The organism is Blastococcus sp. URHD0036 (assembly GCF_000701365.1).
Classification (GTDB): Bacteria; Actinomycetota; Actinomycetes; order Mycobacteriales; family Geodermatophilaceae; genus Trujillonella.
The window spans coordinates 285237-342907 of the sequence record NZ_JNIK01000016.1; the positions used below are offsets into that span (position 1 = coordinate 285237).

Consider the following 57671-nt stretch of genomic DNA (forward strand, 5'->3'; position numbering starts at 1 on the left):
GCTGGCCGTGCTCACGCCCACGCAGCTGGCGGGTGCGGTGTTCCCGCTCGGGTCCATGACCAAGGAGCGGGTGCGGGAGATCGCGGCGGAGCGCGGCTTCGCCGTCGCCACCAAGGCCGACTCCCACGACATCTGCTTCATCCCCGACGGCGACACCCGCGGGTTCCTCGCCCGGCGGCTGGGGGAGCAGCCCGGGCCGCTGGTCGACGCGACCACCGGCGAGACCGTCGGGCAGCACTCGGGTGCCTACGGGTTCACCGTCGGCCAGCGGCGGGGGCTCGGCGTGAGCGCGGGTGACCAGCGGCCGCGCTACGTGCTCGGCATCGAGCCGGTGACCCGGACGGTCACCATCGGCACCGCGGACCTCGCGGGGGTCACCGAGGTGCGCACCGGGGTCCCGACCTGGACCGGCCCGGCGCCGGTGCTGCCGCTGCGCGCGGAGGTCCAGCTGCGGGCGCACGCGGCTCCGGTGCCGTGCTCGGTGGACGCCGTCCCCGAGGGGCTGGTCGTCGTCCTCGACGAGGTCCAGCGCGGCGTCGCGCCGGGGCAGTCGGCGGTGCTCTACCTGCCCGACGCCGCGCGCGGGGACCTGGTCCTGGGCCAGGCCGCGGTCCTGCGCGCGGGTTGACTCGGGGGAACGTCTCCCGCCGGACCCTGGTCCGGGTCCGTGGCGGCGGTTACGGTCTCCGGGGCGTACCGGTCCGTCACGGACGGTCGCCTCACCGAGTGCCCGCGCGGGCTCCGCCCGCCTCGCCACCCCTCCCCGGGTGTGCACCGTCCTGGAGGAACGTCTCGTGCGCAGAACGCGCCTGTCCGTCGTCGCCGCCCTCGCGGCGGCCGGCACCAGCGCCCTCGTCGGGCTCCCCGGAACGGCCACCGCCGCCACCGGTGACCAGGTCCAGATCATCGCGATGAACGACTTCCACGGGCGGATCAGCCCGCAGGAGGGCGGCGACGGCACGCTGGTCACCTCGCCCGGTCCCGACGGGGTGTACGGCGACCCCGCACCCACCGACGACGTGACCGAGACCGTCGGTGGCGCGGCGAACATCGCCACCACGCTGGCGCAGCTGCGGTCGTCGTTCGGCAACGCCGGCGACTCCGTCTTCGTCGGGGCCGGCGACCTGGTCAGCGCCTCGCCGTTCAACTCCAGCGTCTTCCGCGACGAGCCCACCATCGAGGTGCTCAACGCCCTCGGCCTGGACTACAGCTCGGTCGGCAACCACGAGTTCGACCGCGGCCAGGACGAGCTGTACCGGATCTCCGGTGCCACGGACGGCGAGGGCTCGGACGACGTCACCGCCTGTCAGGGGATCACCCCCGGCGTCGACGGCTGCTTCGGCGACGCCGGGCACGAGTTCGAGGGCGCCGACTTCCCCTACCTCGCTGCGAACGTCGTGGACACGGCGACGGGGGAGCCGATCCTCCCGCCGTACGAGGTCTTCACCGACACCCGCGGCAACCGGGTGGGCCTCATCGGTGTCGTCACCGACGACACCCCGAACATCGTCAGCCCCGGCGGGATCGCGGGCCTGTCCTTCGGCGACGAGGCCGCCGCGATCAACCAGTACGCCGCCGTCCTGCAGGGCATGGGCGTCGAGGCGATCGTGGCGATGATCCACGAGGGCGGCACGCTGACCGCGAACGGCGGCTTCGACACCTGTCAGGGGGCTCTGGCGGAGACGCCGATCGCGGCGATCAACGCGGCGGTCCTGCCCTCGGTCGACGTGCTGGTCAGCGCGCACACGCACGTGCCCTACGACTGCACGCTGACCGATCCCGCGGGTGCGCCGAGGCTGGTCACGCAGGCCGGCTTCTACGGCAAGGCGCTGACCGACATCCGGCTCACGCTGACCTCGACCGGGGACGTGGACCGCTCCGCGAGCACGGCCACGAACGTCCCGGTCCGGCGGACCGCGCCCGACCCCGCGATCCAGGCGATCGTCGCCTACTGGGAGGCGCGGGCCGCCGCGGAGGGCGCCGAGGTGGTCGGCGCCCAGACCGCGGACCTCGACCGCGCCTACCTGGCCGGCGCGCCCGCCCGCGACCGCGAGTCCTCGCTCGGCAACCTCGTCGCCGACGCCCAGCTCGCCGCCTGGCCCGGCGCCGACGTCGCCTTCATGAACCCCGGCGGCCTGCGCGCGGACATCAACTGCGCGACGGGTGCCCCTGCAGGCAGCATCACCTTCGCCGAGACCTTCGGCGTCCAGCCGTTCAGCAACACCGTCAACGAGGTGACGCTGACCGGAGCGGGCATCGAGCAGGTGCTCGAGCAGCAGTGGGCCACCCGCAGCGGTGCCGCCAGCTTCCTCCAGCTGTCGGTCTCCGGTCTCACCTACGCGTTCGACCCGAACGCGCCGGTCGGCAGCCGGGTCGACCCGGCGTCCGTCCGCATCGGGGGCCAGCCGCTGGACCTCGCGGCGGAGTACTCGGTGGTGGCCAACTCCTTCCTCGTCGAGGGCGGCGACAGCTTCACCGCGTTCCGCGCGGGGCGTCCGGCCGGCGCGACCGCGACCACGGGACCCAACGACGTGGACGTGCTCAACGACTACATCGGTGCCGCGTCGCCGGTCAGCCCCCCGGCGCTGGACCGGGCCGTCTCGCTCGACCCGGCCCAGCCGTTCGACGACGACCGCAGCGGCACGGGCCCGTGCGACCTGTCCGCAACGCCGCCGACGACGACCCCGCCGACCGCGACCCCGCCGCCGGCGGCCACCCCTCCCGCGGCCGCTCCGCCGGTGGCCGGGGGCGTCTCCGGGGGGACGGTTCCCGTGGCGGCCCGCCCCACGCTCGGCGGCGGGCACACCGCCACCGGCAGCCGTCCGGTGGCCGCGGACGGCGGATCGGCGGACGGCGCCCTGGCCTACACCGGTGTGGACGTGCAGCCGCTCGTGGTCACCGCGAGCCTGCTCCTGCTGGCCGGCGGGGTGCTCACGGCGGCGGGCTACCGTCGGCGCCGTGGCTCCGTCGACCGATCCAACGCCTGACCGCACCGACGCCGCACCCGACCCGGGGCCGGCTCCCCGGGTGTGGGGGCCGGCCACCGGCGTCGGGTCGTTGCCGGGCACCGACCCGGTCGAGGCACTCCGGGTGGTCGTGGGCGAGCTGCCCGACCTCCCGCACCTGCCGGAGCTGCCCGCCCGAGGCGCCGGTGCCGACCTGCTCGGCCGCGGCGCCGCGTTGCTGGTCGACCTCGCCGTCGACCTGACCCCCGCCGGGTGGCGGCTGGTGCCGCGCACCGGCCTCGACCAGCGCCGCGCCCGGGACTTCCTGGCCCGCGACCTCGATGCGCTGCAGGACGTCGGCGGCGGGCTCACCGGCACGTTCAAGGTGCAGGCGGCCGGGCCGTGGACGCTGGCCGCCGGGCTGGAGCGGGCGCGCGGGGACCGTGCGGTCGTCGACGCCGGGGCCCGACGGGACCTGGCCCAGTCGCTCGCCGAGGGGATCGTCGCGCACGTCGCCGAGGTCTCCGCCCGAGTGCCCGGCGCGCGGATCGTCGTGCAGCTGGACGAGCCCAGCCTCCCCGCCGTCCTCCAGGGTGGCCTGCCCACGGTCAGCGGCTTCGGGAAGCTCCCGCCGGTGGAGGCGAGCGTGGTGCAGCAGGAGCTGGCGGCGGTGGTCGACGCCGTCGGCGCCCCGGTGGTGGTGCACTGCTGCGCGGACCGGGCACCGCTGGAGCTCTTCCGGGCCGCGGGTGCCGCCGCGGTCTCGTTCCACCACGGGCTGGTGCAGGACCTGGACGCCGTCGGCACCGCCGTCGACGCCGGCCTGCACCTGGTGCTCGGGGTCGTGCCGGGCACGGACGCCGTCCTCCCCGCGCCGAAGGCGACGGCGTCGCGGCTGAGGGCGTGGTGGAACGAGCTCGGCTTCGCCGCCGACGAGCTCGCCGCCGCGGTCACCCTGTCGCCGTCGTGCGGCCTCGCGGGCGCGTCTCCCGGTTACGCCCGCGAGGCGATGACGCACGTGCGTGAGGCGGCGCGCTACCTGCAGCCGGAGTAGGCGCCACACGATCGGGCAGGGTGCGCATCGCTGTCGGTGGCGCTGGATACCGTTCGCACCGTGAGCACGGACGCCGAGACCGACACCCCGCAGGTCACCGCCCCCGTCGACCGGGAGGACCTGACGGAGGTGCCCGACGACGTCCGCACCCGCCACCGGGACCTCTCCGAGGAGCTCGACCGCTACGCGTTCGCCTACTACGTGCAGGACGCGCCGCTGGTCAGCGACGGCCAGTACGACGAGCGCATGGGCGAGCTCAAGGCCCTGGAGGCCGCCCACCCGGCGCTGGTCACCCCGGAGTCGCCGAGCCAGAAGGTCAACGGCGGGTTCACGGCCACCTTCGCGCCGGTGCAGCACCTGGAGCGGATGCAGAGCCTGGACAACGTCTTCAGCAGCGACGAGCTCTCCGCCTGGGCGGCCCGGGTGGAGCGCGACTCCGGCAGCGCGGTCAGCTGGCTGTGCGAGCTCAAGATCGACGGGCTCGCCGTGGCGCTGCTCTACGAGAAGGGCCGGCTGGTCCGCGCGGCCACCCGCGGCGACGGCACGACGGGCGAGGACGTCACCGCCAACGTCCGCACCATGGCCGGCGTCCCGCAGCAGCTCACCGGCGACGACCTCCCCGAGCGGCTCGAGGTGCGCGGCGAGATCTACTTCCCGGTGGCGGGCTTCGCCGAGGTCAACGCCGGTCTGGTGGAGGCGGGCAAGGCGCCGTTCGCCAACCCGCGCAACGCCGCGGCCGGCTCGCTGCGGCAGAAGGACGCGCGGGTGACGGCGTCGCGGCCGCTGCGGATGATCGTGCACGGCCTCGGCGCCCACGACGGCTGGCAGCCCGAGCGGCAGTCGCAGGCCTACGACCGGCTGCGGGAGCTCGGGCTGCCGGTGAGCGACCGGTACGAGGTGGTCGACGACCTCGAGGGCGTGTGGGCCTACATCGAGCGCTACCGCGAGCAGCGGCACTCCGTCGAGCACGAGATCGACGGCGTCGTGGTCAAGGTGGACCAGGTCGCGCTGCAGCGCCGGCTCGGGTCGACCTCCCGCGCGCCGCGCTGGGCGATCGCGTTCAAGTACCCGCCGGAGGAGGCGACGACCAAGCTCCTCGACATCCGGGTCAACGTCGGCCGGACCGGGCGGGTGACCCCCTTCGCCTACATGGAGCCGGTGAAGGTGGCCGGCTCGACCGTGCAGCTGGCCACCCTGCACAACGCCTCCGAGGTCGTGCGCAAGGGCGTGCTGATCGGCGACACCGTCGTCATCCGCAAGGCCGGCGACGTCATCCCGGAGGTGCTGGGCCCCGTGGTGGCCGCCCGCACCGGCGACGAGCGCCCGTTCCAGATGCCGACCCACTGCCCCGAGTGCGGCACCGAGCTGCGCCCGGAGAAGGAGGGCGACGCCGACATCCGCTGCCCCAACGCCCGGTCCTGCCCCGCGCAGCTGCGGGAGCGGGTCTTCCACGTGGCCGGCCGCGGGGCGTTCGACATCGAGAACCTCGGCTACGAGGCCTCGATCTCGCTGCTGCAGAGCGGGCTGCTGACCGACGAGGGTGACCTGTTCGACCTCGACGCGGAGAAGCTGGAGCGCTCGGACTTCTACACGAAGAAGGACGGCAGCCTGTCGGCCAACGGGCAGAAGCTGCTGGCCAACCTGCAGACCCGCAAGGACGTGCCGCTGTGGCGCGTGCTGGTCGCGCTGTCGATCCGGCACGTCGGCCCGACGGCCGCGCAGGCGCTCGCCCGCGACTTCCGCTCCCTCGACCGGATCGCCGAGGCGAGCGAGGAGGAGCTCGCGGCCGCCGACGGCGTGGGGCCGACGATCGCCCAGGCGGTCCGCGACTGGTTCGACGTCGACTGGCACCGCGGGGTCGTCGAGCGGTGGCGGGCCGCCGGCGTCCGCATGGCCGACGAGGGCGAGGACGCCGGCCCCGGCCCGCTCACCGGGGTCACCGTCGTCGTCACCGGCTCGCTGCGCGACCTCAGCCGCGACCAGGCGATCGCCGCGATCCAGGAGCGCGGCGGCAAGGTGACCGGCTCGGTCAGCAAGAAGACCGGGTTCGTCGTCGTCGGCGCCGACCCGGGCAGTAAGTACGACAAGGCGGTGCAGGTCAAGGCACCGATCCTGGACGACGACGGCTTCCGCGTGCTGCTCGACGAGGGCCCCGACGCCGCCCGCGCCCTGGCCACGATCGGCGACGGCACCGAGCCGGCGCCGGAGGCGGCCGCCGAGCCCGCGGAGTCCGCCCCCGAGCCGACACCGGCGGACTGACGCCGGCTCAGCAGTCGAAGACCGACCAGCAGAGGTCGTTGCGCAGCCGCTGGTCGTCGAGCACCAGCTCCCGGATCCCGGCCGGGAGCCGGTCGCGCTGCCACCGGCACTCGGCCCGGCCCGCGGCCTCGCTCTCGGCGGGTGCCGACGCGGCGCGGACCGCCCTGATCGCGTAGGCGGCCGCGCCGAGCTCGTGCGCGGCGACGTGGGCGACCACCGCGGCCTGGCCGGCGGCGTACGCGGCGTGCCGGGGGGCTCCGCGCAGGTCGCGGGCCGCGCCCATCGCGTGGCCGCCCAGCGCGCGGGTGGCCATCATCGGCAGCTCGCCGCGCACCCAGGCCCGGGCGGCCCCGATCGCCGCCCGCGGCCGGGGGTCGTCCGGGCGGGCGGACTCGAACAGTGCGAGCACGTGCTCGGCGCACTCCGCCGCCCACAGCGCCAGGAGGTGGTGGTCGGGGTCGGTGAGGGTCCCGCCCCGGCGGATCGTCACGAACCGCGGGTCCCGGACCGGCGGCAGGATCACGACCGCGGCCCGGCTACGCCGGGGGGAGCTGGGCGACCGTCGCCGCGATGCCGGTCAGGTGCACCAGCCGCAGCAGCTCCGAGCGGCGGAACGCCGGCCCGCCGGACCGGCCGATGACCACCGCGGTGCGCGGCGAGCCGAACGGCGTCGCCATCATCTCGATGGCCATCTCCCGCCAGCGCTCGGGCAGCCAGTCGTCCTCGCTGGACAGCAGCCGCGGCCCGTCCAGCGGCAGCCACGGCAGCGCCATGCCCTCGAAGCCCGGTGCCGCGTCGGAGGCCGCCAGGACCTCGGCGCCGGCGTCCCCGGGGGCGAGGACGGCGGCCCACCCGCTGGTGAACACCCGCGGCAGCTCGGCCGCGAGCAGCTTGATCGCCAGACTCGGGGACGACGGCGACGCGGCCCGGGACAGCGCCTCCAGCAGCTCGAGCTCCCGGTGGGTGTCCAGCGGGCCGGAGAACGGTCGCAGCGACTCCACCTGGACGCCCTCCACCGCCTCCGCCGCGGTGATGAGCCCGTCGGGGAGCCGGTCGGGCGGCAGGTCGATCACGATGTCGTCGACGGCGACCCCGTTGCCGCGCTCCAGGACGTCGACGGACACGATGTCGACGCCGGCGGTGCCGAGGGCGGTGGCCACGGCGCCGAGGATGCCGGGCCGGTCAGGGACGACCAGCCGCAGGAGATAGGACACGGTTCCTCCGGGCGTCCTTCGGATGCGGGTCGATCGTCGTCGATCGTCGAACCGCCCAAGCTTCCCCCATCGCCGCCCGCGCGGTCGAGTCGCCTCCGGAACGGCATCGGCCGCAGAACCCGCTGGCTGGGCCCACGTACAGTGGCGGGGTTGGTTCCCCGGTCCCGCACGCTCCCGCACCACACGGTCCGGGCCGGCGGCGGGACGGCGCAGGAGTGGAGTTCCGCCGCAGCATGAGCACCCCGTCAGCGCACGACGCCCTCGGGCGCGATGAGATCGCGCACCTCGCGACGTTGTCGCGTCTCGCCCTCACCGACGAGGAGCTGGACCGCTTCGCCGGACAGCTCGGCGCGGTGCTCGACGCCGTCGCCCAGGTGGGGGAGGCGGACGTGGCCGACGTCGACCCGATGACGCACGCGGTGCCGCTGACCAACGTGCTGCGCGAGGACGTCGCGACCCCGAGCCTGCCGCGCGACGTCGTGCTCGCCGGGGCGCCCGCCGCCGAGGACGACCGGTTCCGCGTGCCCCGCATCCTGGGCGAGGAGTGACCATGCCGGAGCTGACCGATCTCGACGCCGCCGAGCTGGGCCGTCGTCTCGCCGCGCGCGAGCTCTCCTCCGTCGAGGTGACCCGCGCCTACCTGGACCGCATCGAGGCCGAGGACGGCGCCGTCGGTGCCTACCTCCACGTCGACGGCGAGACCGCGCTGGAGCGGGCCGCGGCCGTCGACGCCGCGCGTGCCGCCGGGGAGGAGCAGGGTCCGCTGGCCGGCCTGCCGGTCGCGCTCAAGGACGTGTTCGTCACCGAGGGCGTGCCGACCACCAGCGGCTCGAAGATCCTCGAGGGCTGGCGGCCGCCCTACGACGCCACGGTGGCCGGCCGGCTGAAGGACGCCGGCACGGTGCTGCTCGGCAAGACCAACATGGACGAGTTCGCCATGGGCAGCTCGACCGAGAACTCCGCCTACCAGGTCACGCGCAACCCGTGGGACCTGTCCCGCATCCCCGGCGGCTCGTCCGGTGGGTCGTCGGCGGCCGTCGCCGGTGGCCTGGCCCCCTGGGCGCTGGGCACCGACACCGGCGGCTCGATCCGCCAGCCCGCGGCGGTGACCGGCCTGGTCGGGCACAAGCCGACCTACGGCTCGGTCTCCCGCTACGGGCTGATCGCCTTCTCGAGCAGCCTGGACCAGGCCGGCCCGATGGCGCGCACCGTGCTCGACGCCGCCGTCCTGCACGAGGCGATCGGCGGGCACGACCCCCGGGACTCCACGAGCATCGACGCTCCGCTGCCGCCGCTGGCCGAGTGCGCCCGCCGCGGTGCCGCCGGGGACCTGTCGGATCTCAAGGTCGGCGTCGTCCGTGAGCTGGGCGGCGAGGGCCACACCGACGGCTACGAGGAGGGCGTGCTCGCCCGTGTGGCCGAGGCCGTCCAGCTGCTCGAGGGCATGGGCGCGGAGGTCCGCGAGGTCTCCTGCCCGAGCTTCGACCTGGCGCTGCCCGCCTACTACCTGATCGCGCCCAGCGAGGCGTCGTCGAACCTGGCCCGCTTCGAGGGCATGCGGTTCGGCATCCGGGTGGCCGACGACGGCGCGCACGACCTCGACGAGGTCATGGCGCTCACCCGCGAGCAGGGCTTCGGCCCCGAGGTGAAGCGTCGCATCATCCTCGGCACCTACGCCCTGTCGGCCGGCTACTACGAGGCCTACTACGGCCAGGCGCAGAAGGTGCGCACCCTCATCACCCGTGACTTCACCGCCGCGTTCGCCGACGTCGACGTCCTGGTCAGCCCGGTCACCCCGACCGTGGCCTTCCCGCTGGGCACCCGGGTCGACGACCCGCTGGCCATGTACGCCGCGGACCTGTGCACCCTGCCGGCCAGCCTGGCCGGGCTGCCGGCGATCTCGGTGCCGTGCGGACTGTCCGAGGGTCTCCCGGTCGGGCTGCAGATCATGGCGCCGGCCCTGGCCGACGACCGCTGCTACACGGTCGCCGCCGCCGTCGAGGCCGCGCTGGACAGCGCCCGCGGCGGCCGCTTCCTCGACCAGCTCCCCACCCGGGCGGCCGCGGGCGGTGCGGCGTGAACGGCCCGCTCAAGGCGGCGTGGGCGCTGACCGCCTTCGTCATCGTCGCCGGCGCGGTGCTCTGGATCGTCACCGACAAGCCCGTCTTCGCCGTCTTCATCGTCCTCGGCCTGCTCACCGGGATCGGCGCCTGGATCACCGGCCGGTCCCTCCCCAAGGAGGACACGCCCTCGTGACCACCACCCACACGGGCGAGCGGCTCGTCGACTTCGACGAGGTGCTGACCCGCTACGAGCCGGTCATCGGCCTGGAGACCCACGTCGAGCTGGGCACCGCGTCCAAGATGTTCTGCGGCTGCACCACCACCTTCGGCGCCGAGCCCAACACGCAGACCTGCCCGGTCTGCCTCGGCCTGCCCGGCTCCCTGCCGGTGGCCAACGCCGCGGCGATCGAGCACACCATCCGCATCGGGCTGGCCCTGGGCTGCCGGATCGCGACCTGGTCGCGCTTCGCCCGGAAGAACTACTTCTACCCGGACATCCCCAAGGGCTTCCAGACCAGCCAGTACGACGAGCCGCTCTGCACCGCCGGCCACCTCGACGTCGAGGTCGACGGCGAGACCTACCGGGTGGAGATCGAGCGGGTGCACCTGGAGGAGGACACCGGCAAGAACCTGCACGTCGGTGGCGCCACGGGGCGCATCCACGGCGCCGACCACTCGCTGGTCGACTTCAACCGGGCCGGCATCCCGCTCGTCGAGATCGTCACCCGGCCCATCCCGGGTACCGGTGCCAAGGCCCCCGAGGTCGCGCGCGCCTACGTGACGGAGCTGCGCGAGATCGTCCAGGCGCTCGGCGCCTCCGACGTCCGCATGGAGCAGGGCAGCCTGCGCTGCGACGTGAACACCTCGCTGGCGCCCATCGGCAGCCTGGAGTGGGGCACCCGCACCGAGACGAAGAACGTGAACTCGCTGCGCTCGGTGGAGCGGTCGGTGCGCTACGAGATGCGCCGGCAGGCCGCGGTGCTCGACGCCGGCGGCCGGGTGCTGCAGGAGACGCGGCACTTCCACGAGGACACCGGCAGCACCTCGCCCGGTCGGAGCAAGGAGGAGGCCACCGACTACCGGTACTTCCCCGAGCCCGACCTGGTGCCGCTGGCGCCCGACACCGGCTGGGTCGAGAAGCTCGCCGCGGACCTTCCGGAGCTCCCGGCCGCCCGCCGCGCCCGCCTCATGGAGGAGTGGGGGCTGTCGGCGACCGAGATGCAGTGGCTGGCGAACGCCGGTGCCCTCGGCCTCGTCACCGACACCGTGGCCGCCGGCGCGACCCCGGGTGACGCCCGCAAGTGGTGGCTGGGCGACCTGGCCCGCCGTGCCAACGAGACCGGCGTCGAGCTCACCGAGCTGTCGGTCACCCCGGCGCAGGTCGCGGAGCTGTCGATCCTCGTCCGCGACGGGAAGATCAACGACAAGCTCGCCCGGCAGGTGCTGGACGGCGTCCTCGCCGGCGAGGGCGGTCCGGACGAGGTCATGACCGCGCGGGGGCTCGTGGTGATGGGCGAGTCCGACGAGCTGGTCGCGGCGGTGGAGGCCGCGATCGCCGGCGCCCCCGACGTCGTGGAGAAGGTCCGCGGCGGCAAGGTGGCGGCCCTCGGCGCGCTCGTGGGCTCGGTCATGAAGGCCACCCGCGGCAAGGCCGACGCCGCCACCGTCAAGCGCATGCTCGAAGAGCGCCTGCTCGCCGAGTAGTACGGCCGTGCCCGGTGGCGGGCCCCGGAGGGGTCCCCGCCGGGTGCGGCGGTCGTGGCTCAGTGCAGCCGGGGGACGGCACGTGGCCGCGGTGCGGTCCGGTAGGACCGCGGTGTCACAGCGGGGACTGCTCGCCGCTGGCGCCGGGCGGGAGGATGCGCAGCACCTTGTCGTCGTCCTCGGCGGGCTGGCCGGCGCCGTCGCGGTTGGACGTCGTGATCCACAGCGCGCCGGTCTGCTGCTCGAGGACGACGGTGCGCAGCCGCCCGTACTCGTCGGGGAGCAGCTCCTCGGGCTCGGCGACGGGGGCGCCGCTGCCGTCGAGGGTGACCGAGTAGATGCGCCGGCCCTCCAGCGCACCGAGGTGGATGGTCGGGCCCGCCGCCGCGCAGCCGGCCAGGCCGCCGGCGGCGTCGTCGATCCGCTGCACCGGAGGCGTCGAGTTCGCGCCCTCGGTCGGGAAGCCCGCGTCGGCACCCCGGACGACCTCGGTCAGCTCGTCGGGGAGACCGCTCGCGTCGTCGGTGGCGTACAGCGTCTCGTCGCCGGAGACGCACAGCGCGGTGACGTTGCTGAAGCCGCGGCCGAAGACCGCCGTCCCGTCGACGGGCTGCCCGAAGACGTCGACCCGCAGCACCTTGCCCGCCAGCGAGGCGGGGTCCTGGGCCAGGGCGGGGTTCCCGGTGTCCCCGGTCCCGATGTACAGCGACCCCTCGAGGTCGAACAGCAGCGCGCCGCCGTTGTGCACCTCGCCGCGGGGGATGCCCGTGAGCACCGGGTTCGGGGTGCCACCGATCGGGAAGCGGACCACGCGGTTGTCGGTGGGGGTGGAGAGGTAGGCGTAGACCAGCCCGTCCTCGCCGAAGGTGGGGGAGAGCGCCAGCCCGTAGAGGCCGCCGTCGCCGGCGGTGTCGATGCCGGGCACCACCATGAGCTCGCGATCCGGGGACCGGTCGGGGAAGACCTGCAGGATGCGGCCGGTCTCGCGCTCGCCGACCAGCGCGGTCCCGTCGGGCATCAGGACCAGGCCGGTCGGCACGTTCAGCCCGGAGGCGACGACGTTGGGGTCCTCGTCGCTCGATCCGGGCTCGGAACCGCCGCCGCTCGGCGGGGACCCGGGCGGCGGGACCTGGCCCTCGGTCGGCGGGGCGACCTGCGGCGGGGCGCCCTCCGGGAGGGGGCGCCAGTCGCCGCGGGGTTCGTAACCGCCGTCGTCGCCGCAGCCGGCCACGGCCGCCGTCAGCAGCAGCGCACACGCCAGCCGGGCTCCCCGTCGTCCGAGCACCCGCGTCACGCCTCCGACAGTACGTGCGCGGAGCCCGCCGGCGGGCTCACCGGCGGGGCGGCGCCGGGACGTCGATGCGCCCACCGGAGAGCTCGGCCAGCCCGGGGAGGTCGCGGGCGCGCAGCACCGGCAGCCGGATCTCGGTCCGGCGGGTGGTGACCAGCCACAGGGCCCCGCGGTCGCCGGCGCGGATGCCGGCGACCTCGGTCCAGGGCACGCGGCGGGAACCGACCAGCGACCGGACCGTGACGGCGTCGGCGTCGACGTCGACCCCGACGCGCAGGACCCAGACCGCGGCGACGACCGGGATCAGCAGGACGAAGACGCCCCACCACGCCGCCGCGAGCAGCGGCAGGGTGCAGACGAACAGCACGAGGACGGGGAGCAGCGCGGTGCGGCTCATGCGCAAGCGGGCGGGGGTGGCCACGTCTGCCGATGCTCCCAGACGCGGTCAGCCGGCGAGGCGGTGCAGGCGCTGCTCGGTCTCGCTGCCCGGGGCCGCGGTGTAGACGACCAGCTGGACGCCGGGCGCGTCGGCGGGCGTCAGCTGGTGGTGCTCGAGCAGCAGGGTGCCGACCCCGGGGTGCTCGAAGCGCCGCTCGGCCGAGCTGAACCGGTCGACGTCGCGGCTGGCCCAGCCGGTGCGGAAGTGCTCGCTGGCGGCCTCCAGGCGGGCGACGAGGGCGACGAGCTCGGGGTCGCCGAGCCGGTTCCCGGCCTCGGCACGGAACTGGGTGAGGAACCGCCGGCTGTCGGCCTCCCAGTCCCCGAGCAGCGCGCGGACCGCCGGGTCGGTGAACACCAGCCAGAGCAGGTTCCGGTCGGCGGGCCCGGCGGTGGCGACGCCGGGGTAGAAGCGGGCGTAGGCGTCGTTCCAGCCGACGATCGCCCAGCTCGCCGTGATGGCGTAGGCGGGGGAGGGGCCCAGCGCGTCGAGCAGCCGCTGCAGGTGGGCGGGCAGCCGGTCGGGTCCCGCCGAGGGGGCCGGGGCGCCGTGCCCGGCCAGCCGCAGCACGTACTCGTGCTCGGCCGCCGAGAGTCGCAGCGTGCGGGCCAGGGCGTCCACCACCTGCCGCGACGGGTGGATGTCGCGCCCCTGCTCCAGCCACGTGTACCAGGTGTGGCTCACGCCGGAGAGCAGCGCGACCTCCTCCCGCCGCAGCCCCGGGGTCCGCCGGGCGCCGCTCCCGGGGAGGCCGGCGGTGTCGGGGTCGACCTGCCGGCGCCGGGACCGCAGGAAGGCCGCGAGCTCCTGGCGGGAGGGGCTGGTCACGCGTCCTCCTCGGGACGAGCGGGTGGTGGTGTCGCTACCAGTATCGATGCTGTCTCGGCGTTCACCGTCCCCGCGCCTAGGCTCGGGGACCGTGACCACCGTCGAGGAACCCCGCGCAGCCACCGTCGACGTCAAGCCCCGCAGCCGCGAGGTGACCGACGGGGACCAGAAGGCGCCGGCCCGCGCCATGCTGCGCGCCGTCGGCATGGGCGACGACGACTGGGAGAAGCCGCAGATCGGCGTCGCCTCGTCGTGGAACGAGATCACCCCCTGCAACCTCTCCCTCGACCGGCTGGCCAAGCGGGCCAAGGAGGGCGTGCACGCCGCCGGCGGCTACCCGCTCGAGTTCGGCACCATCTCGGTCTCCGACGGCATCTCGATGGGCCACGAGGGCATGCGCGCCTCGCTGGTCTCCCGCGAGGTCATCGCCGACTCGGTCGAGACGGTGATGTTCGCCGAGCGGCTCGACGGATCGGTGCTGCTCGCCGGCTGCGACAAGTCCCTGCCGGGGATGCTGATGGCCGCCGCCCGGCTCGACCTCGCCGCCGTCTTCCTCTACTCGGGCTCCACGCTGCCGGGGAAGCTCGGCGACCGGGACCTCACGCTGATCGACGTCTTCGAGGGCGTCGGGGCCTGCGCCGCCGGCAAGATCACCCGTGACGAGCTGACGGCGATCGAGAAGGCCGCCTGCCCGGGCATGGGCTCCTGCGGCGGCATGTACACCGCCAACACCATGGCCAGCGTCGCCGAGGCGCTGGGCATGAGCCTCCCGGGCAGTGCCGCCCCGCCGGCGCCCGACAACCGCCGCGACGCCTACGCCGTCGCCTCGGGCGAGGCCGTGGTCAACCTGCTCCGCAAGGGCATCACCGCGCGCCAGATCATGACCCGCGAGGCCTTCGAGAACGCGATCACCGTCGTCATGGCGCTGGGCGGCTCCACCAACGCCGTCCTTCACCTGCTGGCGATGGCCCACGAGGCGCAGGTCGAGCTGACCCTCGACGACTTCAACCGGATCGGCGACCGCGTCCCGCACCTGGCCGACGTGAAGCCCTTCGGTCGCTTCGTCATGACCGACATCGACCGGGTGGGCGGCGTGCCCGTCGTCCTCAAGGCACTGCTGGACGCCGGCCTGCTGCACGGCGACGCGCTGACCGTGACCGGGAAGACGATGGCGGAGAACCTGGCCGACATCGCCCCGCCGGACCTCGACGGCACGATCATCCACGCGATGAACAACCCGATCCACAAGACCGGGGGCCTCACGATCCTGCGCGGCTCGCTGTCGCCGGACGGCGCCGTGGTGAAGTCCGCCGGTTTCGACGCCGAGGTCTTCGAGGGCACCGCCCGGGTGTTCGACGGCGAGCAGGGCGCGATGGACGCCGTCACCGAGGGGACGCTCCAGCCCAACGACGTCGTCGTCATCCGGTACGAGGGCCCCCGCGGTGGCCCGGGGATGCGCGAGATGCTCGCCGTCACCGGCGCGATCAAGGGTGCGGGCCTGGGCAAGGACGTCCTCCTGCTGACCGACGGCCGGTTCTCCGGCGGGACGACGGGGCTGTGCGTCGGTCACGTCGCCCCCGAGGCGACCGACGGCGGCCCGATCGCGTTCGTGCGCGACGGCGACCGGATCCGGCTCGACCTGGCCAACCGGACGCTGGACCTGCTGGTGGACGACGAGGAGCTGGCCCGCCGCAAGGAGGGCTGGGAGCCGCTGCCCCCGCGCTACACGACCGGGGTGCTCGGCAAGTACGCCAAGCTCGTCGGCTCCGCGGCGAACGGCGCCATCTGCGGCTGATCCGCGCGGAACTGCACTTCTGCACCGTGCAGAAGTGCAGTTCTGCCCGGGGAACGGCCACCCCCTCGGGGTGAGACCGGCCCGGAAGGGCTGGAGCAGTGACCGCCGCGTGCCGAGGTCCTCGATGTGGACAGGCAGAGGTGGGCCCTGCTGGCGGGCACCGGTGCGGCCCTCGTGGCCTGCATCGTGGCTGCCGTCGTGCCCGGGCTCGACCGGCTCGGCGACGTCGCTGTCGCGGCCGCCGGCGTCGGCGCCGCCGTCTGGATCGCCCGCCACGGATGGCGGCACCAGCGGGGCGCCCGCGGCTGGCGGCTCCTCGCCGCGGCGACGCTGTGCCCGGTCGCCGGGTTCGCCGCCTACCTCGTCCTCGCGCCCGCCGACCGGGTCGACGGCGTCCTCCTGCGCTGGGCGCCCACCGTGCCCGGCTACGCGCTCGCCGTCGCCGCACTGCTGACTCTGGTCCCGCGCGACCGGCTCCGGACCGGCACCCGGGCGGTCGTCGAGGTCACGCTGTTCGGCGCCGCCTGCCTGACCGGCATGCAGCTGCTCGTCTTCGGTCCCTCCGGGACCTGGGCCGCCACCTCCCCGGCCGGCCGGCTGGTCCTGGTCGCCGCCGTCCTGACCACCTCGGCGCTGCTCGTGGCCGCGCTCGTCCTGCTCGCCGCCGTGGAGAGCCACCGCCAGCCGATGGCGCTGGTCGTGCTCGGCGCCTCGGTGCTCCTCACCGCCGGGCGCGGCCTGGGGACCTCCGGGGCCCTCAACCACCTCGACGGTGCCGTCGACGTCAGCCGGTCCCTCGTGGTCGCCGGCCTGGCGCTGCTCGCCCTCGCCGCCTCGACCGACCCCGGACCCGGGCGGGCCGGGACCCGGCCGGCACCGCGCACCGGCCGCTCCGTCCGGCTGGGGTCGGTCCTGCCGCACCTGGCCATGCTGGTCGCGGTCCTCGCCGTCTGCACGACCTACCTGTTCGGGCTCCAGCCCTCGACCGCGACGGTCGCCGGCGCCGGCTGCTGCGTCGCCCTCGCCGCCGTGCACCGCTGGGTGACGGCGCGGGACGAGGCACGCCGGAGCACCCGCATCCTGCGCAGCGAGGCGTGGTACCGCTCGCTCGTCGGCTCCGGCGGCGACGCCCTCCTGATCCTCGACGGCGACCTGCGCGTCACCTGGGCCTCGCCGACGGTCGAGCAGCTGCTCGGCGCCGGCGTCGACCTCGCCGGTCGCGACCTGCTGGCCGTGACCCACGCCGCCGACGCGCTGCCCGTGGCCCGCGCCCTGCAGCGCACCGAGCCGGCCGGCGGGCTGCTCGAGCTGCGCCTCCCGCACGCCGACGGCACCTGGCGGCACGTCGAGGCCGCCGTCGCCGACCTCCGCACCGACCCCGAGGTGGGCGGGATCGTCCTGCACTGCCGCGACGTGACCGCACGGCACGAGCGCGAGATGGAGCTCGAGGACGTCGCCTTCACCGACCCGCTCACCGGCCTGCCCAACCGGACCGGTCTCGACCGGCTGATCGAGCACCGCCTGGCCGTCGCCGGGACCGAGGGCGTCGAGCCGACGACCCTGCTGCTCGTCGAGGTCGACGGCCTGACCGGGGTCCGCGAGGACGCCGGCCGCGACCTGGCCTCCTCGGTTCTGGTCGAGCTGGCCCGGCGGCTGCGCGTCACCGTCCGCGGGACCGAGTCCGTGGCCCGGCTGGGGGGCGACGCCTTCGCCGTCCTGGCCGTGGGCGAGCCGCGGACCAGCGACCTGCTGGCCGACCGCTGCCTGTCGGCGGTCGAGCAGCCGATCACCACCACCGCGGGGGTCTACGACCTCACCGCCGACATCGGCCTGGTCACGCTCGAGCCCGGCACGCCGCTGGGCGACGTCTGGGGCCGGGCCGAGGTCGCCGTCCGGGCCGCCCGCTCGGCCGGCCGGGGCACCGCCCGCCGGTTCGACGCCGCCCTGGGCGCGGCCGCGCAGCGGCGGGCCCGCCTGCGGGAGGACCTCCCGGGCGCCCGCGCGCGCGGCGAGATCAGCGTCGTCTTCCAGCCGGTGGTCGCTCTGGAGCAGCAGCGGATCGTCGGGGTCGAGGCGCTGCTGCGCTGGCGGCACCCGGAGCTCGGCGAGGTCCCGCCGGTCGAGTTCGTGCCGATCGCGGAGCGCGCCGGCGTGATCGGCGAGCTCCAGCGCTGGGCTCTCGAGGAGGCCGCGCGGGCCGCCGTCACGCTGCCGGTCATCCACGACCCCCTCCGGCTGGGCGTCAACATCTCCGCCTCGCACGTGGCCGCACGGACCCTCGTCGGTGACGTCGCGGCGGTGCTGCAGGCCACCGGCCTGCCGCCCGAGCGGCTCATCCTCGAGATCACCGAGGCGACGCTGATGGCCGACACCGACGACATCGCCGTCGACGTCGAGGCCCTGCGGCTGATGGGCGTGCACGTCGCGCTCGACGACTTCGGCATCGGCCAGTCCTCGCTCACCCACCTGAACGCGCTGCCCATCGACGTGCTCAAGCTCGACCGGGACTTCGTCGCCCGGGTCGACCGGCACCCGCGCAGCCGCGCGCTCTGCGAGTCGGTGATCGCGATCGGGCGCGCCCTCGGCGTGGACATCGTCGCCGAGGGCGTGGAGACGCCGGCCCAGCTGGGTGTGCTGCGCGGCCTCGGCTGCGGGTTCGCGCAGGGCTTCCTGCTCTCCCGCCCGCTGCGGCTGTCCGAGCTCACCGAGCTGCTGGAGACCGGCGCCGGCTCGCTGTGGCCCGGCCTGGTCGGCACCCGATGAGCCGGCTCCGGTCCACTCCCGCGTTCGGCCTCCTGCTCGTGCTGCTCGGTGCCGTCTGCGCCGGCGCCGAGCTCTCCGGGTCGGCGCTGGACTCCTGGGTGGTCCCCGCGTGCCTGGCGGCGGGATCGCTCGCCTGCGCCGCGTACGTCACCCACCTCACCGCCCGTCTCCCCAGCCGCTCCCGACGGCCCTGGCGCGCACTGGCCCTGTCCGGCGTCCTGCTGGCCAGCGGCCAGCTGATCGCCGGCGTCCGGGGGGTCACCGCCGACCGCGGCACCGGCGGCCTCGAGGACCTGGCGATGCTGTCGGCGGCCCCGGTCGCCATCGCCGGCGCCGTCTGGCTGATGCCCACCCGGGCCGGCCGCCGGATCGGCTCCCGCGCGCTGCTCGACGGGCTCATCGTGACCGCCTCCGTCGCGGTCCTCGGGCACATCGTGCTCGGGGACCTCCTGCCCGCCGGTGGTGGCGCGGCCGACGAGCTGCTCGCCACGGCCTACCCGCTGGTCGCCGTCGCGTTGTGCGGCGTCGGCCTGGTCCCGGTGACCGCGGTCGCCGAGGTCCGCCGGTCCGCGGCCACCTGGCTGCTGGTCACCTTCCTCGGCATGGCGGTCGTCGCCGTCAGCGGTGCCGTGGGGCGCGACACCGGCGCGGCCCTCCCGCTCCTGCTGGCCGACCTCGCCTGGCTCGGCACGCTGGCCACGGCCGCCCGCGGCGCGGCCGTCGACCCGGGCGAGCCGGCCGGCCAGCCGGTGCACCGCACGCTCCCGCTGCGTGGCGGGCTGGCGGCGCTGGCCGCCGCCGCGCTGCTGCTCGCCGTCCTGACCGGTGGCGCCGCCCTCGGGCGGTCGCTGACCCCCGCCCAGGCCGCCGGTGGCCTCCTCGTCGTCGGCCTCATGTCCGTGCGCACTCTGCTGTGGGCCCTGGACGCCCACCGCCTCACCCGGCGGCTGCAGCGGGCCGAGGGGCGCTTCCGCGCCCTCGTGCACAGCGGGGACGCCGTCACCGTGCTGCTGGACCCCAGTGGACGGGTCGGCTGGGTCTCCGGGCCGGTGGCCGAGCAGCTCGGCTGGGAGGACGACGACCTGGTGGGGCGGGCACTGTCGGCGCTGCTGCACCTCCAGCACCGCGCCACGCTGGCCCAGCTCGTCGCCGCCGTCCGGGCCGGTGCGCCCGTCGAGCTCCCGGTCACGGTCCGGCTGGGCAGCCGCGCGGGCCAGTGGCACGACATCGAGATCCTCGGGGCGGCGCCCGAGGGCGACGGATCGACCGGCCTCGTGCTGCACCTGCGCGACGTCAGCGAGCGCAGCGCCACCCAGCGCGAGCTGGAGCGCATGGCCTACACCGACTTCCTCACCGGGCTGCCCAACCGCGCCCGTCTCATGGCAGGCCTCGACACCGCGATCGCGCGCGCCGAGGCCGGCCGGCGGGCCTGCCTCCTGCTGCTGGACCTGGACGGCTTCAAGGCGGTCAACGACGTGGCCGGGCACGACGCCGGGGACCGGCTGCTGCGCGAGGTCGCCGGCTCGCTCACCGGCGCCGCCCGCGACGTCGACCTGGTCGCCCGCCTCGGCGGCGACGAGTTCGCCATCGTGGTCGACTCCGGCCCCGACGAGGCGCTCGCCCTCGCCGAGCGGCTCGTCGCCCTGCTCGACCGCACCCACCGGTTCCCCACCGCGGGACCGGACTCCGGGTCGGGGACGGGACCGCCGCTGCACGTCTCCACCAGCATCGGTGTCGCCGAGATCGGCCGGCACGGGGACGCCTCGGCCACCCTGCACCAGGCCGACCTCGCGCTGCGCACCGCGAAGGCGCACGGCAAGAACGGCGTCCGCGCGTCCGGTCAGGCCATCGTCGAGGAGACCGGCCGGCGCAGCCGGCTGGCCCACGACCTGGCGCTCGCGCTGGAGCGGGGCGAGCTCACGGTGGCCTACCAGCCGGTCGTCGGCGTCGTCGAGCGGCGGGTCCTCGGCCTGGAGGCGCTCGTCCGCTGGGAGCACCCGGAACTGGGCGCGATCTCGCCGGAGGAGTTCGTCACCCTGGCCGAGCAGGACGGCCTCATCGTGCCGCTGCAGCGCTGGGTCATCCGGACCGCGACCGCCGACCACGCCCGCCTGGTGGCCGACGGACGCGACCTGCGGCTGGCGGTGAACGTCTCGGCGATGCACGTGCACGCGCGCTGCCTCGTCGAGGACGTCGCCGACGCCCTGGAGCGTTCGGGGCTGCCTGCTGACCGGCTGATGATCGAGCTGACCGAGTCGGTGTTCACCGACGACGCCGAGCTGCTGCGCAGCACGCTGGGGGAGCTGTCCGACCTCGGCTGCGTCATCTCCCTCGACGACTTCGGCAAGGGCTCGTCCTCGCTGACCCAGCTGGCCCGGCTGCCCGTCGACGTGCTGAAGATGGACCGCGGCTTCGTCACCGGCATCGACGCCGACCCGCGCCGCGCGGCCCTGGTGGCCGGCGTGGTCGACCTCGGCCGCACCCTGGGGATGGACATCGTGGCCGAGGGCGTGGAGACGCCCGCCGAGCTGGCCGCGCTCACCGCCCTCGGCTGCCGCTTCCTGCAGGGCTGGCTGGTCGGCCGGCCGGTGCCGGCCGGAACGGTCGCGGGGGTCGTCGACGGGTTCGACCCCGCGGTGCTCGACGCCGGGCCCGACCCGGCCGACGTGTCCCACGTCTCGCACGACACCGTCCACCTGGCGGGACAGCGCGGTTGACGAGGAGGCCGGAGGGGGCGCACAGTGGGTGCGTGCCCTCCGCCTGCCAGATCCTCGTAGTCGCCTAGCGCGTCGGTCGCCGACCGACGCGCTGACCCCTCCGTGCCCGCGGCACGAGGGGTTTTTTTGCGCCCCGAGCAGGGAGCGCGCCCGCCCTCCGGCCCGCACCGGGCCACCCGCAGACCGCCGTCAGGCCCCGCCAGGAGAACGCCGACATGAGCACCACCACCCCGAGCGAGCAGCCGACCCGAGAAGCCGCCGCCGCGCTGACCGGCGTCGAGACCGGCGCCCGCTCGGTCGCCGAGGCAGCGCACGCCCCCGCACAGGGCATCACCGGGGCCCAGAGCCTGGTCCGGTCGCTCGAGGCGGTCGGCGTCGACGTGGTGTTCGGCATCCCGGGCGGCGCGATCCTCCCGCTCTACGACCCGCTGTTCGACTCGAAGGTGCGCCACGTGCTGGTCCGCCACGAGCAGGGCGCCGGGCACGCCGCCACCGGGTACGCCCAGGCCACCGGCCGGGTCGGGGTCTGCATGGCCACCTCCGGCCCCGGGGCGACCAACCTCGTCACGCCCCTGGCCGACGCCTACATGGACTCCGTGCCGGTCGTGGCGATCACCGGCCAGGTCCCCAGTGGCGCCATCGGCACCGACGCCTTCCAGGAAGCCGACATCCGCGGCATCACGATGCCGGTCACCAAGCACAACTTCCTCGTCACCGACGCCGCGGAGATCCCGCAGCGGATCGCCGAGGCGTTCCACCTGGCCAGCACCGGCCGGCCGGGCCCCGTCCTGGTCGACGTCCCCAAGGACATCCTGCAGGCGACCACCGACTTCGCCTGGCCGCCGCGGCTGGACCTGCCCGGCTACAAGCCGACGACCCGCCCGCACGGCAAGCAGGTGCGGGAGGCCGCCGCGCTCATCGCCGGCGCCTCGCGCCCGGTCCTGTACGTCGGCGGCGGCGTGCTCAAGGCCGGCGCCAGCGCGGAGCTGCTGGAGCTCGCGCACCTGACCGGGGCCCCCGTGGTCACCACGCTGATGGCCCGCGGCGCCTTCCCCGACAGCGACCCGCAGCACCTGGGCATGCCCGGCATGCACGGCACCGTCGCCGCGGTGACCGCGCTGCAGAAGGCCGACGTGCTCGTCGCCCTCGGCGCGCGGTTCGACGACCGGGTCACCGGCAACCTCGACTCGTTCGCCCCCGAGGCGAAGGTCGTGCACGCCGACATCGACCCGGCCGAGATCGGCAAGAACCGCAAGGCCGACGTGCCGATCGTGGGCGACGCCCGCGAGACGATCGCCGAGCTGGTCACCGCCGTCCGTGCCGAGCACGAGGCCGGGCGCACGCCCGACCTCGAGGCCTGGTGGGCGCAGCTGGACGACTGGCGCACCCGTTACCCGCTCGGCTACGACTGGCCCGAGGACGGCTCGCTGTCCCCGCAGTACGTCATCGAGCGGCTGGGCGCCATCGCCGGACCGGACGCGATCTACACCTCCGGCGTCGGCCAGCACCAGATGTGGGCCGCGCAGTTCGTGAAGTACGAGAAGCCGGGCACCTGGCTCAACAGCGGCGGCCTCGGGACGATGGGCTACGCCGTGCCGGCGGCCATGGGCGCCAAGTACGGCTGCCCCGACACCACGGTGTGGGCGATCGACGGCGACGGCTGCTTCCAGATGACCAACCAGGAGCTGGCCACCTGCGCCATCGAGGGGATCCCGATCAAGGTCGCCGTCATCAACAACGGCAACCTCGGGATGGTCCGGCAGTGGCAGACCCTCTTCTACGAGGGCCGCTACTCCAACACCAAGCTGCACGCGGTCGATGCCGAGGGCCGGCCGAAGCCGGTGCGGATCCCGGACTTCGTCGCCCTCGCCGAGGCGCTGGGCTGCGTCGGCCTGCGCTGCGAGTCCAAGGACGACGTGGACGCCGTCATCGAGAAGGCGATGGCGATCACCGACGCCCCGGTCGTCATCGACTTCGTGGTCGGTGCCGACGCGCAGGTGTGGCCGATGGTGGCCGCCGGCTCCAGCAACGACGACATCCTGGCCGCGCGCGACCTGCGCCCGGTCTTCGGCGACAACCAGGTCTGAGGAGCGACAGCCATGACCCGCCACACCCTGTCGGTCCTCGTCGAGAACAAGTCCGGCGTCCTGGCCCGCGTCTCGGCGCTGTTCAGCCGCCGTGGCTTCAACATCGAGTCGCTGGCCGTCGGCCCCACCGAGAACCCGGACCTCTCGCGCATGACGATCGTCGTCGACGCCGAGTCCGCTCCGCTGGAGCAGATCACCAAGCAGCTCAACAAGCTGATCGAGGTCATCAAGATCGTGGAGCTGGAGGGCGACGCCGCCGTCCAGCGCGAGCTGCTCATGGTCAAGGTCCGGGCCCCCATGGCCGACCGCACCCAGGTGCTGCAGACCGCCGACCTCTTCCGTGCCCGCGTCATCGACGTGAACACCGACACCGTGACCCTCGAGGCCACCGGCACGCCGGACAAGCTGCAGGCACTGCTGGCCGTCCTCGCGCCGCTCGGCATCAAGGAGATGGCCCAGTCCGGCACCGTCGCCCTGGGCCGGGGACCCCGGTCGATGTCGGGCTCCATGTCGGGCGCCGGTACCTTGCGCCCCGTCGACCGCACCGCCTGAAGTACAGAAACCGCTACCGAAGGAGCACGTTCCGCATGGCCGCCGAGATCTTCTACGACGACGACGCCGACCTGTCGATCATCCAGGGGCGCACCGTCGCCGTCCTCGGGTACGGCAGCCAGGGGCACGCGCACGCGCTGTCGCTGCGCGACTCGGGGGTCGACGTCCGCGTCGGCCTCCCCGAGGGCAGCAAGAGCCGCGCCAAGGCCGAGGCCGAGGGCCTGCGGGTGCTCACGCCTTCCGAGGCGGCCGCCGAGGCCGACCTGATCATGATCCTGGCGCCCGACCACGTGCAGCGGCACCTGTACACCGAGTCGGTCGAGCCCAACCTGCAGGACGGCGACGCGCTGTTCTTCGGCCACGGCTTCAACATCCGGTTCGGCTACATCAAGCCCCCGGCCGGCGTCGACGTCGCGATGGTCGCCCCCAAGGGCCCCGGCCACCTCGTGCGCCGCGAGTTCGAGAACGGCAAGGGCGTGCCCTGCCTGGTCGCCGTCGAGCAGGACGCCAGCGGCTCCGCGCTGCAGCTCGCGCTGTCCTACGCCAAGGGCATCGGCGGCGCCCGCGCCGGCGTCATCAAGACGACCTTCGCCGAGGAGACCGAGACCGACCTCTTCGGTGAGCAGGCCGTGCTCTGCGGTGGCGCCAGCGCGCTCATCACCGCCGGGTTCGAGACCCTCACCGAGGCCGGCTACCAGCCCGAGGTCGCCTACTTCGAGTGCCTGCACGAGCTGAAGCTGATCGTCGACCTCATGTACGAGGGCGGCATCGCCAAGCAGCGCTGGTCGGTGTCCGACACCGCCGAGTACGGCGACTACACCTCCGGCCCGAAGGTCATCGACGCCCGCGTGAAGGAGTCGATGGGCGAGGTCCTGGCCGCGATCAAGGACGGCTCCTGGGCCGCCGCGTTCATCGCCGACCAGGACGCCGGTGCGCCGGACTTCAAGGCCAAGCGGGCCGCCGCCGAGGCGCACCCGATCGAGGAGACCGGGCGCAAGCTGCGCGGCCTGATGAGCTGGGTGTCGGCGTCCGACGACTACACCGGCACCGCCGCCCGCAACTAGCCGGCGACGTGACGAGGCCCCCGCTGCTGCTGCAGCGGGGGCCTCGTGCGTGCGGGGGTCAGTAGCCGTAGGCCACGGGCTTCGGCGGGACGCCGTGCTGGTTCGGCCGCGGCTCGCTGTCGGTGGCCCACCAGACGATCAGCAGGATGATGCCGACCAGCGGGACGAGGGCGATCAGCTGCCACCACCCCGAGCGGCCGGTGTCGTGCAGGCGGCGGGCGCCCACGGCCAGGCCCGGGATGAGCAGGCCCAGCCCGACGATGATCTGCAGGGCCGGGAACCCGATGGCCTGGTCGATCAGGCTGGCCACGAACGAGACGATGAAGTTGAACAGGTAGAACCACCAGAACTCCGAGCGGCGGGCGCGGCCGGTGAAGTCGGCGTACTTCGACAGCACGGTGCGCACGGCCTCGGGCATGCCCATGCTCGCCCCGCCGGCCGGTGCACCGGAGTAGGCCGGCGCCGGCTGGTACTGCGGGGGACCGCCCTGGGGCTGGCCGTAGGCCTGGTTGCCGTAGCCGCCCTGGGGCTGGCCGTAGGGCTGGTTCCCGTAGCCACCCTGCGGCTGGCCGTAGGGCGGGGTGCCCTGGCCGCCCTGGGGCGGGCCGTAGCCCGGCTGACCGGAGGGCGGGCCGGACGGGGGACCCGACGGGGCGCCGTAGGGGTCGTTCGGGTCGGAGCTGGACATGCCGGTGGTTCCTCCCGGTAGGTGTCTCGCCGACGGCGAGCGCTCGGCGTCGGAGCGTAGGGCCTCCACGCGTCCCCCGAGCGGTTCTGGGCCACGGGGACGGGGGTGGGCGGGGCGTCGCACGGGGACGCTCCTAGGCTGTTGCCCCGTGACCGCCACCGTGCCGGGGACCGCGCCCGTCGTCCTGATCGCCGAAGAGCTCGCCCCGAGTGTCCTGGAGGTCCTCGGCGGCGACGTCGAGATCCGGCACGTCGACGGCGCCGACCGCGCCGCCCTGCTGCCGGCCCTGGCCGACGCCGCGGCGGTGATGATCCGCAGCGCCACGCAGATCGACGCCGAGGCGCTCGCCGCCGCGCCGAACCTCAAGGTCGTCGCCCGTGCCGGCATCGGGCTGGACAACGTGGACGTGTCCGCCGCCACCGAGCGCGGCGTCATGGTCGTCAACGCGCCGACCTCCAACATCACCAGCGCCGCCGAGCACGCCGTCGCGCTGCTGCTCGCCGCCGCGCGGCAGATCCCCGCCGCCGACGCGTCGCTGCGCGAGGGTGCCTGGAAGCGCTCCAAGTTCATGGGCGTCGAGGTCACCGACAAGACCGTCGGCGTCGTCGGCCTCGGCCGGATCGGCGTCCTGGTGGCCCAGCGGCTGGCCGCCTTCGGCACCACGCTGATCGCCTACGACCCCTACATCCAGCCGGGTCGCGCCGCCCAGCTCGGCGTCCGGCTGGTCTCGCTGGAGGAGCTGCTCCGCGAGTCCGACTTCATCACCATCCACCTGCCCAAGACGCCGGAGACCCTCGGCCTCATCGGGGCCGAGGAGCTGGCCACCACCAAGAAGGGCGTCATCATCGTCAACGCCGCCCGCGGTGGGCTGGTCGACGAGGCGGCGCTGGCCGACGCCCTGCGGTCCGGGCAGGTCGGCGCGGCCGGTCTCGACGTGTACGCCAAGGAGCCGACCACCGACAGCCCGCTGTTCGCGCTGCCGAACACCGTCGTCACCCCGCACCTGGGTGCCTCGACCACCGAGGCGCAGGACAAGGCCGGCACGGCGGTCGCGCACTCGGTGCGGCTGGCGCTGCAGGGCGAGTTCGTGCCGGACGCGGTCAACGTCCAGGCCGGCGGCGTCGTCGCCGAGGACGTGCGGCCCGGACTCCCGCTGGCGGAGAAGCTCGGGACCGTCTTCACCGCGGTGGCCGGTGGGCTCGCCCAGTCGATCACCATCGACGTGCGCGGCAAGCTCGCCGAGTTCGACGTCACCGTCCTGCAGCTCGCCGTCCTCAAGGGCGTCTTCGGCGACGTGGTCGAGGACCAGGTGACCTACGTGAACGCGCCCCTGTTCGCCGAGCAGCGCGGGCTGGAGGTGGCGCTGACCAGCGACGTCGAGAGCCCCGACTACCGCAACCTGGTCGCCGTCCGCGGCGCCATGGCCGACGGCGCCGAGGTCACCGTCTCCGGCACGCTGTTCGGCAAGAACCAGCTGCCGAAGCTCACCGAGATCGACGGCTTCGACATCGACCTCGACCTCTCCGGTCACCTTCTCTTCTTCGTCTACACCGACCGCCCCGGCGTCGTCGGCACCGTTGGTGCGGCGCTGGGCGAGGCCGGCATCAACATCGCCGGCGCGCAGGTCAGCCGCACGACCAAGGGCGGCGAGGCGCTGATGGCCGTCACCGTCGACAGCCCCGTGCCCGCGGAGCTGCTGGCCGACATCGCCGCTCGCATCGGAGCCCGTGAGGCGCGCGCCGCCGACCTGTGACGCAGCTCGCACGTGGGGCCCGGCTAGGGTCGGGCCCCATGCGCCTGGCAGTGATCGCGGGAGACGGAATCGGCCCGGAGGTCGTGGCCGAGGGACTCAAGGTCCTCGGCGAGGTCGCCCCCGACCTCGAGACCACCCCCTACGACCTGGGGGCCGCCCGCTGGCAGGCCACCGGCGAGCTGCTGCCGGAGTCGGTGCTCGACGAGCTCCGCCAGCACGACGCGATCCTGCTCGGCGCGATCGGTGACCCGTCGGTGCCGCCGGGCATCCTCGAGCGCGGGCTGCTGCTGCGGCTGCGCTTCGAGCTCGACCACCACGTCAACCTGCGCCCGGCGCGGCTGTTCGACGGCGTCCGCAGCCCGCTGGCCGCCCCCGGCGCCATCGACATGCTCTGCGTCCGCGAGGGCACCGAGGGGCCCTACGTCGGCAACGGCGGGGTGCTCCGTCGCGACACCTCGCAGGAGATCGCCACCGAGGTCAGCATCAACACCGCCTTCGGTGTCGAGCGCGTGGTCCGGTACGCCTTCGAGCGCGCGGTCGCCCGCCCCCGCAAGCACCTGACGCTGGTGCACAAGACGAACGTGCTGACCTTCGCCGGGTCGCTGTGGTCGCGCACCGTCGAGGAGGTCTCGGCGGAGTTCCCCGAGGTCACCGTGGCCTACCAGCACGTGGACGCCGCGACGATGTTCTTCGTCAGCGACCCCGGCCGCTTCGACGTCATCGTGACCGACAACCTGTTCGGCGACATCGTCACCGACCTGGCCGCCGCCGTCACCGGGGGGATCGGGCTGGCCGCCAGCGGGAACCTCGACGCGTCGGGCACCAACCCGAGCATGTTCGAGCCGGTCCACGGCTCGGCGCCCGACATCGCCGGCCAGGGGATCGCCGACCCGACCGCGACCGTGCTGTCGGTGGGGATGCTCCTGGAGCACCTCGGCCGGGCCGAGCAGGCCAAGAAGGTCAACGCCGCGGTCGCCTTCGAGGTGTCCACCCGCGACCCGCAGGCGTCCATCCGCACCCAGGAGGTCGGCGACCGGCTCGCCGCGCTCGCCTCCGGCTGAGGCTCTGCGGCGCCTTGACGTAAACTGAAACGCGGTTACAGACTGCGGGTCGGTCCAGTCGAGGGAGCCGCATGCAGATCACCGGGTTGACCGGCACGGTCGCCGTCGTCACGGGCGCTGCCCGCATGCGTTCGATCGGACGGGCGATCACGCTGGAGCTGGCCCGAGCGGGCTGCGACGTGGCGATCACCGGGACCGACCGGCACCCCGACACGTTCCCCGCCGAGGAGCGCGAGGCCGGCTGGCTCGGTCTGTCGTCGGTCGCGGCGGAGGTCGAGGCGCTGGGTCGCCGCTGTCTCCCGCTGACCCCCGGCGGCCGGGGAGCGGAGGAGCACGCGGCCCACATGGCCCAGCGGGTGACCGGCGAGCTCGGGAACATCGGGGTGCTGGTGAACAACGCCGCGGCCTCTCGCGGCGCTGACCGGGTCCCGGTCGTCGACGTGCCCGACGGCGTCTTCGAGTCGGTGGTGGACACCAATCTCAACGGGGCATTCGCGACGAGCCGGGCCGTGGCGCGGGCGATGGTCTCCGCCGGCCGGGGCGGCAGCATCGTCAACATCTCCTCGATCGGCGGGAAGCTGGCCGCCGGCCGCACCGCCGCCTATGCCGCGTCCAAGGCAGGACTGCAGGCGCTCACCTCGGCGATGGCGCAGGAACTCGGCCCGGCCGGCATCCGGGTCAACGCCGTCTGTCCGGGGATCGTCCGGACGTCGCGGCTGGACGACATGTCCGACGAGCGACTGGCCGCCGTCCTGGAGTCCTCGGTCCCGCTGCGCCGTCCGGGGCGGCCCGAGGACGTCGCGCACCTCGTGGTGTTCCTCAGCAGCGACCAGGGGGCGTGGATCACCGGCCAGGCGATCAACGTCGACGGCGGGCAGCTGACGATCCGGTGAGCGACGACGATTCGCGCCTCCGTCCTGCCCTGCGCGACCGGCTGGCCGGCCACAGCGTCGTCGTGACCGGCGCCGGTACCGGCGAGGGGGTGGGCAACGGGCAGGCGATCGGCCGGCTGCTGGCCGCCCAGGGCGCGGCCGTCGTCTGCGGCGACCTGCACCGGGACCGGGCAGAGCAGGTGGCCGCGGGGATCCGGGACGACGGCGGGACCGCGGCCGCCGTCGCGGGGGACGTGCGCGATCCCGAGGTCGCCGCCGCGCTGGTGCAGGCCGCCGTCGACCTCTCCGGGCGGCTGACCGGTCTGGTGTGCACCGTCGGCATCGGCGGCGCCACCTCGGTGCTCCACCCGCCGGATCCCGACCCGTGGCAGCAGGTCCTCGACGTCAACGTGACGGGAGCGCTGCGGTGCGTCCGCGCCGCCGCACCGGCGCTCGTCGCTGCGGGTGGCGGCTCGATCGTCACGGTCGGCTCCACGGCCGGGATGCGGTACTACCAGCCGGGCGCCCTGGCCTACGCCACCAGCAAAGCCGCCCTGACGGGGCTGACGACGTCGGTGGCCGGCGAGCTGGGCCCGCACCGCGTGCGGGCCAACACGGTCGTGATCGGTCAGGTGTGGTCGCCGATGGTGGCCGCCGCTGCCGCCCGCCAGGCCGATCCGGCGGCCTAACGGGACGGCCGGCGGCGCTCCGGGCTGGTGCCCGACGAGGGCACCCCCTGGGACGTCGCCGACGCGGTCGCGTTCCTCATCAGCGACGAGTCCCGGTGGATCACCGGGCAGTCGCTGGTGGTGGACGCCGGTGCGACCCTGACCATGCGGTGATCCCGATCCGACGGAGGCAGCGATGCGCACGGTGACCCCCAGCGAGACCCGGACGGTCGACCGCGGTCACGGGTACGCGCTGAGCGACTACCTGGGCGACCACACCGATGCCGGCGCGGGCCCCCAGGCCTACCTGGTCCGGCAGGGGACCGCGGAGCTCGGGGCCCACTTCCACGAGGTGGACCAGTTCCAGGTCGTCGTCGGCGGCGCGGGGACGCTGGGGCGCGAGCCGGTCGGCCGCGGCGTCCTGCACTACGCCGACGCATACACCGCCTACGGACCGATCCGGACCGACCCCGCCGTCGGCCTGGAGTACGTGACGCTGCGGCTGGAGCCCACGACGGGCATCAACCCCATGCCGGAGGAGCGGGCGAAGCGGCGCGCTGCGGGCGGGGGAGGGGAGCACTTCACCTGCGCCCTCGACGGCACCGCGCAGCCGGGCACCCGGGCCCGAGAGCTGGCCCGGACCCGGCGTGGTGCCCGCGCCCTGGCCCTGCGCCTGCCCCCGGGCGCGACGCCCGAGGCCGAGGGCCTGCCGGCGAGCGGTCGTGGATACGCCGTCGTCCTCGGGGGAGCGCTGCGCGACGGCGGGCGCGAGCTCCCGGCCGGCAGCGTGCTCGCCCTCGACCGGCCCGGCGAGCTGACCCGGCTGGTGGCCGACGGGACCACCGGCGCCGAGCTCGCCGTCTGCCTGTTCCCCGAGGCCGGCTGAGCGGCGCGCCGCCTGTGCTTTACTCGGCGGTGATGTCCCGCACCGGCACGATCGCCATTCGCTAGCGCGCAGTCACCTCCTCCGACTGCGCGCAGACCTCCCGTACCCGGGGGGTCTTTTTCGTGTCCGGGCCGAATCCACCCTCCGCAGGAGATCCGATGTCCACCGATCTCGACTTCCACGTCTTCGACACCACCCTGCGCGACGGTGCGCAGCGCGAGGGCGTCAGCTACTCCGTCGCCGACAAGCTCGCCGTGGCGCGGCTGCTGGACGAGATCGGCGTCGGCTACATCGAGGGCGGCTGGCCGGGGGCGCTGCCCAAGGACACCGAGTTCTTCGCCCGTGCCCGCACCGAACTCAAGCTGGAGCACGCGCAGCTCGTGGCGTTCGGAGCCACCCGCAAGGCCGGCGTCCGCGTGGAGGACGACCCGCAGGTCGCCGCGCTCCTCGAGGCCCAGACGCCGGTGGTCTGCCTGGTCGCCAAGTCCGACGTCCGGCACGTGCGCGAGGCGCTGCGGACGACGCTGGAGGAGAACCTCGCGATGGTGGCCGACACCGTCGCGTACCTGGTCGCGCACGGCCGGCGGGTGTTCCTCGACTGCGAGCACTTCTTCGACGGGTACGCCGCCGACCGCGACTACGGGGTGCGCGTGCTGGAGGCGGCGTTCGGGGCCGGCGCGGAGGTCGGCGTCCTGTGCGACACCAACGGCGGCATGCTGCCGATGACGGTCGGCCGGGTGGTCGCCGACGTGCGGGCCCGTACCGGCGGGAAGCTCGGGATCCACTGCCAGAACGACACCGGCTGCGCGGTGGCCAACACCCTCGCCGCGGTCGAGGCCGGCGTGACGCACGTCCAGGGCACCGCGAACGGCTACGGCGAGCGGGCCGGCAACGCCGACACCTTCCAGCTGATCGCGAACCTCGTCACGAAGATGGACCTCCCCGTGGTGCCGGCCGACTGCCTGCCCGAGCTGCAGCGGGTCAGCCACGCCATCGCCGAGCTCGCCAACATCGCGCCCGACGACCACCAGCCCTTCGTCGGCGCCTCGGCGTTCGCGCACAAGGCCGGGCTGCACGCCAGCGCCATCAAGGTCAGCCCCGAGCTCTACAACCACCTCGACCCGGCCGTCGTGGGCAACGACATGCGCATCCTGGTCACCGAGATGGCCGGCCGCGCCTCGGTGGAGCTCAAGGGCCGCGAGCTCGGCGTCGACCTCGCCGGGCAGGGCGACGCGATCGGCCGCGTGGTCGACCAGGTGAAGGTGCTGGAGGCCGACGGCTGGTCGTTCGAGGCCGCCGACGCGAGCTTCGAGCTGCTGCTGCGCGCCCAGCTGCCCGACGCGGCGCCGCCGCTGTTCGAGCTGGAGAGCTACCGCGCCACCGTCGAGCACTGGGGCAACGGCCTGGTGGTCGGCGAGGCCACCGTGAAGGTGCACGTGCCCAACCCCGACGGGACGACGGAGCGGATCATCTGCACCGCCGAGGGCAACGGCCCGGTGAACGCCCTCGACGTGGCGCTGCGCCAGGCGCTGGTGACCCGCTACCCGCAGCTGGCCGAGGTCGAGCTCGCCGACTACAAGGTGCGCATCCTCGGCTGGAAGGGCGGCACGAGCGCCCGCACCCGCGTGCTGATCGACACCACCGACGGGGTGGGGGAGTGGACCACCGTCGGCGTGCACGACAACGTCGTCGAGGCGAGCTGGCACGCGCTCGTCGACGCGCTCACCTACGCCGTCCGCCACCGCTGACGTGCGCCCAGGGCGCGTCTCCGGCCGGGGAACGCGCCCTGGGTGGACATCGCCCGCTCAGGGGTCGAGGCGGGTGCGCAGCAGGCAGAACACGTTGCCCTCCGGGTCGGCCAGCACGTGCCAGCCCTCGTCCCCGGTCTGCCCGACGTCGGCCGGCACGGCGCCGAGCGCCAGCAGCCGCTGCAGCTCCGCCTCCTGGTCGCAGTCGGTGGCGTTGACGTCGACGTGCATCCGCCCCCCGGTCGGGGCGAGCTCGCCGACGGGTCCGAAGACGAGCGTGGGAGCGGGACCGCCGAAGCCCGCCTCCGGGCCGATCTCGACGGCGCCGTCCTCCCGGGAGAGGACCCGGTAGCCGAGCACCTCCGCCCACCAGGCGGCGAGCGCCTCGGGGTCGCGGCTGTCGACGACGATCTCGGAGAGACGGCAGGCCATGACCCCCGACCGTAGGCGGTGGACGGCGGCGGCGCGGCCCGGACCCCGGGTGGTCAGTAGCCTCGACCCGTGCGCATCGTCCGCTTCGCCTCGCCCTCCGGCATGTCCTTCGGTGTCCTCGACGGTGACGGTCAGGTCGCCCAGATCGAGGGCCACCCGTTCGGCTCCATCTCCTTCACCGGGCAGCGGTTCCCGCAGGCCGACATCCGGCTGCTCTCGCCGATCCTGCCCAGCAAGGTCGTCTGCGTCGGGAAGAACTACGCCGACCACGTCAAGGAGATGAACACCGGGGACGCGCCGAAGGAGCCGCTGCTGTTCCTCAAGCCGTCGACGTCGGTCATCGGCCCCGGTGACGCCATCCGCATCCCGCCGGGCAGCACGAACGTGCACCACGAGGCCGAGCTCGCCGTCGTCATCGGTGCCCGCGGCGCGCGCAACGTCAGCCCGGAGCAGGTCCCGGCCAGCGTCTTCGGCTACACGATCGGCAACGACGTCACCGAGCGGGACATGCAGCGCAGCGACGGTCAGTGGACCCGCGCCAAGGGCTTCGACTCGTTCTGCCCGATCGGGCCGTGGATCGAGACCGACCTCCCGGGCATCGGCAAGGACCCGGCCGACCTGCAGGTCACCTGCACCGTCGACGGCGAGCTGCGCCAGGACGGCCGCACGAGCCAGCTGCTCTTCGACGTGCCGACGCTCATCTCCTACATCTCGCGGGTGATGACCCTGCTCCCCGGCGACGTCGTCCTCACCGGGACGCCGTCCGGGGTCGGGCCGATCGCGCCGGGGCAGCGCGTCGAGGTGTCGATCGAGGGGCTGGGCACGCTGGCCAACACCGTCTCCGGTGCCGACACCGTCTCCTCGGCCGGCGGCGCGCGGTGACCGCCCCGGTGAAGACCCGGTTCTGTCCCTCGCCGACCGGCCTGGTGCACGTCGGCGCCATGCGGACGGCGCTGTTCAACTGGGCGCACGCCCGCCACACCGGCGGCACCTTCGTCTTCCGCATCGAGGACACCGACGCCGCCCGCGACAGCGACGAGTCCTACCGGCACCTGCTCGACTGCATGCGCTGGCTCGGGATGGACTGGGACGAGGGGCCCGAGGTCGGCGGGCCGAACGGGCCGTACCGGCAGTCGGAGCGGTCCGAGGTCTACCGCGAGATCGCCGGGAAGCTGCTGGCCTCCGGCCACGCCTACGAGTCGTTCTCCACCAACGAGGAGGTCGACGCCCGCCGCCGGGCCGCCGGGCAGGACCCCAAGCTCGGCTACGACAACGCCGACCGGCACCTCACCGACGCGCAGAAGCAGGCCTTCCGCGACGAGGGCCGGCTGCCGGTGCTGCGGCTGCGGATGCCGGAGACCGACATCGCCTGGACCGACCTCGTCCGCGGGGAGATCTCCTTCGCGGCCGGCTCGGTGCCGGACTTCGTGCTGATGCGCGGCAACGGCGCGCCGCTGTACCCCTTCACCAACCCGGTGGACGACGCCCTGATGGGCATCACCGACGTGCTCCGCGGCGAGGACCTGCTGCCCTCCACCCCGCGGCAGATCGCGCTCTACCGGGCGCTGACCGACATCGGCGTCGCGCCGGGCACCCCGCGGTTCGGGCACCTGCCGCTGGTGTTCGGCGAGGGCAACAAGAAGCTGTCCAAGCGCGACCCGCAGTCGAACTTCGACGTCTACCGCGAGCGCGGGTTCCTGCCCGAGGGGCTGATCAACTACCTGGCCCTGCTCGGCTGGGCGATCGCCGACGACCGGGACGTGTTCTCCGTGGCGGAGATGGTCGAGGCCTTCGACGTCACCCGGGTGAGCGCCAACCCGGCCCGCTTCGACCTCAAGAAGGCCGAGGCGATCAACGCCACCCACCTGCGCGCGCTGCCGATCGAGGAGTTCCTCCGGCACGTGCGGCCCTTCCTCGCCGGCGCCGGGCTGATCGCCGACCCGCCGACCGAGGAGCAGGAGCGGGTCCTGCGGGCCATCGCGCCGCTGGCCCAGGAGCGGATGATCGTGCTCTCCGACGCCGTCGGCCTGCTCGGCTTCCTCTTCACCGACGAGGTGGAGATCGACCCCGCCGCCGCGGCGAAGCAGCTGGCCGGGGACGACGCCGCCGAGGTCCTGGACGCCGCCACCGCCGCGCTCACGGGCCTCGCCGACTGGTCCACCGCCGCGATCGAGGAGGCACTGAAGACCGCGCTCGTCGACGGTCTGGGCCGCAAGCCCCGGCAGGCGTTCGGCCCGGTGCGGGTCGCGGTCAGCGGCCGCACGGTGTCCCCGCCGCTGTACGAGTCGATCGAGCTGCTCGGCCGGGAGCGCACCCTCCACCGCCTGGCCGCGGCACGGGCGCACGGGGGATGACCGAGGCCGGCGGCCCCGGCTGGGGAGACGAGCCCTACGCGGGGCCGCCGCCGACGGCCCGCTACGGCGCGCCACCGCTGGTCCCCGGAGCACTGCCCGGCCTGCACCCGCACCTGCCCCCGGGTGCCCCCGGCCCGGTGCCCTGGCCGCTCGGGCCGGTGCCGATGCCCCCGGGACCGCACACCCACCCGAGCGGCCCACCGGGGCCGTGGACGGGACCCCCCGGCCCGGCACCGTGGGGCCCGCCGGCACCGTGGGGCCCGTCGTGGGGCCCGCCACCACCGTGGGCGGTGCCGCCCTGGGCGCTGCCCAAGCCGCTGCCGCACGACGTGCCCACACCGTTCCTGCTGGTCATGCGCGCGCGGACCTGGCGCTGGTGGCAGCCGCTGCTCGGGCTGTTCCTGTTCGCCGTCGTCTACACGGTGGGCGCGTTCGCCGTCGTCTTCCTGGGTGCCGTGGCCGTGGTGTCGCGCGGGGCGGTCGACCTGGAGTTCGACGACCTCACCGACCCGGCGACCCTGCTGATCACCAACCTCAGCCTGATCGTCGCGATCCCCGTCGTCTGGCTGTGCTGGGTGGCCGCGCACCAGCTGCCGATCGGGTCCTCCTCCTCGGTGCTCGGCCGGCTTCGGTGGGACCTGTTCCGCGCCTACGTCCCGCTGGCGGTGCTCGCCCTGGGCCTGGGCATCGCCGTACAGCTCGGCCTCGGCGTCGCCCTGGACGACGGCGCGGAGGTCACCGGGCCGGTCCGCTCGTTCGCGCTGCTGGTGTTCTTCGTGCTGCTCACCACGCCGCTGCAGTCGGCCGCCGAGGAGTACGTCTTCCGCGGGTACCTCAGTCAGGCGATCGCGGCCTGGATCGGGCGGGAACGGGCCGGGGCCCTGGTCGCGGCGCTCCTGACCGCGACGCTGTTCTCGCTGGCCCACGTGCCCGGCGACCTCCTGCTGTTCCTCGACCGGTTCGCCTTCGGGCTGGCCGCCTCGGCGGTGGTGGCGCTGACCGGCGGGCTGGAGGCGGCGATCGTGCTCCACGCGGTGAACAACGTGCTGGTCTTCCTGCTGGCCGGCGCGCTGGGGGAGGGCGTGGAGACCGATGCAACGGTCAGCGGCTGGTCCGGTCTCGTGGTGGTGCTGCTCGACGTCCTGGCGATGGCGGCGTACGTGCTGCTCGTGCGCAGGTCGGTGGGCCGTCGGCCACCCGCGACCCGCACGCCGGCACAGGACCTGCGGCTCCGGCCGGTCGGCGCCGCGGCCCGCTGAGGGGAGGGGGTGCGCGGGACCGCTCAGCGGGTCGGGTATGGTTGTTCCCGCGCCGCGAGGCGTGCACGACCCTTGGGGTATGGGGTAATTGGCAGCCCGACGGTTTCTGGTTCCGTTAGTCTAGGTTCGAGTCCTGGTACCCCAGCGAGGAAGCGCCATCTCCTCAGCACCACCGCACGGCCCCGTCGTCTAGCGGCCCAGGACGCCGCCCTCTCACGGCGGTAGCGAGGGTTCGAATCCCTTCGGGGCTACGCGACCGAGAGCCCCCGACCCACGGTCGGGGGCTCTCGCCGTTCCCGGGCCCCGTGGCGCGGCACCCCCAGGTGCGGCGCGCGTCGGTGAGCGTGGCACGATGGCAGTGCACGGCCCCGTCGTCTAGCGGCCCAGGACGCCGCCCTCTCACGGCGGTAGCGAGGGTTCGAATCCCTTCGGGGCTACGCGTCCGAGAGCCCCCGGCCCCACCGGCCGGGGGCTCTCGCCGTTCCCGGCCACCGGGCCCCCGCGCAGGCGGCTGACCAGCGGCGCGACTAGCGTCGAGCACCGGCGCGGCCCGCCGGGGCGGCAGGAGGGCGGGGCACGTGATCCGCACGAGTCGTCGGATGGCCGACGGCCGCGAGATCCTCTACTACGAGGTGGACGGGTCGGCGGTCTCCCACGACACCCCCGACACCCGGGACCTCCCGGCGGTCGGCACGCACTCGCAGCTGCGCTGGGACGCGCTGCTCGGCGAGTGGGTCGTCTACGCCGCCCACCGGCAGTCGCGGACCTTCCTCCCGCCGGCCGACGAGTGCCCGCTGTGCCCCACCCGGCCCGGTCGTCCGCCGACCGAGGTGCCGGAGGCCGACTACCAGGTCGTCGTCTTCGAGAACCGGTTCCCGTCGCTGGCCACCGCGGTCGACCCCGACGTCCCGCCGACGGCCCCCGGCGCCCCCTACGCGGAGCAGCGCCCCGGGTTCGGCCGCTGCGAGGTCGTGGTCTTCACGAGCGACCACGACCGCGCCCCGGCCGAGCTGGGTGCCGAGCGGCTGCGCCTGCTGGTCGACGTCTGGGCCGACCGGACGGCGACGCTGGCCGCGATCGAGGGCGTCGAGTACGTCTACCCCTTCGAGAACCACGGCGAGGAGATCGGGGTGACGCTGGGCCATCCGCACGGGCAGGTCTACGCCTACCCCTTCCTGCCCTCCCGGGTCGAGCGGGTCCTCGCCTCGGTCGAGCGGCACCGCGAGCAGACCGGCGGCGACCTCTTCGCCGACGTCGTGGCCGCCGAGCGGGGCGGACCGCGGGTGGTCGCGGCCAACGAGCACTGGACCGCCTTCGTGCCGGCCGCCGCCCGCTGGCCCTACGAGCTGCAGCTGTTCCCGCACCGCCGGGTGCCCGATCTCCCGGCACTCACCGGCGAGGAGCGGACGGCGCTCGCGGAGCTCTTCGGCGACTCGCTCGGCCGGTTCGCCCACCGCTTCGACGAGCCGATGAACTACATCGCCGCCTGGAACCAGGCCCCGGTGCACCGTGGCCGCGAGGACTGGTGGCTGCACCTGCAGCTGTTCAGCCTGCGCCGCGCCCCGGGCAAGCTGAAGTACCTCGCCGGCTCGGAGTCGGGCATGGGCGCCTTCATCAGCGACACGAGCCCCGAGGACGTCGCGGAGCAGCTGCGGAACGTGGTCGTCCCGTGAGCTCCGACGCCGAGCTGGGGGCGGTCGCCCGCGCCGCGTTCGTCACCGCCTTCGACGCCGAGCCGGAGGGCGTCTGGGCGGCGCCCGGCCGGGTCAACGTCATCGGCGAGCACACCGACTACAACGAGGGCTTCGTGCTCCCGGTCGCGCTGGGTCAGACCACCCGGGCCGCGGTGGCCCGCCGAGCCGACGGCCGCCTCGCCCTCGTCTCGGCGCAGCACCCCGACCAGCGGGTCGAGCTGGACCTGGCGGACCTGGCACCCGGGCACCCGGCGGGCTGGGCCGGCTACCCGGCGGGCGTCGTGCAGGAGCTGCGGGAGCGGGTGCCCGGCGGGGTGAGCGTGCTCGTCGACGGTGACGTGCCGGCGGGGATGGGGCTGTCGTCGTCGGCGGCGCTGTCGTGCTCCGTGGCCCTGGCGCTGCGCGACCTCGCCGCCCCGGAACTGTCGGTGGCCGACCTGGTCGACGTCGCCCGCGCGGCCGAGAACGACTTCGTCGGGGCGCCGACCGGGATCCTCGACCAATCGGCGTCGCTGCTGTGCACCGCCGGCCACGCCCTGTTCCTCGACACCCGCGACCGCAGCAGCGAGCAGGTCCCGCTGGACCTCGAGGCGGCCGGGCTGGTGCTGCTGGTCGTCGACACCGGGACGACGCACAGCCACGCGACCGGGGGCTACGGCGACCGGCGGCGCGAGTGCGAGCAGGCCGCGGAGCACCTGGGCGTGCGGGCGCTGCGGGACGTCGCCGACGTCGACGCCCTCGCCCCGCTGGACGACGGGACCGACGACGGCGCGGTGCTGCTGCGCCGTGCCCGCCACGTGGTCACCGAGGACGCCCGCGTGCTGGAGGTCGTGCGGCTGCTGCGCGACACCGGCGACCCGCGGGCGGTCGGGCCGGTGCTCACCGCCGGGCACGCCTCGCTGCGCGACGACTTCCAGATCTCGACGCCGGAACTGGACACCTGCGTCGCCGCCGCGCTCGAGGCCGGTGCCGAGGGGGCCCGGATGGTCGGCGGCGGGTTCGGCGGGAGCGCGATCGTGCTGGTCGAGGCCGGGTCCGTCGATCGGGTGACCGACGTGATCACGCGTCGATTCCGGGAACACGGGTACAGCGCGCCCCGGACCTCCCTCGCCGTGCCCTCGCCGGGAGCCCGCCGGCTCAGCTGAACCAACCACCTGCGAGACAACGGAGGTCCGCGTGGGCGATCTGCGCCTCGACGCCAACTGGGTCGACTACATGCTGGTCATCGCCTACTTCGCCGTCGTCCTGCTGATCGGGGCCGCCGCCCGGCGGCGGGTCTCCGACAGCCTGGACTTCTTCCTGTCCGGCCGGTCGCTGCCGGCCTGGGTCACCGGCCTGGCGTTCATCTCGGCCAACCTCGGAGCCGTCGAGATCGTCGGGATGTCGGCCAACGGCGCCCAGTACGGCATGCCGACGATGCACTACTTCTGGGTCGGCGCGGTTCCGGCGATGCTGTTCCTCGGCATCGTGATGATGCCCTTCTACTACGGGTCGAAGGTCCGCAGCGTCCCGGAGTTCATGCGCCGCCGGTTCGGCACCGGGGCCCACCTGGTGAACGCGCTGAGCTTCGCCGTCGCCCAGATCCTCATCGCCGGCATCAACCTGTTCCTGCTCGCGAAGATCGTCGAGCTGCTGCTGGGCTGGCCCCTGTGGCTGTCGCTGATCGTCGCCGCGGCCGTGGTCCTCAGCTACATCACCTTCGGTGGCCTCTCGGCGGCCATCTACAACGAGGTGCTGCAGTTCTTCGTCATCGTCGCCGCGCTGCTGCCGCTGACCCTCATCGGCCTGCACCGGGTGGGCGGGATCGACGGCCTGATCGACAAGGTGCGCGGTGCGGGCGGTGAGGAACAGCTGAAGTCGTGGCCCGGCACGGAGCTGTCGACCTTCGACAGCCCGGTGCTGTCGGTCATCGGCATCGTCTTCGGGCTCGGCTTCGTGCTCTCCTTCGGCTACTGGACGACGAACTTCGTCGAGGTGCAGCGGGCGATGGCGACCAAGTCGATGTCCGCGGCCCGGAGCACGCCGATCATCGGGTCGTTCCCGAAGATGTTCGTGCCCTTCATCGTGGTCATCCCGGGCATCATCGCCGGCGTCCTCGTGCCGGAGGTGGCCAAGGCGAAGGCCGAGGCCGACCCCGACTTCGAGTACAACAACGCGATCCTCGGGCTGATCAGCGACGTCCTCCCCAACGGCCTGCTCGGCGTCGCGATCGCCGGCCTGCTGGCCGCGTTCATGGCCGGCATGGCCGCGAACATCTCGGCCTTCAACACCGTCTTCAGCTACGACCTGTGGCAGCAGTACGTGAAGAAGGACCGGCCCGACGGCTACTACCTGAAGGTGGGCCGCTGGGCGACGGTGGGCGCCACCGTCGTCGCGATCGGGACGGCGATCATCGCGTCCGGCTACCAGAACCTGATGGACTACCTGCAGACGCTGTTCGGGTTCTTCAACGCCCCGCTGTTCGCCACCTTCATCCTCGGCATGTTCTGGAAGCGGATGACGGCGACGGCCGGCTGGGTCGGTCTGGTGTCGGGCACCCTCGCCGCGGTCGCCGTGGCCTTCCTGAGCGAGGACGCCTTCGGGACGGCGTCCCTCGGCGTCATCTCCGTCGGCGGCCAGGGCGCGAGCTTCCTCGCCGCCAGCGCCGCGTTCGTCGTCGACATCGTGGTCAGCGTCGCGGTCACGATGGTCACCCAGCCCAAACCGGCGCACGAGCTGGCCGGGCTGGTCTACAGCGAGACGCCCAAGGAGCAGCGCACCGACCCCGACGCGCACGAGCTGCCCTGGTACCAGTCGCCGGTGCCCCTGGCGACCATCTCGCTGGTCATGGTCGTCGCCCTCAACGTGATCTTCCGATGAGCACCCAGGAGCCCGAGATGAGCGAGCCGACCACCCGCGGCGGCACCCAGCCCGTCGGTGCGCACTCCGCCGGCGCCTTCGACGTCCGCAACGTGATCGCGGCGCTGATCGGCTTCTACGGCCTCGTGCTGGTCGTCTACGGGATCGTCGACCCCGATCAGAAGTCCGAGGGGACGGGCGACGTGAACGCCAACCTGTGGTCGGGGATCGTGATGGTCCTCGTCGCGGCCGGGTTCGCCCTGTGGTCGCGGCTGCGCCCGATCGTGGTCGACCCGACCGAGCTGCCGGCCGAGGACGGGCCGGCCGACGACGGGCCCGGCGCCCGGCACTAGGAGACGGTGACCGGCACCTGCTGGACCAGGTTGTTCGCCATGCCCTGCCGGTTCCACTCCTGTTCCAGTGGCTGGGCGCCGGAGGAGTCCGCGGCGCGCACGACCAGTTCGTGCCGGCCCGGGGGCGCCGTCCAGTCGAGCGTCCAGGAGCGCCAGGCGAAGGGGTGCGCCGGGTCGGGCGGGTCGAGCTCGGCGTCGGTCCAGGTGCCGCCGCCGTCGGTGCTGACCTCGACGCGGGTGATCGGCGCGCGGCCGGACCAGGCGCGGCCGGACAGCTGCACGGGCCCGGCAGGCAGGAACCGCTCGCGGCTCATGAAGTCCGGGAAGCCGGGCGGCGCGAGCAGAGCGCGCGGGCGGATCCGGTCGACCGGGGTGCCGGGGTCGCCCGGCTCGGTCTTCAGCCGGTAGGCGACGGCGTTCTGGAAGCCGTCGAACTCGTGGTCCAGGACCTCGATCCGGGTCAGCCACTTCACGTGCGCCATCCCGTACCAGCCGGGCACGACCAGGCGCAGCGGTGCCCCGTGCTGCGGCGGGAGGTCGGCGCCGTTCATGGCCCAGGCGAGCAGGACGTCGGGGCGCATCGCCTCGGCGAGCGGGAGGGCGCGGGCGTAGTCCTGCTCCACGCCCCGCTCGACGCCGTGGTCGGCCCCGGTGAAGACGACGTCGACGGCGCCGGCGGAGACGCCGGCCTCCTCGAGGAGCGGGGCGAGGGGGACGCCGGTCCACTCCGCGGTGCCCACCGCCTCCAGCAGCCACGGCTGGCTGACCGGGCGGGGCTCCAGGCGGGCGCGCCCGTTGCCGGCGCACTCCAGCGTGACCCGGGAGGTGACCGCGGGCCGGGCCTGCAGCGCGGTGAGGTCCAGGTCGAGCGGCTGCTGCACCGCCCCCGTGATCCCCAGCCGCCAGGAGGCCGGGTCGACGGCGGGGATGTCGTAGTGGGTGAGCACGTAGTGCAGCCCGGGCGGGGTCACGTCGTAGCGCAGGGCCTCCAGCGGCAGCCCGTGGTTGCGGGTGGCGAGGGCCAGCTCGTCCAGGCCGATGCCCTCCCCGGGCTCGGCGGTGCGGGCCCGGCCCCGGGCGACGGTGTCGGTCATGGCCGTTGTCTACGCCTGGTTCGCCGGCACGGACAGGCCCAGCGGTCTCCCTCCGCGGCTCAGCGGGCGGAGCGGCCGATCGCGGCGGCGGCCTCGAGGACGGCGCCGACCACCTCGGGCGCCGGACGGCGACCCAGCCGCTCGACGGGCCCGCTGATCGAGACCGCACCGAGGACGCCGCCCGTGGCGTCACGGACGGGTGCCGACAGCGAGGCCACGCCCGGCTCCCGCTCGGCGACGCTGTGCGCCCAGCCGCGCCGGCGGACGTCGAGGAGGGTGCGCGCGGTGAAGCTCGCCGACGGCAGCAGGGGCGTGACCTCCTCCGCGGGGGCGAAGGCCAGCAGTGCGTGCGCGGCCGACCCGGCGGTCATGGGCAGCCGGGCGCCCACTGGGACGGTGTCGCGCAGGCCCGAGGCTCGCTCGGCCGCGGCCAGGCAGACGCGGGCGGCGCCGTCGCGCACGTAGAACTGCGCGCTCTCGCCACTGGCGTCGCGGAGCGCGGCCAGGTGCCGGCCGGCGACCTCGCCCAGATCCGCCCCGCTGCGACCGAGCTCGGCGAGGCCCGGCCCGGGCGTCCACGCCCCCGCCGGCGTGCGCCGGACCAGCCGGTGGCCCTCCAGCGCCACCGCCAGCCGGTGCGCGGTGGCCCGGGGCAGCCCGGTGCGTGCGACCAGCTCGGCGAGGGTGGCCGGTTCGTCGGCGACCGCGCGGAGGATGGCCACTGCTTTGTCCAGCACGGCTACGGGGTTAGGCTGTCCCACACAGCAATACTTACATCCCACTGTCTGAGAAGCCAGCGGGGGAGCTGACCGGAGGGACCCAGCAGTGCCCAAGACCCTGGCCGAGAAGGTCTACGACGCCCACGTCGTGCGCAGCACCGCGGGCGAGCCCGATCTCCTCTACATCGACCTGCACCTCGTGCACGAGGTCACCAGCCCCCAGGCCTTCGACGGGCTGCGGGCCGCCGGCCGCACGGTGCGCCGTCCCGACCTCACGATGGCGACCGAGGACCACAACGTCCCCACGCTCGACATCCTCGCGCCGATCGCCGACCCGGTGAGCCGCGCCCAGGTCGACGCGCTGCGCCGCAACGCCGCCGAGTTCGGCATCCGGCTGGCCCCCATGGGCGACCGCGACCAGGGCATCGTGCACGTGATCGGCCCGCAGCTGGGCCTCACCCAGCCGGGCATGACGATCGTCTGCGGCGACAGCCACACCTCGACCCACGGCGCGTTCGGGGCGCTGGCGTTCGGGATCGGCACCAGCGAGGTCGAGCACGTGCTGGCCACGCAGACGCTGCCGCAGTACCGCCCCAAGCAGATGGCGGTCACGGTCGACGGCGAGCTGCCCCCCGGCGTGAGCGCGAAGGACGTCATCCTCGCTGTCATCGCCCAGATCGGGACCGGCGGCGGCCAGGGCTACGTGATCGAGTACCGCGGCAGCGCCATCGAGAAGCTGTCGATGGAGTCCCGGATGACCATCTGCAACATGTCGATCGAGGCCGGCGCCAAGGCCGGGCTCATCGCGCCGGACCAGACCACGTTCGACTACCTGCAGGGCCGTCCGCACGCGCCGCAGGGCGCGGACTGGGACGCCGCGGTCGAGTACTGGTCGACCCTGCGCACCGACGAGGGCGCCGTCTTCGACCACGAGGTGCACATCGACGCCGCCTCGCTGACGCCGTTCGTCACCTGGGGCACCAACCCGGGCCAGGGCCTGCCGATCGCCGGGCGGGTACCCGACCCGGCCGACTACGCGAACGAGGACGAGCGCCGCGACGTCGAGGGCGCCCTGGCCTACATGGGGCTGACCCCCGGCACGCCGCTGCGCGAGGTCGCCGTCGACACCGTCTTCCTGGGCTCCTGCACCAACGGCCGGATCGAGGACCTGCGGGTCGCCGCCGAGCTGCTGAAGGGCCGGCGGATCGACGCGAACACCCGGATGCTCGTCGTCCCGGGCTCGGTGGCGGTCAAGGCGCAGGCCGAGGCCGAGGGCCTGGACCGGGTCTTCCTCGACGCCGGCGCCGAGTGGCGCGGCGCGGGGTGCTCGATGTGCCTGGGCATGAACCCCGACCAGCTGGCGCCGGGGGAGCGGTCGGCCTCCACCAGCAACCGCAACTTCCAGGGCCGGCAGGGCAAGGGCGGGCGCACCCACCTGGTGTCCCCGGCCGTCGCCGCGGCCACCGCGCTCACCGGCCACCTGGCCGCGCCCGCCGACCTCGCGTCCGTCGACGCCTGACCGCTGGAGTTCCCCGACATGGACGCCTTCACCACCCACACCGGCACGGCCGCCCCGCTGCGCCGCAGCAACGTCGACACCGACCAGATCATCCCGGCCGAGTACCTCAAGCGGATCACCCGGACCGGCTTCGAGGACGGTCTGTTCATCGCCTGGCGGACCAACGAGCCCGACTTCGTGCTCAACCAGCCGCAGTACGCCGACGCCTCGATCCTGGTCGCCGGCCCGGACTTCGGCACCGGCTCCTCGCGCGAGCACGCGAACTGGGCGCTGCTGGACGGCGGCTTCCGGGTCGTCATCAGCTCGCGGTTCGCCGACATCTTCCGCAACAACTCGACCAAGGCCGGGCTGCTGACGGTGATCCTCCCGCAGGACCAGGTCGAGGCGCTGTGGAACGCGATCGAGGCCGACCCGGCGCTGCCGGTGACGGTCGACCTGCGGGCGAAGGCGGTCTCCTACGGCGACACGACCGTGCCGTTCGAGATCGACGACTACGTCCGCTGGCGGCTGCTCGAGGGCCTGGACGACGTCGGCCTGACCGAGCGGCACCTCGACGACATCCAGTCCTACGAGGCCACCCGGCCGGCCTGGAAGCCGAAGGCCCTCCCCGCGCTCCCCGCCTGACCCCGAGCGGAGTGCGAGGGGCGAGGTTCCCTCGCTCCTCGCACTCCGCTCAGGTCTCGGGGTCGATCGGGAAGTCTCGGTAGTAGTCGGCCAGCAGCGCCCCGGGCCGGCCGCCGAGGGCCCACGTGCTGCCCTTGGTCGCCGGGGGCCACAGCGCACCCGCCACGCCGGCCCAGCGGACGCCGAGGGCCATCAGCATCGAGGGGATCGCGCCGCCCTGGCTGCACACCACGGTGACGCCGGGTGCCGGGCGCGTCTCCAGGAACCGCTCCACCGCGGCCAGCCCCGCCTGCGGATCGGCGGCGAACTCCTCCTCGCCGACCTCCGGCAGCGGCTGCACCGGCAGCCCCAGCACCTCGGCCAGGGGCTCGACGGTCTCCCGGCAGCGGGTCCGCTCGGCGGTCAGCACCGCGGTCGGGGCGAACAGCGGCAGCACCTCGGCCAGCCGGCGGGCCTGCCGCCGGCCTCGGGGGTCGAGCGGGCGCAGGTCGTCGTCGCCGTCCCACTCCGACCGGCTGCCGGCCTTCGCGTGCCGCACCAGCAGCAGCGTGGGCGAACGGGGGACGTCGGTGCGGGCGAGGTCGGCCAGCACGGCGCGGTCGTGGTCGTGGGTGACCGTGGCCGTGGCGTCGTCCACTGGGAGCCAGCGCAGGTCGTCGGTCTCGTCCCCGGGCTCGAAGGTGCCGCCGACGGCCTCCATCAGCCAGTAGTCGACCCGCTTGGTGCCGCCCTCCACCGCGTACTGCGTGCGGACGCTGCGCCGGCCGACGACGACCGAGCAGCCGGTCTCCTCGCCCACCTCGCGGACGGCGGTCTCGAGCAGCGACTCGCCCGGGTCGTGCTTGCCCTTGGGCAGCGACCAGTCGTCGTAGCGGGGCCGGTGCACGACCGCGGTCTCGATGCCGCCGGCGGGCGTGCGCCGCCACACGGCACCGCCGGCCGCCGGGATGAGGCCGTCGGACACCGCCGTCAGCCCGCCTGCTCGGCGACGACGGCGACCAGCCCGGCCTGGTGGTCGCGGCCCTTGTGGCGGGTCCAGGTGCCGTCCGGCCCGAGCTGCCAGCAGCCGACGTCGTCGGCCATCGCGGAGTCGAACATCGACTGCAGCTGGCGGTGGGCGTCCTCCTCGCAGACGCGCAGCAGCACCTCCACCCGCCGGTCGAGGTTGCGGTGCATGAGGTCGGCGCTGCCGATCCACCACTCGCCCTCGCCGCCGTTGGCGAAGTGGAAGACCCGCGAGTGCTCGAGGAAGCGGCCCACGATGGAGTGCACGCGGATGTTCTCCGACAGGCCGGGGACGCCGGGGCGCAGCGCGCAGATGCCGCGGATGAACAACTCCACCGGCACGCCGGCGCGCGAGGCCTCGTAGAGGGTGTCGATGGTCTTCTCGTCGACCAGGGAGTTCGCCTTCAGCCGGATGCGGGCCGGCCGCCCCTCGGCGGCGTGCCGGGCCTCCCGGCGGATCTTCTCCACCAGGCCGGAGCGGATGCTGTGCGGCGCCACCATGAGCTGCCGGTAGCTGGTCTGGCGGGAGTACCCGGTGAGGGTGTTGAAGAGGTCCGTCAGGTCGGCGCCCACCCGCGGGTCGGCGGTGAGGATGCCCAGGTCCTCGTAGATCCGCGCGGTCTTGGGGTTGTAGTTGCCGGTGCCGATGTGGCAGTACCGGCGGATCACGCCGCCCTCCCGCCGGACCACGAGCGCCGTCTTGCAGTGGGTCTTGAGGCCGACCAGGCCGTAGACGACGTGGCAGCCGGCCCGCTCCAGCTCGCGGGCCCAGCTGATGTTGGCCTCCTCGTCGAAGCGCGCCTTGATCTCGACGAGGACGACGACCTGCTTGCCGGCCTCGGCCGCCTCGATCAGCGCGGTCACGATCGGGGAGTCACCCGACGTGCGGTAGAGCGTCTGCTTGATCGCCAGGACGTCCGGATCGGCGGCGGCCTGCTCGATGAACCGCTGCACGCTCGTCGCGAACGAGTGGTACGGGTGGTGGACGAGCACGTCGCCCTCGCGCAGGGTGGCGAAGACGCTCTTCGGGGTCTCGCCCTCCGACAGCCGGGGGTGGGTCGCCGGCACGAACGGCTCGTCCTTGAGCTCCGGGCGGTCGAGGTCGTAGAGCGCCATCAGCGCGGCCAGGTCGAGCAGCCCGGGCACGGTGACGACGTCCTGCGGACCGACCTCCAGCTCGGAGACCAGCACGTCGAGGATCCGCGGGTCCATCGTCTCGTGGACCTCCAGCCGCACGGCCGGGCCGAACCGGCGCCGGGCCAGTTCCCGCTCCAGGGCCTGCAGGAGGTCCTCGTCGCGGTCCTCCTCGACCTCCAGGTCGGCGTTGCGGGTCACCCGGAACACGTGGTGGTCGAGCACGTCCAGGCCGGGGAACAGCTGCTGCAGGTGCGCGGCGATCAGGTCCTCCAGCGGGAGGAAGACCGCCGACGCGGCGTCCGGCGCGGTGCCGGAGCCCACCCGGACGAAGCGGGGCACGTTGTTGGGCACCTTGAGGCGGGCGAACCGGGGGGCGCCGGTGTCGGGGTCGCGCACGGAGACGGCGAGGTTCAGCGACAGCCCGCTGATGTAGGGGAACGGGTGCGCCGGGTCGACCGCCAGCGGGGTCAGCACCGGGAAGACCTGGTCGCGGAAGTACTCCCGCAGGCGCAGCGCCTCGGCGTCGTCGAGGTCGTCCCAGTGGACGATGCGGACGCCGGCCTGCTCCAGCTGCGGCCGGACGGAGGACGCGAAGCAGTCGCTCTGCCGGTGCACGAGTTCTTGGGTGCGCTCGGTGACCCGGGCCAGCTGCTCGCGGATGGTCAGCCCGTCGGGCGAGCGGACCGTGAGGCCGGTGCTCTGCCGCCGCTTGAGCCCCGCGATCCGCACCATGAAGAACTCGTCGAGGTTGCTGGCGAAGATGGCCAGGAACTTCATCCGCTCCAGCAGGGGCAGGGAGTCGTCCTCGGCGAGCTCGAGCACCCGCGCGTTGAAGTCCAGCCAGGACAGCTCCCGGTTGAGGAAGCGGTCCGGCGGCAGCTCGGCTCGAGCGGCGGGCGTTTCGGTCGTCGTCGTCTCGGCCACGTCGCCATCGTGCCGCAGGAAGGTGAACGGAGGGCGACCTCCGGGGGATCGGCCCTGTTCAGCGCTGTGGGATCGACGACGGCAACCGGGGCAGCAGGGCGGCGGTGTGCCGGCCGACCCCCAGCCGCACCGCGGCGACCAGATCGGCCTCGGTGTCGACGTCACGGCGCAGGCCGGGCCAGTCCCCGGGCAGCGGCAGCGCGCCGTCCGCGGTGTGCGCGGCGGCCGAGCCCGCGCCGAAGCGGGGGAGCAGGTCGCCGTCGCGGGCGGCCAGCAGGGTGGTGCCGGTGCCCGCCGCGTCGGTGACCAGCGCGCGGCCGGTCCCCTCCGCGGCGCGGAGGGCGGCTGCCAGCTCTGCGGGTCGCAACGCCGGCAGGTCCGACGACAACGCGGCGACCGCGGCGGTGCGGGCCGCGCGTGCGCCGTGGGTGAGCGCGGGGTTGAGCCCGCGGTCGGGCTCGTCGCCGACCGTGCGCGCCCCCAGCCCGGAGACCACCGCCGCCGCCCGGGCGTCGTCGGTCACGACGACGACGTCGGTGACGACGACGTCGCCGTCGGCCACGGCCAGGGCGGCGGTGACGGTGTCGGCGAGGAGGGCGAGGACCAGGTCGGCGTGGAGGTCCCCGTGCCGCCCCGGCGCCGCCGCCGTGAGGGGCGCGAGACGGGTCTTGGCCACCGCCAACCGCTTGGCGGGGACGACGACGGACCACTCCACGGCCACAATGTGAGCACACCGGGCGGGGACAGCCGTCGCGCGCGGGGACCCCGGTGACGGGCCGGCCCCCTCGCAGGGTCGATCATGGTGGGGATCACAGCGAGCGAGAGGGGGGCCGGTGGCGCAGGAGTCGTCCCCGGAGGTCGCGGGGCACCCGACCGGAGAGGCCGGCGTCGCCCGCCGCCCGTCGAAGTGGCAGACCCGGGGCCACATCCCCTGGGCACTGTGGCTGGGAGTCGCGATCGTCTACCCGGCCGCGTCCCTGTTCTTCCGGCTCCGCTACCGCCACGGCGACCGCCTCCCCGCCCGCGGCCCGGTCCTCGTGGTCGCCAACCACGTCTCGGTGCTGGACCCGCTGGCCTGCGCGCGCCTGATCTGGGACCACGGCCGCGTGCCGCACTTCCTCATCAAGGACGCGCTGTTCAAGGGGCTCTTCGGGACGCTGCTGCTCAAGGCCGGGCAGATCCCGGTCGTCCGCGGCACCTCCGACGCCGCACGGTCCGTCGAGCAGGCCCGCCTCGACCTGGCCGCGGGCAACGTCGTCGTCATCTATCCGGAGGGCTCGGTCACCCGTGACCCGGACTGGTGGCCCATGCAGTCCCGGACCGGTGTCGCGCGACTGGCGCTCACGACCGACGCGCCGGTCGTCCCGGTGGCCCAGTGGGGGCCGCACCGGGTGCACGACTACCACGCCAAGAAGCTGCACCTGCGCCCGCGGCGGCCGGCGGACTACCTGGTCGGCGAGCCCGTCGACCTGGAGTCGCTGCGCGCCGAGGTGCGCGCCGGCCGGGCGCTGACCCCGGACCTGCTGCGCGACACCACCGACCTGATCATGGGCCGGGTCCGCGACCAGCTGGCCGAGCTCCGCGACGAGCCGGCGCCGGCCGGCTTCGCCCCCCGCCCGGGCACGGCGCTGCCGGGGGCCGCGGCGTGACAGCTGCCGGGCCGGCCCGCGTCGCCGTCCTCGGGGCCGGGTCGTGGGGGACGGCGTTCGCGAAGGTGCTCGCCGACGCCGGCAGCACGGTCGTGCTGCACGCCCGCCGTCCGGAGCTGGCCGCGTCGATCCGCGCCGACGGGGAGAACGCCGACTACCTGCCGGGGGTCCGGCTGCCGGAGTCGCTGCGCGCGACGAGCGACGCGGCCGAGGCGCTCGAGGGTGCCGACGTCGTCGTCCTGGCGGTGCCGTCGCAGTCGCTGCGGGACAACCTGACCGCCTGGACGTCGCTGCTCCCGCCCGACGCGAGCCTGCTGTCGCTCATGAAGGGCATCGAGCTGGGCAGCACCAAGCGGATGAGCGAGGTCATCTGCGAGGTCACCGGCGCCGGGCCGGACCGGGTGGCGGTGCTGTCCGGGCCGAACCTCGCCCGCGAGATCGCCGAGGAACAGCCGGCCGCCACGGTCATCGCCTGTCCCGACCACGACCGTGCCGCGGCGATCCAGGCTGCCTGCCTGACCCCCTACTTCCGGCCGTACACCAACACCGACCTAGTGGGCTGCGAGCTGGGCGGGGCGGTGAAGAACGTGATCGCGCTGGCCTGCGGCGTGGCCGAGGGCATGGGGTTCGGCGACAACACCCGCGCCTCGCTCATCACCCGCGGACTGGCCGAGACCGCCCGGCTGGGCGCCGCCCTGGGCGCGGAGCTGACCACGTTCGCCGGGCTCGCCGGACTGGGGGACCTCGTGGCCACCTGCAGCTCACCGCTGTCCCGGAACCGCACCTTCGGCGAGAAGCTGGGCCGCGGCATGTCGCTGGAGGAGGTGCAGAAGAGCACCCGCCAGACGGCCGAGGGGGTCAAGAGCTGCCGCCCGGTCATGGACCTCGGCCGCGCCCACGGCGTGGACATGCCGATCACCGAGGCCGTGGTGCGGGTCTGCCACGAGGGCGTCTCCGCCGGGCAGATGGTGAAGGAGATCATGTCCCGCGAAGCGAAGCCGGAATGAGCCTCCCCGGCTGGGGCGACGGGACCCGCTCGGTGCGGGCGGGGGAGGACGCCCCGGTCGCCGGCGCCCCGCTGCGCCCCTCGCCGGTCTTCGCCGCCCCGTTCCACCTGGCCGACCAGCCGCCGCGCACCGGTGGCGCCGACGCCTACGCCCGCACCGAGCACCCCACGCTGCGGGCGCTGGAGGGGGCGCTGGGCGAGCTCGACGGCGGCCGCTGCCTGTCCTTCGCCACCGGCATGGCGGCGATCAGCGCCGCCGTCCTGGCGGTCACCGCGGCCGGCGACCGGGTTGTGCTGCCCTCGGACGGCTACTACGCCACCCGGCTGCTGGGCGCCGAGGAGCTGACGCGGTTCGGGCTCCGGGTCGAGTACGTGCCCACCCTGGAGATCGGGGCCGTCGCGGCCCGCGGCGACCTCGACGGCGCCCGGCTGGTGCTGCTGGAGACGCCCAGCAACCCCGAGCTCGACGTCTGCGACATCGCCGCGGTGGCCCGCGCGACCCGGGCGGCCGGCGCGCTGCTCGCCGTCGACAACACCACGGCCACCCCGCTCGGCCAGCGCCCGCTGGCCCTCGGCGCGGACATGACGGTCGGCTCGGACACCAAGGCGCTGACCGGGCACAGCGACCTGCTGCTCGGGCACGTCAGCACGACCGACGACGACGTCCACGGCCGCCTCAAGGGCTGGCGCGACCGGACCGGCGGCAACCCCGGCCCGTTCGAGGCGTGGCTGGGGCACCGCTCGATGGGGACGCTGGACCTGCGGCTGGCGCGGCAGGCCGAGAACGCCCGCGCGGTGGCGGAGCTGCTGGCGGGCACACCGGGCGTGACCGGGGTGCGTTGGCCCTGGCTCGCCGGGGACCCCTCGGCCGAGCTGGCCGCCCGGCAGATGCTGCGGCCCAACGGCGTGGTGTCGGCGGAGCTGCCGGACGAGGCAGCGGTCGGCCGGCTGCTCGCCGGGTGCCGGCTCTGGGCGGCGGCGACCAGCTTCGGGGGCCTGCACAGCACGCTGGACCGCCGCGCGCAGTGGGGCGGGGACGCCGTGGCCCCGGGGTTCGTGCGCTTCTCCTGCGGCATCGAGGACACCACCGACGTGGTGGCCGACCTCGCCGCGGGCCTGGCGTCGGCGCTCGGGGGTCGCGCGCAGGACCCGGCGCAGGGAGGCGTCCGCTGAGCCGCACGACGCTGGACCGGGTGCTCGGTGCCGGCGAGGTGCTGCGCCTGGGCCGGGACACCCCGTACCACGCCCTGGCCTGGCAGCCCGGCGAGCCGCACCACCTGCGCCGGGAGCTGGTCGGCTCGACGTGGGAGCCGCCGCGCACCGGTGTCGAGGCGATCGGGTGCCTGGCGCACGTCACCGACATGCAGCTGGCCGACGTCTGCTCGCCGGCGCGGTTCGAGTTCTTCAACCGGTTCGCCGCCGACCCGCGGATGGCGGCCCTGGTGCCGATGCAGCGGCCGCAGGAGGCGCTGACGGCGCACGCGATCGACGCGCTGGTGCGCACCCTCAACGCCGTCCGCGGCGGGCCGCGCACCGGGCACCCGCTGCAGGTCGTCGTCACCACCGGCGACGCGATCGACAACGCCCAGTGGAACGAGCTCTCGCTGTACCTGGACCTGCTCGCCGGCGGCGTCGTGTACCCCGGCGCAGGGCTCACCGCCTACGACGGCGTGCAGGCAGCGGGCTGGCCGCACGACCTGTTCTGGCGGCCGGACGTCGACGGTGAGCCCGACCTGTTCCGCGACCGGCACGGCTTCCCGCACCGTCCCGGCCTCCTCGAGGCGGCGTTCGCCGGGTTCGCCGCCGAGGGGCTGCGGCTGCCGTGGCTGGGCTGCCACGGCAACCACGAGGCGCTCATCCAGGGCGTGGGCGTGCCGACCCCGGCGCTGCAGGAGTACCTCCTGGCCGACCAGAAGCCGGTGGAGATCGCGCCGGACCTGCCGCTGGAGGACGCCGTCGCCCTGTTCACGCACTCCTCGGAGGTCTTCACCACCGCCCCGTCGCGCACGATCACCCCGCTGGCCGACCGCCGGATCGTCGACCGGCGGTCCTTCGTCGCCGCGCACCTCTCCGACCCCGGCACGCCCGAGGGGCACGGCTTCACCCCGGACAACTACCGGGACGGCACGGCGTACTACGCCTGGGACGGCCTCCCCGGCGTGCGGGTCATCTGCCTGGACACCACGCAGGTCACCGGGGGCAGCGCCGGCTCGGTGGACGCCGTCCAGTCGCGGTGGCTGGTCGACCGGCTGCGGGAGGTGTCGTCGTCCTACCTGGAGCCCGACGGCACCCGCGTCGACACCGGCAACGCCGACCGGCTGGTCGTGCTGCTCTCCCACCACGGGTCGACGACGCTGACCCGCGCCGAGGCCTTCCGCGCCGTTCCGGCCGGTGAGGAGGGGCTGCTCGGGGGGCCGGACCTGGTCGACCTGCTGCACCGGCACCCGAACGTCGTCCTCTGGCTCAACGGGCACACCCACGTCAGCGAGGTCCGGCCGTGGCACTCCCCGGAGGAGCCCGGCCGCGGGTTCTGGGAGGTCACCACCTGCGCCGTCGTGGACTGGCCGGGGCAGGCCCGGCTGGTGGAGTTCCTGGACAACGGCGACGGCACCCTGTCGCTGGTCTGCACGATGCTCGACCACGACAGCCCCGCCGTCCCGCCCGAGGCGCTCGACCCGGCCGCCCGCGATCCGCGGGCGCTGGCCTCGCTGCACCGGGAACTGTCGGCCAACGTCCCCTGGGCGGGTCTCGGCTCGGGTCTGGCCGGCGGCCCGCGGGACCGCAACGTCGAGCTCGTGGTGCGCGACCCCCGCCGCCGCGGCTGAGCGGCTCAGGCCGGGACCGCCTCCGCCCGCCGGCGGCGGGCCGCTACGGCGGTGAGCCAGAGACTGACGCCCCAGTAGTAGACGAGGTAGGCCAGGGACACCGCGACCACCAGCGGGTGCGGGTCCGGGTACTGCGCGAGCAGGACGGCGTAGGTGACCGCCCAGACGGCGGAGAGGACCAGGCTCAGCGTCCGCAGCGCACCGCTGCGCGAGGGGTACAGGAAGCGGATCGGGACGAACACCAGCACCGAGAAGACGACGAGGGACACCGCGAGGACGGGCTCGCTCACGTCCAGCACGATCGCGTAGAAGGCGACGACGTTCCAGTAGCTCGGGAAGCCCAGGAAGGTGTGGTCCTCGGTCTTCGCGTCCACCCGGCAGAACTGGTAGCAGGAGGCGAGCAGGGGCAGCGCCGCCAGCACGTACCCGGGGAGGCCCTCGGGGAGGTGCCCGGTCGTCCAGAGCAGCACGACGGGCGCGAAGACGTAGGTGAGGTAGTCGACGATGTTGTCCAGCAGCGCGCCGTCGAACCAGGGGTAGGTCACCTTCACCTGCGCCCGGCGGGCCAGCATGCCGTCGGTGCCGTCGACGAACAGCGCGGCCAGCCCCAGCCACAGCGCGGCCTCGACGTCGCCGTCGATCGCCGCGACGACGATGAGGAAGCCCAGGACCGTGCCCAGCGCGGTGTAGAGGTGCACGAGCGCCCCGGCCAGCCGCAGCCCGCGGGAGGGCGGCGCGGTCGGTGCAGGGTCTCCGGACATCGGCGACGAGGCTCCCACACAGCCCCCCGCCCGGCCTCCCGCGCGGCCCGCCACGCCGCCGTCCGGGCGGGCGCGAACTGCTCGACTAGGGTCGCTGGCGATGAGCGGACAGGCACGGAAGCTGCGCGTCGCGGTGGTGTTCGGCGGTCGCAGCGCCGAGCACGCGATCTCCTGCGTCTCGGCCGGGAGCGTGCTCGCGGCCGTCGACCCCGACCGCTACGAGGTCGTCCGGGTGGGCATCACCCGCGACGGCGGGTGGGTGCTCGCCGACCCGGAGCAGCGGCTGGCGATCGTCGGCGGGGAGCTGCCCGAGGTGACCGGGGGGACGCCGGTCACGCTCGTCGGCGACCCCGGTGGCCGCGGCCTGCTCCCGCTCGGGGACGACGCCCGGCTGGTCGAGGTCGACGTCGTCTTCCCGGTGCTGCACGGGGCCTTCGGTGAGGACGGCACGATCCAGGGCCAGCTGGAGATGAGCGGCCTGCCCTACGTCGGCTCCGGGGTGTTCGCCAGCGCGGCCTCGATGGACAAGGAGTTCACGAAGAAGCTCCTCGCCGCGGCGGGCCTGCCCCAGGGCGACCACGTCGTCCTGCGCGACGCCTCCGGTGCGCTCTGCCCCGACCCCGCCGTCCTCGACGAGGCGGCCCGGGAGCGGCTGGGCCTGCCGGTCTTCGTCAAGCCCTCCCGCGCCGGCTCCAGCATCGGCATCACGAAGGTGACCGACTGGGCGCAGTTCCCCGGCGCGGTGGCGACCGCGAGGGCGATCGACCCCAAGGTCGTCGTCGAGGCCGCGGTGCCGGGCCGCGAGGTCGAGTGCGGGGTGCTCGCCGGCCGCGGCGGCGGCCTGCCGGAGGCCAGCCAGCCCGCGGAGATCCGGCTCAAGCCGGGGACCGACTGGTACGACTTCGACGCGAAGTACCTCGACGACGCCGTGGAGTTCGACGTGCCGGCCGACCTCACCCCGGAGCAGACCCTCCTGGTGCAGCGGACCGCCACCCGCGCCTACCTGGCGATGGACTGCCAGGGCCTGGCGCGGGTCGACTTCTTCCTGGGCACCGATGCCGACGGCGCCGACCGGCTGGTCATCAACGAGGTGAACACGATGCCGGGGTTCACGCCGATCTCGATGTTCCCGAGGATGTGGGCCGCCAGCGGGGTCGCCTACCCGGAGCTGGTCGACCGGCTGCTGGCGGACGCGCTCGCGGGTCCGGCCGCTCGGTGACCCGCCGGCGGCGCTCGCTCCCCGGCGCTCCGCTGCCCGCCCTCCTCGCCGTCCTCGGCCTCCTCGCGTCGGCCGGGTGCTCCTCCGGCGACGGGGAGGGCACCGACGCGGCGCCGACCTCGACCGCCGGGTCCGAGGCCGTCCCGGAGACGCCGGAGGAGCTCGCCGCCCTGCTGGTGACGGAGGTGCCGTCGGGCCTGGTCCGCGTCGCCGACGACGACGTCGACCCGCCGGCGGGGCCGAAGACGGTGGAGGACGTGGCGGGCTACGCCGACGACCCGGGCTACGAGCGGCAGGTCCTGGAGGACTACGGCTACCGGTTCGGCTGGGAGCGCTTCTGGGGGACGCCGGGCGGCACCGTCACCAGCGTCTTCGTCGACGAGTTCGACGGTGCTCCCGCGGCGGCGGCCTATGCCGAGGACCTGGCCGCCGACGGCGCGGACTACTACGCCGGCATGCTGCAGCACGGCCCGCCGGGGCTGCCCCGGGGCTGCCGGCTGCTCACGGTCGCGCACCCGGACCCGGAGACGCGGCTCACCGGCCCGGCGGCGTTCGCCTGGTGCGGCTCCGGGGTCTTCAGCGTGGCCGTGAGCGCGGTGACCGGCACGCCGGGGGGCTCGGTGGAGGCGGCCACCGACGAGGTCGCCGCCGTCGTCGCCGAGCAGCTGGCCCGGCTGCCGGACTGATCACCCGTCGCCGGGCTGCGGCTCCTGGCGGGCCATCGTGGCGCTGATGAGCGGGCTCAGCGTGGCCACCGGTCCGCTGTTGACGGTGGGGGGCACGGACAGCTCGACGTACACCGGCCGGTCGACCGCCGTGTACAGCACGTGGTCCGGGTCGGAGTCGTCGACGAACCAGGTGACGCCGTTGATGTCGAAGACCTGCGAGTCCAGCACGAAGGCCGCGGGGCGTTCGACCCCGCAGCGCAGCACGATCGCCGGCTCTCCCCAGGCGTAGGCGTAGGGGGTGTCGGACCGGACGGGTCGGGACCGCTGCCCGGCCAGCTCGACCGGCAGGTCGGTCATGAACCGCGGGCAGGCGGCGTCGGTCTCGGGCGTCGGCGCCGGCACCGGGACCTCGAGCACCGGCAGGTCGGCGCGGGCGGAGGCGCTGGGCCCGCTGACGTCGACGGGCGGGTCGTCGGGCTCGTCGTCGCGCAGGTTGGCCAGCACGAGGAGCACGACCAGCACCGGGACGACGACCGCCGTCACCAGCAGGGAGGCGCGGCGCAGCGGGTCGGGGCCTGCGGGGGTCTGCTGCGCGGCCGGGTCCGCCGCCTCGTCGTCCTGCTCCGGCCCGGGGCGCTCGGTCAGCGGCTCAGATGTTGACGACGGGGCAGGTCAGCGTGCGGGTGATGCCGTCGACCGACTGCACCCGCGCGACGACCAGGCGACCCAGCTCGTCGACGGTCTCCGCCTCGGCCCGGACGATGACGTCGTAGGGGCCCGTGACGTCCTCGGCCTTGGTGACCCCGGCGATGTCGGCGATGGTCGTGGCCACCTGAGCGGCCTTGCCGACCTCGGTCTGGATCAGGATGTAGGCGTGGACCACGGGAGAACCTTCCTCGGGCAGCGCTGCCGCCGGGATGCGGCGGCCGGGCGGCGGTGCGGCTCGCAACCTACCCCAGTGATCGGAGGCACCCCGTGACACGGCCATCTGCTCCCGGACCGCCGGGGGAGACCGTCGCGGCCCTCGGCGAGTTCGCCCTCATCGACCGCGTCGTGGCCCGGGCCGGTGTCGCCCGGGCCACCGAGGTCGGGCCCGGCGACGACGCCGCGGTCGTGCGGACGCCCGACGGCCGGGTGGTC

General features: G+C 74.4%; 50 protein-coding genes, 3 tRNA genes and 1 pseudogene (2 of these 54 cut by a window edge). 39 read left to right on the forward strand and 15 right to left on the reverse strand.

Annotated features, from left to right (window positions below; translation table 11 throughout):
• The 4 genes from mnmA to ligA form a co-directional block, all read left to right on the forward strand.
• Positions 1 to 628, forward strand: the 3' portion of a protein-coding gene (mnmA, locus tag N555_RS0117715) for a tRNA 2-thiouridine(34) synthase MnmA (RefSeq protein WP_029432835.1). It extends 443 nt beyond the left edge of the window; 628 of the gene's 1071 nt are visible here — the last part of the coding sequence; the start codon falls outside the window, past its left edge; it ends in the stop codon at positions 626 to 628.
• Between the two features lie 166 nt (positions 629 to 794).
• On the forward strand, positions 795 to 2987 hold the full coding sequence (locus N555_RS0117720) for a bifunctional metallophosphatase/5'-nucleotidase (RefSeq protein ID WP_156036404.1): 2193 nt from the start codon (positions 795 to 797) through the stop codon (positions 2985 to 2987).
• Positions 2959 to 3999: a methionine synthase gene (locus N555_RS0117725; RefSeq protein WP_081866318.1), complete on the forward strand. Its 1041-nt coding sequence runs from the start codon at positions 2959 to 2961 to the stop codon at positions 3997 to 3999. Before N555_RS0117720 ends, N555_RS0117725 begins: the two co-directional genes overlap by 29 nt.
• Positions 4000 to 4059: 60 nt before the next feature.
• Entirely contained in the window at positions 4060 to 6258 is a 2199-nt protein-coding gene (ligA, locus tag N555_RS0117730) for an NAD-dependent DNA ligase LigA (protein ID WP_051684195.1), read from the forward strand.
• A gap of 7 nt (positions 6259 to 6265) precedes the next feature.
• Here ligA and N555_RS0117735 read toward each other — a convergent pair whose 3' ends face one another.
• Together N555_RS0117735 and N555_RS0117740 are read right to left on the reverse strand one after the other, a co-directional pair.
• Positions 6266 to 6748, reverse strand: coding sequence for a putative immunity protein (locus N555_RS0117735; protein ID WP_197029060.1), 483 nt, complete (start codon positions 6746 to 6748; stop codon positions 6266 to 6268).
• Positions 6749 to 6794: 46 nt separating this feature from the next.
• A complete protein-coding gene (locus tag N555_RS0117740; protein ID WP_029432840.1) occupies positions 6795 to 7472 on the reverse strand; it encodes an ACT domain-containing protein in 678 nt (225 codons plus the stop codon).
• Between the two features lie 233 nt (positions 7473 to 7705).
• Here N555_RS0117740 and gatC point away from each other — a divergent pair, with 233 nt between their 5' ends.
• Genes gatC through gatB form a run of 4 tightly spaced genes read left to right on the forward strand, consistent with a single transcriptional unit; the run spans position 7706 to position 11239 of the window.
• Positions 7706 to 8020, forward strand: a complete 315-nt coding sequence (gatC, locus tag N555_RS0117745; RefSeq protein ID WP_029432841.1) for an Asp-tRNA(Asn)/Glu-tRNA(Gln) amidotransferase subunit GatC — start codon at positions 7706 to 7708, stop codon at positions 8018 to 8020.
• 2 nt (positions 8021 to 8022) lie between these two features.
• Entirely contained in the window at positions 8023 to 9552 is a 1530-nt protein-coding gene (gatA, locus tag N555_RS0117750; RefSeq protein WP_029432842.1) for an Asp-tRNA(Asn)/Glu-tRNA(Gln) amidotransferase subunit GatA, read from the forward strand.
• On the forward strand, positions 9549 to 9728 hold the full coding sequence (locus N555_RS0117755) for a hypothetical protein (protein ID WP_029432843.1): 180 nt from the start codon (positions 9549 to 9551) through the stop codon (positions 9726 to 9728). The genes gatA and N555_RS0117755 overlap by 4 nt, the downstream gene beginning before the upstream one ends.
• Entirely contained in the window at positions 9725 to 11239 is a 1515-nt protein-coding gene (gene gatB, locus N555_RS0117760) for an Asp-tRNA(Asn)/Glu-tRNA(Gln) amidotransferase subunit GatB (protein ID WP_029432844.1), read from the forward strand. Before N555_RS0117755 ends, gatB begins: the two co-directional genes overlap by 4 nt.
• A 115-nt stretch (positions 11240 to 11354) precedes the next feature.
• On the opposite strand, the gene N555_RS0117765 is transcribed toward gatB, so the two are convergent.
• From N555_RS0117765 to N555_RS0117775, 3 genes are read right to left on the reverse strand one after another with little or no spacing between them, the layout of a single operon-like run.
• Positions 11355 to 12533 carry a PQQ-dependent sugar dehydrogenase gene (locus tag N555_RS0117765; protein ID WP_029432845.1) on the reverse strand — a complete coding sequence of 393 codons (1179 nt, stop codon included), beginning with the start codon at positions 12531 to 12533 and terminating at the stop codon, positions 11355 to 11357.
• A 37-nt stretch (positions 12534 to 12570) separates the two neighbouring features.
• The gene (locus tag N555_RS0117770) at positions 12571 to 12951 is read right to left on the reverse strand and encodes a PH domain-containing protein (protein WP_231502962.1); all 381 of its coding nucleotides are present in this window, start codon (positions 12949 to 12951) and stop codon (positions 12571 to 12573) included.
• 24 nt (positions 12952 to 12975) lie between these two features.
• The gene (locus N555_RS0117775) at positions 12976 to 13797 is read right to left on the reverse strand and encodes a helix-turn-helix transcriptional regulator (protein ID WP_029432847.1); all 822 of its coding nucleotides are present in this window, start codon (positions 13795 to 13797) and stop codon (positions 12976 to 12978) included.
• A gap of 91 nt (positions 13798 to 13888) precedes the next feature.
• Here N555_RS0117775 and ilvD point away from each other — a divergent pair, with 91 nt between their 5' ends.
• The 6 genes from ilvD (at position 13889) to ilvC (ending at position 24775) form a co-directional block, all read left to right on the forward strand.
• Positions 13889 to 15592, forward strand: a complete 1704-nt coding sequence (ilvD, locus tag N555_RS0117780) for a dihydroxy-acid dehydratase (RefSeq protein WP_029432848.1) — start codon at positions 13889 to 13891, stop codon at positions 15590 to 15592.
• A 126-nt stretch (positions 15593 to 15718) separates the two neighbouring features.
• Positions 15719 to 18355 (forward strand): putative bifunctional diguanylate cyclase/phosphodiesterase, encoded by a 2637-nt coding sequence (locus tag N555_RS0117785; protein ID WP_029432849.1) that lies wholly within the window; start codon positions 15719 to 15721, stop codon positions 18353 to 18355.
• Positions 18352 to 21072 carry a putative bifunctional diguanylate cyclase/phosphodiesterase gene (locus N555_RS0117790; RefSeq protein ID WP_156036405.1) on the forward strand — a complete coding sequence of 907 codons (2721 nt, stop codon included), beginning with the start codon at positions 18352 to 18354 and terminating at the stop codon, positions 21070 to 21072. Before N555_RS0117785 ends, N555_RS0117790 begins: the two co-directional genes overlap by 4 nt.
• A 215-nt stretch (positions 21073 to 21287) precedes the next feature.
• A complete protein-coding gene (locus N555_RS0117795; RefSeq protein ID WP_029432851.1) occupies positions 21288 to 23159 on the forward strand; it encodes an acetolactate synthase large subunit in 1872 nt (623 codons plus the stop codon).
• A gap of 12 nt (positions 23160 to 23171) precedes the next feature.
• Positions 23172 to 23711 (forward strand): acetolactate synthase small subunit, encoded by a 540-nt coding sequence (gene ilvN / locus N555_RS0117800; protein ID WP_029432852.1) that lies wholly within the window; start codon positions 23172 to 23174, stop codon positions 23709 to 23711.
• Between the two features lie 35 nt (positions 23712 to 23746).
• The gene (gene ilvC, locus N555_RS0117805) at positions 23747 to 24775 is read left to right on the forward strand and encodes a ketol-acid reductoisomerase (RefSeq protein ID WP_029432853.1); all 1029 of its coding nucleotides are present in this window, start codon (positions 23747 to 23749) and stop codon (positions 24773 to 24775) included.
• A gap of 58 nt (positions 24776 to 24833) precedes the next feature.
• Here the strand turns inward: ilvC and N555_RS28420 are convergent, their stop codons facing one another.
• Complete coding sequence (locus tag N555_RS28420) at positions 24834 to 25463, reverse strand: DUF805 domain-containing protein (RefSeq protein ID WP_197029061.1); 630 nt, start codon at positions 25461 to 25463, stop codon at positions 24834 to 24836.
• 148 nt (positions 25464 to 25611) lie between these two features.
• Here N555_RS28420 and serA point away from each other — a divergent pair, with 148 nt between their 5' ends.
• The 6 genes and pseudogenes from serA (at position 25612) to cimA (ending at position 32451) form a co-directional block, all read left to right on the forward strand.
• A complete protein-coding gene (serA, locus tag N555_RS0117815; protein WP_029432855.1) occupies positions 25612 to 27216 on the forward strand; it encodes a phosphoglycerate dehydrogenase in 1605 nt (534 codons plus the stop codon).
• Positions 27217 to 27254: 38 nt separating this feature from the next.
• Positions 27255 to 28277 (forward strand): 3-isopropylmalate dehydrogenase, encoded by a 1023-nt coding sequence (locus N555_RS0117820; RefSeq protein ID WP_029432856.1) that lies wholly within the window; start codon positions 27255 to 27257, stop codon positions 28275 to 28277.
• A gap of 71 nt (positions 28278 to 28348) precedes the next feature.
• Positions 28349 to 29170, forward strand: coding sequence for an SDR family NAD(P)-dependent oxidoreductase (locus tag N555_RS0117825; RefSeq protein WP_029432857.1), 822 nt, complete (start codon positions 28349 to 28351; stop codon positions 29168 to 29170).
• 62 nt (positions 29171 to 29232) lie between these two features.
• Positions 29233 to 29991: pseudogene (locus N555_RS26165) on the forward strand (SDR family NAD(P)-dependent oxidoreductase).
• Between the two features lie 22 nt (positions 29992 to 30013).
• Positions 30014 to 30703: a hypothetical protein gene (locus tag N555_RS0117835; protein WP_029432858.1), complete on the forward strand. Its 690-nt coding sequence runs from the start codon at positions 30014 to 30016 to the stop codon at positions 30701 to 30703.
• 158 nt (positions 30704 to 30861) lie between these two features.
• Positions 30862 to 32451: a citramalate synthase gene (gene cimA / locus N555_RS0117840; RefSeq protein ID WP_029432859.1), complete on the forward strand. Its 1590-nt coding sequence runs from the start codon at positions 30862 to 30864 to the stop codon at positions 32449 to 32451.
• Positions 32452 to 32508: 57 nt separating this feature from the next.
• Here cimA and N555_RS0117845 read toward each other — a convergent pair whose 3' ends face one another.
• Positions 32509 to 32883 carry a VOC family protein gene (locus tag N555_RS0117845; protein ID WP_029432860.1) on the reverse strand — a complete coding sequence of 125 codons (375 nt, stop codon included), beginning with the start codon at positions 32881 to 32883 and terminating at the stop codon, positions 32509 to 32511.
• A 69-nt stretch (positions 32884 to 32952) separates the two neighbouring features.
• Here N555_RS0117845 and N555_RS0117850 point away from each other — a divergent pair, with 69 nt between their 5' ends.
• The 10 genes from N555_RS0117850 (at position 32953) to N555_RS0117900 (ending at position 41381) form a co-directional block, all read left to right on the forward strand.
• Positions 32953 to 33765, forward strand: a complete 813-nt coding sequence (locus N555_RS0117850; RefSeq protein ID WP_029432861.1) for a fumarylacetoacetate hydrolase family protein — start codon at positions 32953 to 32955, stop codon at positions 33763 to 33765.
• Positions 33762 to 35237: a glutamate--tRNA ligase gene (gene gltX / locus N555_RS0117855; protein ID WP_029432862.1), complete on the forward strand. Its 1476-nt coding sequence runs from the start codon at positions 33762 to 33764 to the stop codon at positions 35235 to 35237. The genes N555_RS0117850 and gltX overlap by 4 nt, the downstream gene beginning before the upstream one ends.
• A complete protein-coding gene (locus N555_RS27000; protein WP_156036406.1) occupies positions 35234 to 36496 on the forward strand; it encodes a CPBP family intramembrane glutamic endopeptidase in 1263 nt (420 codons plus the stop codon). The genes gltX and N555_RS27000 overlap by 4 nt, the downstream gene beginning before the upstream one ends.
• A 73-nt stretch (positions 36497 to 36569) precedes the next feature.
• Positions 36570 to 36641 (forward strand) — tRNA-Gln (locus tag N555_RS0117865).
• A 33-nt stretch (positions 36642 to 36674) separates the two neighbouring features.
• A tRNA-Glu gene (locus N555_RS0117870) sits at positions 36675 to 36747 on the forward strand.
• Between the two features lie 113 nt (positions 36748 to 36860).
• Positions 36861 to 36933 (forward strand) — tRNA-Glu (locus tag N555_RS0117880).
• 141 nt (positions 36934 to 37074) lie between these two features.
• The gene (galT, locus tag N555_RS0117885; RefSeq protein WP_156036407.1) at positions 37075 to 38169 is read left to right on the forward strand and encodes a galactose-1-phosphate uridylyltransferase; all 1095 of its coding nucleotides are present in this window, start codon (positions 37075 to 37077) and stop codon (positions 38167 to 38169) included.
• Positions 38166 to 39335 (forward strand): galactokinase, encoded by a 1170-nt coding sequence (gene galK / locus N555_RS0117890; RefSeq protein ID WP_029432865.1) that lies wholly within the window; start codon positions 38166 to 38168, stop codon positions 39333 to 39335. Before galT ends, galK begins: the two co-directional genes overlap by 4 nt.
• A gap of 31 nt (positions 39336 to 39366) precedes the next feature.
• The gene (locus N555_RS0117895) at positions 39367 to 41049 is read left to right on the forward strand and encodes a sodium:solute symporter family protein (RefSeq protein ID WP_029432866.1); all 1683 of its coding nucleotides are present in this window, start codon (positions 39367 to 39369) and stop codon (positions 41047 to 41049) included.
• A 17-nt stretch (positions 41050 to 41066) separates the two neighbouring features.
• Complete coding sequence (locus tag N555_RS0117900) at positions 41067 to 41381, forward strand: hypothetical protein (RefSeq protein WP_029432867.1); 315 nt, start codon at positions 41067 to 41069, stop codon at positions 41379 to 41381.
• Here the strand turns inward: N555_RS0117900 and N555_RS0117905 are convergent.
• The gene (locus N555_RS0117905) at positions 41378 to 42475 is read right to left on the reverse strand and encodes a sulfite oxidase (protein ID WP_029432868.1); all 1098 of its coding nucleotides are present in this window, start codon (positions 42473 to 42475) and stop codon (positions 41378 to 41380) included. The two genes, N555_RS0117900 and N555_RS0117905, sit on opposite strands and share 4 nt — an antisense overlap.
• Positions 42476 to 42534: 59 nt before the next feature.
• Positions 42535 to 43236, reverse strand: a complete 702-nt coding sequence (locus tag N555_RS0117910; protein ID WP_081866322.1) for an IclR family transcriptional regulator — start codon at positions 43234 to 43236, stop codon at positions 42535 to 42537.
• Positions 43237 to 43300: 64 nt separating this feature from the next.
• On the opposite strand from N555_RS0117910, the gene leuC reads away from it, so the two are divergent.
• Both leuC and leuD read left to right on the forward strand, forming a co-directional pair.
• Positions 43301 to 44713, forward strand: coding sequence for a 3-isopropylmalate dehydratase large subunit (leuC, locus tag N555_RS0117915; protein ID WP_029432870.1), 1413 nt, complete (start codon positions 43301 to 43303; stop codon positions 44711 to 44713).
• 18 nt (positions 44714 to 44731) lie between these two features.
• The gene (gene leuD, locus N555_RS0117920) at positions 44732 to 45337 is read left to right on the forward strand and encodes a 3-isopropylmalate dehydratase small subunit (protein WP_029432871.1); all 606 of its coding nucleotides are present in this window, start codon (positions 44732 to 44734) and stop codon (positions 45335 to 45337) included.
• A 49-nt stretch (positions 45338 to 45386) separates the two neighbouring features.
• Here leuD and N555_RS0117925 read toward each other — a convergent pair whose 3' ends face one another.
• Genes N555_RS0117925 through cofC form a run of 3 tightly spaced genes read right to left on the reverse strand, consistent with a single transcriptional unit; the run spans position 45387 to position 49118 of the window.
• Positions 45387 to 46301: an NUDIX hydrolase gene (locus N555_RS0117925; RefSeq protein ID WP_231502965.1), complete on the reverse strand. Its 915-nt coding sequence runs from the start codon at positions 46299 to 46301 to the stop codon at positions 45387 to 45389.
• Between the two features lie 5 nt (positions 46302 to 46306).
• Positions 46307 to 48403 carry an RNA degradosome polyphosphate kinase gene (locus tag N555_RS0117930; RefSeq protein WP_156036408.1) on the reverse strand — a complete coding sequence of 699 codons (2097 nt, stop codon included), beginning with the start codon at positions 48401 to 48403 and terminating at the stop codon, positions 46307 to 46309.
• Positions 48404 to 48461: 58 nt separating this feature from the next.
• Positions 48462 to 49118 (reverse strand): 2-phospho-L-lactate guanylyltransferase, encoded by a 657-nt coding sequence (gene cofC, locus N555_RS0117935; protein WP_231502967.1) that lies wholly within the window; start codon positions 49116 to 49118, stop codon positions 48462 to 48464.
• 118 nt (positions 49119 to 49236) lie between these two features.
• On the opposite strand from cofC, the gene N555_RS0117940 reads away from it, so the two are divergent.
• The 4 genes from N555_RS0117940 to N555_RS0117955 are packed head-to-tail and all read left to right on the forward strand — an operon-like array spanning position 49237 to position 53883.
• Positions 49237 to 50052, forward strand: coding sequence for a lysophospholipid acyltransferase family protein (locus N555_RS0117940; RefSeq protein WP_051684199.1), 816 nt, complete (start codon positions 49237 to 49239; stop codon positions 50050 to 50052).
• Positions 50049 to 51059 carry an NAD(P)H-dependent glycerol-3-phosphate dehydrogenase gene (locus N555_RS0117945; protein ID WP_029432875.1) on the forward strand — a complete coding sequence of 337 codons (1011 nt, stop codon included), beginning with the start codon at positions 50049 to 50051 and terminating at the stop codon, positions 51057 to 51059. The genes N555_RS0117940 and N555_RS0117945 overlap by 4 nt, the downstream gene beginning before the upstream one ends.
• The gene (locus tag N555_RS0117950; protein WP_034511262.1) at positions 51056 to 52231 is read left to right on the forward strand and encodes a cystathionine gamma-lyase; all 1176 of its coding nucleotides are present in this window, start codon (positions 51056 to 51058) and stop codon (positions 52229 to 52231) included. The genes N555_RS0117945 and N555_RS0117950 overlap by 4 nt, the downstream gene beginning before the upstream one ends.
• Before the next feature lie 20 nt (positions 52232 to 52251).
• On the forward strand, positions 52252 to 53883 hold the full coding sequence (locus N555_RS0117955) for a TIGR03767 family metallophosphoesterase (protein WP_051684200.1): 1632 nt from the start codon (positions 52252 to 52254) through the stop codon (positions 53881 to 53883).
• A gap of 5 nt (positions 53884 to 53888) precedes the next feature.
• Here the strand turns inward: N555_RS0117955 and N555_RS0117960 are convergent, their stop codons facing one another.
• Positions 53889 to 54644 carry a CDP-alcohol phosphatidyltransferase family protein gene (locus tag N555_RS0117960; protein WP_051684220.1) on the reverse strand — a complete coding sequence of 252 codons (756 nt, stop codon included), beginning with the start codon at positions 54642 to 54644 and terminating at the stop codon, positions 53889 to 53891.
• A gap of 100 nt (positions 54645 to 54744) precedes the next feature.
• Between N555_RS0117960 and N555_RS0117965 the strand changes: the two genes are divergently transcribed.
• On the forward strand, positions 54745 to 55863 hold the full coding sequence (locus N555_RS0117965) for a D-alanine--D-alanine ligase family protein (protein WP_029432879.1): 1119 nt from the start codon (positions 54745 to 54747) through the stop codon (positions 55861 to 55863).
• Complete coding sequence (locus tag N555_RS0117970) at positions 55860 to 56549, forward strand: hypothetical protein (RefSeq protein WP_029432880.1); 690 nt, start codon at positions 55860 to 55862, stop codon at positions 56547 to 56549. The genes N555_RS0117965 and N555_RS0117970 overlap by 4 nt, the downstream gene beginning before the upstream one ends.
• Here the strand turns inward: N555_RS0117970 and N555_RS0117975 are convergent, their stop codons facing one another.
• Positions 56550 to 57074: a DUF3515 domain-containing protein gene (locus tag N555_RS0117975; RefSeq protein ID WP_029432881.1), complete on the reverse strand. Its 525-nt coding sequence runs from the start codon at positions 57072 to 57074 to the stop codon at positions 56550 to 56552.
• 106 nt (positions 57075 to 57180) lie between these two features.
• Complete coding sequence (locus N555_RS0117980) at positions 57181 to 57414, reverse strand: Lrp/AsnC ligand binding domain-containing protein (protein ID WP_029432882.1); 234 nt, start codon at positions 57412 to 57414, stop codon at positions 57181 to 57183.
• Between the two features lie 92 nt (positions 57415 to 57506).
• On the opposite strand from N555_RS0117980, the gene N555_RS0117985 reads away from it, so the two are divergent.
• Positions 57507 to 57671, forward strand: the 5' portion of a protein-coding gene (locus N555_RS0117985) for a thiamine-phosphate kinase (protein ID WP_029432883.1). The gene runs 867 nt beyond the window's last position; 165 of the gene's 1032 nt are visible here — the first part of the coding sequence; it begins with the start codon at positions 57507 to 57509; its stop codon lies beyond the right edge, outside the window.

What these genes read in the sequence shown, in the direction of transcription:
- gatC (WP_029432841.1), top strand. Translation starts at nt 7,706, where the DNA reads ATGAGCACCCCGTCAGCGCACGACGCCCTCGGGCGCGATGAGATCGCG.
- gatA (WP_029432842.1), top strand. Translation starts at nt 8,023, where the DNA reads ATGCCGGAGCTGACCGATCTCGACGCCGCCGAGCTGGGCCGTCGTCTC.
- N555_RS0117790 (WP_156036405.1), top strand. Translation starts at nt 18,352, where the DNA reads ATGAGCCGGCTCCGGTCCACTCCCGCGTTCGGCCTCCTGCTCGTGCTG.
- N555_RS0117795 (WP_029432851.1), top strand. Translation starts at nt 21,288, where the DNA reads ATGAGCACCACCACCCCGAGCGAGCAGCCGACCCGAGAAGCCGCCGCC.
- ilvN (WP_029432852.1), top strand. Translation starts at nt 23,172, where the DNA reads ATGACCCGCCACACCCTGTCGGTCCTCGTCGAGAACAAGTCCGGCGTC.
- ilvC (WP_029432853.1), top strand. Translation starts at nt 23,747, where the DNA reads ATGGCCGCCGAGATCTTCTACGACGACGACGCCGACCTGTCGATCATC.
- N555_RS28420 (WP_197029061.1), bottom strand. Translation starts at nt 25,463, where the DNA reads ATGTCCAGCTCCGACCCGAACGACCCCTACGGCGCCCCGTCGGGTCCC.
- N555_RS0117820 (WP_029432856.1), top strand. Translation starts at nt 27,255, where the DNA reads ATGCGCCTGGCAGTGATCGCGGGAGACGGAATCGGCCCGGAGGTCGTG.
- N555_RS0117825 (WP_029432857.1), top strand. Translation starts at nt 28,349, where the DNA reads ATGCAGATCACCGGGTTGACCGGCACGGTCGCCGTCGTCACGGGCGCT.
- N555_RS0117835 (WP_029432858.1), top strand. Translation starts at nt 30,014, where the DNA reads ATGCGCACGGTGACCCCCAGCGAGACCCGGACGGTCGACCGCGGTCAC.
- cimA (WP_029432859.1), top strand. Translation starts at nt 30,862, where the DNA reads ATGTCCACCGATCTCGACTTCCACGTCTTCGACACCACCCTGCGCGAC.
- N555_RS0117845 (WP_029432860.1), bottom strand. Translation starts at nt 32,883, where the DNA reads ATGGCCTGCCGTCTCTCCGAGATCGTCGTCGACAGCCGCGACCCCGAG.
- N555_RS27000 (WP_156036406.1), top strand. Translation starts at nt 35,234, where the DNA reads ATGACCGAGGCCGGCGGCCCCGGCTGGGGAGACGAGCCCTACGCGGGG.
- N555_RS0117900 (WP_029432867.1), top strand. Translation starts at nt 41,067, where the DNA reads ATGAGCGAGCCGACCACCCGCGGCGGCACCCAGCCCGTCGGTGCGCAC.
- N555_RS0117905 (WP_029432868.1), bottom strand. Translation starts at nt 42,475, where the DNA reads ATGACCGACACCGTCGCCCGGGGCCGGGCCCGCACCGCCGAGCCCGGG.
- leuD (WP_029432871.1), top strand. Translation starts at nt 44,732, where the DNA reads ATGGACGCCTTCACCACCCACACCGGCACGGCCGCCCCGCTGCGCCGC.
- N555_RS0117950 (WP_034511262.1), top strand. Translation starts at nt 51,056, where the DNA reads ATGAGCCTCCCCGGCTGGGGCGACGGGACCCGCTCGGTGCGGGCGGGG.
- N555_RS0117960 (WP_051684220.1), bottom strand. Translation starts at nt 54,644, where the DNA reads ATGTCCGGAGACCCTGCACCGACCGCGCCGCCCTCCCGCGGGCTGCGG.
- N555_RS0117965 (WP_029432879.1), top strand. Translation starts at nt 54,745, where the DNA reads ATGAGCGGACAGGCACGGAAGCTGCGCGTCGCGGTGGTGTTCGGCGGT.